Below are 57671 nucleotides of genomic sequence, written 5' to 3'. Positions count from 1 at the left end.
ATATGCGTTGCGCTCAGCATTTCAACGTGAGCAATGCTGCCGGCAATGTCTTCCCGGTACAAACGCTTGTCGAGATCGATGGAAGAAGAGAATTTCAATGCTACGTCAGACAGGGGTTCCGTAAACCGTCCACTCCAGAGTGCGCGATGAGCCATAAGAGGATTTCCGATCGTCGATTGTCGATTGTGGTAGGTTGATTCGTAGCTGTTAATTGGTGATTGGCAAGTTCGGGATGGGTGGTTGGTTGATTAGTGATTTGCCTGATTGACCAACTAACTAATTAACCACTTTACCATCTTCACACACCCAAAATACTCAAATTTCACCACCGTATCAATGGTGAGAATGCTCCCGATTCACTCAGTTATTGCCTCGGTTCGCCACTTCTTTGGCCGGCATATGTCCGGACAAATTGCTCGAGCCCCGCAACAACTTTTCCCGCGATCGCCTGCCGAAAACCGTCATCCAGCAGCTTCATTTCATCTTCCGGGTTCGATAGAAACGCCGTCTCGACGAGAACGTTGGGCAATTGCGTCGGAGCATTGAGCGAGAAATTGAAACTCCCTACCACACCGAATTGACCGAGTCCAAGTTCGAGCATTGCGCCATACATGAGCGTTGCCAGGGGCTGGTATCCAAGGTGACGGTAATACGCGCTCGTCCCGGCAATCGCTTCAGCGTCGGAGTTGTCTCCGATGGAGTTGCAATGGATCGAAACGAGGATCCGCGCTCCGGAATTCACAATCGCATCCGTCCGGTCGAGCATCGCAACGGCTGCATCATCAGTCCGCGTCATGACGACCTTCGCTCCCTTCGATTCGAGAAGAGAGCGTATGTAAGAAGCGATGGCCAGGTTCACATTCTTTTCCATCACGCCCGTCGATCCCGACGCACCCGAGTTGTCTCCCCCGTGCCCCGCGTCGACCGCGACGGTGAGCCCGGCAAGAACCGACTCCTGATTCGAAATTACGGGCGGCCTTCGGACGCGTATCCTGAGCGTAGAACCCTGGTCGTAGCCGACGTCATATCCCCAGTGTTGTCCGTATGCCAGCGCGATGGTGAGCCGATAATGGTCTGTAGAAACCTGGTCCCAACTGACACTCTTGATACCGGCTGCAGACTTGTGATGCGTAATCCAGTTTGTGTTCGACGTTGCTCCATACACATCGACGACGAGCGCGGCCGGATCGGTAAGCTGATCGGAAAGATATGGAAGGCGCTGGCTAAGCGAAAGGTTGATCACGTCCTCTGCATCGGTGCCGGTAACCGAAATAGAACCGGTGAGTGACTTGGGTTGCGGGGTTTCGAGCGGAAGCAGTTGGACAAAATCCTCGGGCAGCCATCCCGTCATCGCATCGGAGAGCCGGATTTTGTACTGACGTCCGACTTTGCCAACCACCTGCAAACGCACGCCGCTCTGTATGTAACCGAGCTTCGCTCCTCCGAGCCGGTCTTCGCCCAGGCCGGCATTCAGGAATGGTCTCCGTCCCGTTGCCACCGCCACCAGCGGAAGTTCCCGGGGCAGCATCGAAACCTTCCCTTTCGAGAACCCTTTTTCGCTTCCCCAGAAACTGCTTTTGAGTTTCACTCTGATCTGAACCTCTCTCGCCTGATCCATCTCCTTCACCTTGTATCGACCAATATAGATTCCCGATCCTACACTCGCGTCCTTTGATTCCGACTCGATCATCGGAACGCCGGACTCAACTCCCTCGACATCAAAGTACGCCTTGTAGCCGGGACTGCCCAGGAATTTCACTTCCAGAATATCGTCTTTTCCCAGCCAGAGATCCTGACGCGGCTCGACCGATTGGACATCGATGACCGCTGGCTCATGGGTTAACGGTTTCGGCGGCTCCTGCCGGAAGAAGAAGAAATCCTTCGAGAGGGAGTCGCCGTTCACTCCGTGCACCATAATGTGCAGTGTAGTGATGCCGTATGAAAGGTCAAGAAGCGATACGAACGCACCGCTGGGATACACCTTCACCGCCTTCCCGTTCACGAACGCCTTCGATGCCGGATTCGTGCATCCGGCGATTCGATGGCGCGGAGAGCTTGAGCGCGTGGTATCTCCGCCCGGGACTACTACGCGCAGAAACAGCGAGTCAATTTGGGAGTGATGGTCGGGGATAATGGGAGAAGCGATACCTGCAACTGAAATGAAAAGTGTCAGAAACACGCGCAGACTGGCCACTGTGAAAACCTCCTGGTATTCAAAGAGAAATGACAAGTGCTAATGAACCAAGATTTGGGTAGAGATTCAAGCAATGGGTCGGTGATTTACATCGGGCAGGAAGGGCAAATACTAGTCGCCGACGCAGGCATCGGTAACAACGAAGACGAAATGTTGCCAACCAAAACAAGTGAGAGTCATCCTGAGCAAAGTCCGCCGACCTGTTAGCCATCCGTCTGGTGGAAGGCGGACGAAGCGAAGGATCTGAATCACGTTGGCCTAAATGCGTTGGCTGCTCAATTGAACAGATGTTCGCTCACTTGCCTTGGAGCCATCTCAAAAATGTCACCCTAGCAATGATGTCATTCCCGCTCGTTTTAGGCGGGAATCCAGACGGCGCTGTCTGGACTCCCGACAAACGCATTCGGGAGTGACAGCCTGTTTTTGAGACCGGTTCTAGTCAGGCCAGAAGTCAAAACATTTCCTCAGGAAGACTTGCCGCGATACTGCCGCCGCACTTTGGCCGCGGCCTTCTTCACTTTACGTTTCAGTACTTGCTTTTTTGCCAGACCTTTGGGATTCACCTGGTAGAAGGTCTTTGCGGGAAGGCTGTAGATCTTTATGAATCCTTCGCTCGCCTTGTGATCGAAGGTGTCTTCGACTGTGTATGTAGCAAGCTTTGTGTCGTACAATGAGTTTGGTGACATTCGTCCGGAGATTTCGACATTGCCTTTGTAGAGTTTGAGTTTTACAACTCCGTTGACGGTCTTCTGCGTTTCATTCACAAATGCATCCATTGCAGAACGGAGAGGCGTGAACCAGAGGCCGTTATAGATCAATGTCGCGTAGTCCTGGGCCAGTTTTCCCATGTAGTGCGCCACTTCTTTGTCGAGCGTCAACCGCTCAAGTTCGCGGTGAGCAAAATGCAGCACAACGGCGGCTGGCGCTTCATACACTTCCCTCGACTTAATGCCGACCAGGCGGTTCTCAATCAGGTCAATCCGTCCGACACCGTTTGCACCGGCAATGTCATTGAGCGACTCGATGATCTCATATCCCGACATCTTCTTTTCATCGAGTGCAACGGGGACACCATGCCTGAACTCGATTGTGACATAGGTTGGCTTGTCGGGCGCGTCCTGTGGAGACACTGTGCGTTGATATGCGTCCGCCGGGGGCTCAACCATCGGATCTTCCAGAACACCGCATTCTATTGCAGTACCCCACACGTTTTCATCGATGGAGTAGGGGTTCTTCTTTGTTGCGGCTACGGGAATGCCATGTTTTTCGCAGTATGCGATTTCTTCTTCGCGTGATTTGAATTCCCAGTCACGAAGCGGCGCAAGAACTTTGAGATTCGGAGCAAGCGCAGCGATCGCCGCCTCGAAACGCACCTGGTCGTTTCCTTTGCCCGTGCAGCCATGCGCAACTGCCGTGCAGCGTTCCCGCTTCGCGACTTCAACCAGCGATTTCGCCAGCAGCGGACGCCCGATCGAAGTTGCCATGGGATACGTATGCTCGTACAGTGCCCCGGCCTTCAGCGACGGGAAAATGTATTCTTCGACAAATTCTTCCCGCAGGTCCTGGATGTAGACCTTTTTTGCGCCGGTCTTGTACGCCTTCTCTGAAACGCCCGTCAGTTCCTTCTTCTGACCAAGGTTCCCTGTCACGGTAATGATCTCAGCATCATATTTCTCCTGAAGCCATTTTACGATCACTGACGTGTCGAGGCCGCCGGAGTATGCCACAGCAATTCTTTGCTTCTTCATGTTCGTGTCTTTCGAAATACGTGGTTGGGTGAATCTCCTGTTTCATGAACTGCGTGCCGCTCCTGACGGAGCTCAATCATTTTCTTTCTTCAAACTACAAGCATTTCGTCCCTACGGGACTTCTCCAGGGAACCTCAACGAATGAACGGAATCATCTTAAGAATGTCGCCTGCTTCGTTTCTTTGCGATCCTTTGCGGCTTTGCGTGAGAAGCTTTTTCGTGAGCATCACGCGACTTCCGATTTCTTGGATGTCGTGAAGCCCCTGATCAGCTCCAATGTATCTTCGATGTTCGCAACGGATGCGGGGGTGATAAAGATCGTATTGTCTCCTGCAAGCGTTCCCAGGATGGCCGGGTGGCGCATGCCGTCTATGAGCTCCGCAACACCCTGCGCCCGGCCCGGCAGCGTCTTGATGACGATCATGGTTTCGTTGGATTCGATGCGCTCTATTTCATACCCGATGAGCGGCACAAGTCTCCGCTCTTCGCTTTCAATGTTGAGCACGTAACGGACCCGGTCTGCGCTGTGAACACGTGCGATGCCGAGTTCCTTCATGTCGCGCGACAAGGTTGCCTGCGTCACCGAATGACCAGCCTTTTCCAGCGCCTGACACAGCTCGTCCTGGTTCGAGATCATCTGTTGTCCGATGATTTGTTTAATCGCGAAATGTCTGCGTTGCTTGTTCATGTTCCCTCATAATCTGTTTCAGACAATTCAGTGCGTTGTTGTAGATGCCCACCTATTCATCATGCACCATCTGCGTTCCGATACCTTCGTCTGTGAAAATCTCGAGGAGCAGCGAATGCTTGATACGACCGTCGATGATATGAACCTTGTTTACTCCGGCATCCAGCGTGTCAAACGCAGAGGTGACTTTTGGAATCATACCGCCAAAGATTGCCCCATCCTGAATAAACTTGTCCGCTTGAGACTTGGTCAGCGTCGAAACAAGCTTGTCTTTCACGAGGATGCCTTCTGTGTCACTCAGGTAGACGAGCTTTTCGGCCTTGAGCGCGCTCGCCACCGCGCCGGCCGCAAGATCCGCGTTGATGTTGAACAATTGCCCGTTCTCCCCCATGCCTATCGGAGCTATCACGGGCATCATCGAGTTCTGCAGCAAGAGACCGAGGAACGGAAGGTTTACGTTCGTAATCTCACCGACAAGTCCCAAATCTGTCCCGTTTGCCACAAGCTTGCGGGCCCTCAGCAACATGTTGTCCACACCGCAGAGTCCTATCGCGTTACCGCCGTTCGTGTTGATCAGGTTCACGATCTCTTTGTTGACAAGTCCCGCCAGCACCATGAGCACCACCTCGATCATCTTCTCATCGGTGTATCGCTGACCGTCGACAAACGTTGTGTCCACGCCGAGTGCGCTCGCCGTTTGGGTGATCTCTTTCCCGCCGCCGTGAACAATGATGATATTGACGCCTATTTTCCGCAGGATCGTGACGTCCTTCGCGAACGTCTGCTTCAGCTTCTCGTCCGTCATCACCGCTCCGCCGTACTTGATCACAAACGTCTTTCCTTCATACGTTTGTATGTACGGCAGCGCTTCGATGAGCACTTCTTCTTTTCGCGTGGCGTCGATCATGACCGGTAGCTCGCATTAATGTGAACATATTCCTTCGTGAGATCGCACGTCCAGAAGCGTGCAAACTGGCTCCCCTGGTTCAGGTCAACAACGATGATGACTGAATCTTTCAGAAGCAGTTCCTTTGCTTTTTCCTCATCCAGAACGATTTCGTAGTTCTTCTTGAGAACGGGAAGTTCACCGAACGAAATCTCGACGTTATCCGGGTTGAAATCGACTCCAGAGTAACCGACCGCGGCCAGGATCCGGCCCCAGTTGGCATCGGCACCGTGGATCGCGGTTTTGACGAGATTTGAGTTCGCAACCGCTTTCGCCGCTTGCGCCGCTTCGTCCTCTGACCTCGCTCCTTTTACCATAATTTCTACGAGCTTGGTCGCCCCTTCGCCGTCCTTCGCAATCATCTTTGCCAGCTTGATCAGCACGTATTCCAGGGCTGCGCCGAAGAGTTGAAACTCCTCTGAGTGCTCCGTCAACGGCACGTTGCCGGCCAGCCCATTCGCCATGACGAGCACCATATCGTTCGTGCTCATATCACCGTCCACCGTGATGCGATTGAACGAGCGGTTATTGGCGGCCCGAAGCGCCTTCGACAATAAATCCTGCGAAATCGCGACATCGGTGGTAATGAACGCGAGCATGGTTGCCATGTTCGGCGCAATCATGCCCGATCCTTTTGCAGTCCCTCCAATTGTCACGACCTTTTTCCCAAGCGTGAAATGGACTGCGGCTTCCTTCGGGAATGTGTCCGTGGTCATGATCGCCTCGGCAGCATCGCCGTTACCGTTCGTGCTCAATTTCGCTGCCAGTTCAGGGATGGCCGGCAGAACCTTTTCCATCGGCATATACTGACCTATGACGCCGGTGGAAGACACCATCACCTGTTCCTCGGGCACATTCAGCGCTCTTGCCGTGGCTTTCACCATGTCCCACGTGTCATTCAAACCTCGTTCTCCTGTACACGCATTGGCGTTACCGCTGTTGACGACCACCGCCGAGCACACTGTGGAGCGCTTGAGCTGGATCTTGTCTACCAGCACGCATGCGGCCTGAGTCTTGTTGAGCGTAAATACTCCTGCCGATATGGCGGGCACTTCGGACACGATCATCGCGATGTCCTTCTTGACCTTCCGTATGCCGCAATACATACCTGCCGCCCGGAAACCTTTCGGAGCAGTTACGCCCCCCTGGCAATCATCCATAGAAATTGTTATCACGAGAGAAGTCCCTCCGTCTCATTGATTCCAAACATTAAATTCATATTCTGAACCGCCTGTCCCGCGGCTCCCTTGATAAGATTGTCGATTACTGAGAGGATAATAAGCTGATTGTTATCAGTGTAGACCCTGAAGCCGATGTCCACAAAGTTTGTATGGTTGACATTCCTTATCTCCGGTATCGCCGTCTCGGAGATCCGGATGAACGGCTCGCGGCCGTAATGCTTCTGAAACGCGGCCATGACATCAGACTGTGTGACGTTCTTCGCAAGCGGAGCATAGATGCTTGTGTAAATGCCGCGCGTAATCGGGAGGAGATGCGGAACGAACGTGAGCGACACCGATGTGCCGCTGATTTCCTCGAGCGTGGTCTTGATTTCCGGGATATGCTGATGCACGCCGACCTTGTATGCTTTCACCGATTCATTGACTTCTGTGAATGAAAGATCGGCACTCGCGCTGCGCCCCGCTCCGGACACTCCCGACAGGGAGCTGATGGTGATACCGTGAGACTGCACGATCCCTTCTTTTAAGATCGGCGCCAGCGGCAGGATCGCGCTCGTGGCGTAGCAGCCGGGATTAGCAATCAGGGAAGCCGATATGATGTGCTCACGGTTCCACTCCGGAAGTCCGAATACCGCTTGATGCAGAATGTTTTTTGCCTTATGTTCATGGTTGTAGAACTTCTCGTACAGAGAAACATCCTTGAGGCGGAAATCGCCGCCGAAATCGATCACTTTCTTTCCGCGCCCCAAAAGTTCGGGGACAAGGTTCATCGCTTCTCCCGACGGCAGTGCAATAAACACGATGTCGCTCGTGCTGGCTGCATCAACAGAGTACGGCTCATACACCGAATCCACTCTGCTCCCAAACCACGGGTAGAGATCTGTGACTCGTTTGCCAACCGAGCTGTTTGCGAAGAGTTTTTCAATCCTCACCTGCTTGTGTCGCAGCAGGATCTTCATCAGTTCTGCGCCGGAGTATCCTGAGGCGCCAATAATTGATGCCGAAATCGTCGTTGCCACTTTGATCCATCCAGATTAATGATGGATAAATATACAAGTGTTTGCATAAATATGCAAGGCATTTGTGTGGTAATATGGAGTTTTTGATTCCACATGGAATATTTTGGGGATGCAGATGCTATAGGGCGGATTGTACCTGATACTCAAGAAGGGATGACCAAACATGGGCTTCACGTGCGGAATCGTAGGACTTCCGAACGTCGGAAAGTCAACATTGTTCAACGCGATCACCTCAGCAGACGCAGCAGTCGCTAACTATCCCTTCTGCACAATCGATCCGAACGTCGGCATTGTCCCGGTCCCCGATCGCCGCCTCGACAGACTTACTGAAATCTACAAACCCGCAAAGACCGTCCCCACAACACTTGAATTTCTTGATATCGCCGGACTTGTCCGGGGCGCCAGCAAAGGAGAAGGCCTCGGCAACCAGTTTCTTTCCCACATCGGCAGTGTCGATTCCATCGCCCATGTTGTCCGCTGTTTCGACGACACCAATGTTATTCACGTCGACGGTTCAGTAAATCCAAAGCGGGACATCGAGATCGTTGAGACCGAACTCATCCTGAAAGACATCGAAACAATAGACCGGAAGCGCACCGAAGCTGAGAAGCGCGCAAAATCAGGTGATAAACATGCCCGGGACGAGGTTGCATTCTATCCCCGCGTCCGCGACCATTTGTCCGCTGGCCGGCTCGCCCGATATTTCTCGACAACACACGACGACGAAAATCTCTGGCTCCGAGACCTCCATCTCCTCACGAACAAGCCCGTCATGTACATCTGCAACGTCCACGAGAGACATTCTTCAACAGAAAGCGACTATGTGGCACAGGTGCGCGCCGTTGCAGCGAAAGAATCCGCTAAAGTCGTTCTCATCAGCGCTGAGGTTGAGGCAGAGATTGCCGACCTGCCCGAAGCAGAACGAGCTCCATTCCTGCAAGAGCTTGGAATGAAGGAATCGGGATTGAACCAGCTTATCCGCGAAGGATACGACCTTCTCCGGCTGATCACGTTCTTCACGGTCAACCCCAAAGAGCTGCACGCATGGACGATCCCGAACGGGACGCATGCCGCTGCCGCTGCAGGAGTCATTCACACTGATTTCGAGAAGGGGTTTATTCGGGCGGAGATTTTGAAGTATTCAGATCTTGATCGCACCGGGTCAGAACACGCTCTCAAGGAGGCAGGCTTGCTTCATGTTCACGGAAGGGATTACGCTGTCGAAGACGGGGATGTGATGTTTGTGAGGTTTAATCTGTAGCAAGAAAGCGCTTCGGAATTGTCGATGGTTCGACACTTCGCTGCGCTCAGTGCATGCTTCGCTCACCACAAGTTTGCGATTGCCGAGTGTCGATTCCGTCTACCGTCTTACGTCTACCGTCTCACTTCTTACGTTTAAGCCCCGCATTGGTTCCGAAATGAATTTCGGATTACACTCCCGTCTAACGTTTGACGTCTTACGTTTTACCGCTTGGGACTTTTCTTGATGCCGCCTTCATCTTTATCTCCTTCCGCGCCTTCTTCTTCGCCTTTTCTTCCACCAGATCACCATACAATTCCGGCCGCCGCGACGCCGTCACTGCGAGTGTGCGATCCTGCTTCTCGTTGAAATAGAAAGGCGTAATCCGTTTGGCGCTCAGGTCCAGGTCATATGTCAACAGACCGATACGCCGCCCCATGTCGGCGAGCACAAGTCCATCCCGCCCTATCACGCTGCTCCGTCCGATCATCTTGCCTGGCATCCACTCTCCTTCGGGATAACCATAGCATGATGAAACAACCGGAAGTCCCGTGTCCACTGCACGCGCACGATAGCGGATCTCCCAGTCCACTTCCCCCCAGCTCCCCTGCACATGGGGGAACAACAGGAGATCGGCTCCCCTCAGCATGAACACCTGGGCGACTTCGGGATACTCGATGTCCATGCAGGTCATAATGCCGACGGATGCGCAGTCGAGTTTGTATACCGTGAGATCATTTCCCGGCCTGATCCCGATTCCCTGCTCCGGCATTGTAGGATGCGCTTTCTGGTAGCATCCAATGATTGTGCCGGTCCTGTTGAAGAGAACCACCCAGCTTGAGAGCACCCCCTTGTATGTACCTAACATCGGCAAGGCCACGTTCATCTTGAATTTTGCTGCGCGTCTGGCAACCGCCTTTGTAAATGCTCCCGGAATGGGGTCGGGGACATACTCCTTCTTGTCCTCAGACCACGTCCTGTGGTGCAGATTGGCGTACTCACCGAAGAGAACAAGATCCGATTTTCGCTTGCCTGCGAGCTCCAGCATCTCAAGGATTTGTGCCAGGTTCTTCTTCTGCTTCTCTTCAAATGAAGCACCATCAATGACGGTTGGAAGCTGAGCGGCACCGATGCGAACTATTGATTTCATAGACCGGAACCCTCCTTCGATCGTGACTGACCCCTCGTAAGGTAAAGAATGGCAAAGCCCAGCAACAGACTCATCACGCCGGCAACAACATTGAGCGATGATGATGCAATCAACGTTGACGGCGCAAAAACGCACGCAATCATGATCAAGCCCATGATCACACAGATTTTGCCAATGAGGACGTATGCCCCGAGGCCAACTGGTTTGAGATGGGCCGATTCCCGATGAGCCGGCGTTTGCAGATCCTTTTCCAGGGCAATCAATCCGGCATGACGAGGGTCGTCAGGATTGAACCAAAATGCTGATCCGAAGAAGACAACCGATGCCGCAATCGATTCACTCAGCATGTTTCTGGCAAAGGCCTGATCGCTCCAGAGACCAAGCGCCATGAGAGTCAGCGCAAGGATGATCGCGGCACTGCACGACGCCATCCCAGACCACCACGGAGTGCGTCTGTACAAAATCCCGAGGAACACTGGCATCATGAACGCCGCGGTGAGGGAATAAAATTGCAGAGCAAACTGAAACGCTCCGCCAAACTTTGGAATATAGAATGCCACCCAGATGCCGAGTACGCCAACGATGAACATCGATGAGCGTGCAACCCGCAGCTGATTTCTTTCCGTAGGCACTTTCTTGCCCCATCGTTTGCTCAGCGGGACGTACATGTCCCTCGTGACTGTAGCCGAGAGCCAGTTGAATGTGTCACCCGATTGTCCAAGGGTCGCAGAAAGAATGGCAGACACGACGAACCCGATGAGTCCATGCGGCAGAAGCATCAGCACGAGGCTGACAAACGATGCCTCCGCAGGAACTGCGAGTGACGGCCAGAGTCTCCCCATGTCCGGAAAGATGATCCTGGCTGCCATCACAGGGAGAATCCACAGGAGTGGACCGACAACGGAAAGCACAGCGCAAAGCATGGCCATCTTCTTTGTGTCGCGCTCGTCGGCGACGCTGCTGTATCGTTGAACCAGCGCCCACCCCACATTGTATCCCAACATCACGTTGAGGAAATACGCGAGAAGGAACAGGGGCTTTGCCGTATCCCCGCTCAGTCTTAGAAAACCATCAGGGGCTTCAGCGATCAATCTCTTCACTCCGCCCATAAATCCCTGACCCTCTCCCAGGTAGAAGAACGCAACCGGGAAGATGATGAATGTCATGATCGTGACGATGATCGCCTGCACAGAATCGGAAATAACCGCAGCCCAGAGTCCGCCGATGACCGAATAGACAACCATGACCGTACCGACAAGAACAATCGAAAGTTGAAAGCCGCTAAGAGTCACAAATCCCAGATCGAAAATCCGCTCATTGAACCCGAGCGCCGTCGAGATAAAGATGCAGAGAATGTAGAGACCCTGGCCGATGCCGACGATGTTCGGTATGATTGCGGTAACGGAATAGAAATAGGTAGTTGAAGGCGAGTAACGGCGCGTCAGAAAGCTCAGAGGTGATGCAAGCCGTGCCCGCCGCCAGAGCCTGCCGAAGAAGAAGTAGCCGAGCAGGTACGCCCAGAGAGCAGATGTGAAAATCAGTGCAGCCCCAATTCCGTTCAAGTACGCGAAGCCGGCTGCCGCGACAAACATAAACGCAGAATATCCCGCAACCCAGTTTGACAGTCCGGCGATGACCCACGGAATCTGCCCCCCTCCTTTGAAGTATTCCTCTGTGTTCTTGTTCTGTTTTGCAGCATAGATGCCGACCCAGATGATGACGACAAAATGCAGGGTTATCAGTACATAGTCGAGAAGGTTAACGGTATTGAAAACAGGCATAGAGGACTATCCCATGAGTTCTGCAGCTGGCCAATATCCGGCGCCCTTTGAGGCCCGGCACGGAAAGAGAACATCCCGAAGATCACGATAAGCGGTGAACACCCCTTTTTTTTCCCTCTTCACATACCCCTCGTAGTACTTTCCCTTCACACCCTTCAGGAACTGCTCAACATGTATTGCAGGGACAGCGTTGACTGTGCAACCGCCAAATCCGGCTCCTGTCAGACGCGCGCCGAGAGCGCCATGGTCCCTTGCGACGGAAACAAGGGCTTCCAGCTCAGGACAACTGATCTCGTAGTCGTCCCGGCAGCTGGCGTGCGATTGATTCATCAGTGATCCAATTTCTGCCGGGTTTCCTTCCTGCAACGCGTGCACCATCAAATGCACCCGCTCTGCCTCTGACACCACATGGCGATATCGATTCCAGACGCGAAAACCCTTTGGGGGCTCTTTGAACGTGCTCCCGTCCTGCAGCGTACAGAGTTCTTTCTCAATGCTCTCAGGCGTCTTGCCAAGCCGTTGCGCAATTTCATTGAGTGAGAGCGGGCGTTCGCCGATCACTGCCAAAGCCCATCCATTCACGACTGCCCTCTCTATGCCAAGCCGTTCTGCAGAGAGGTCGGCAAGCCGGAGTGGTGAAATCTTTGTTCCCGTATTCTCTCTAACGGCTTTTGTTAGAAGTGCCGTGGCCATCCTGCATTCGATCACCCGCCGGTTATACTCATAGCGAACGCTTTCGCTCTTCGGCGCACGAATCAAGCTGTTGCAGACCACGAAGACCATGTTTTCCGGAAGAGGGATGGACTCTGTTCTCAGAGGAAAGAAATCGATTTTCAACGCTGTTCCTGTCTCCGCCAACAACGAGACTGCCTGGTCCATGCCGCCCCCCTCACTGCCGACATAGCGTTCGGCGCGGGCAAGCAGGTCTGCAAGTACAGGTGCCTCAACCTTCGTGTTGTTCGCCGCAAGGAACGCCAGTGCGGATGCCACAACCAGCGCCGACGATGAAGACAAGCCCGCAGACTCCGGAATTGTCCCACCGACAATGGCATCGAAACCATGTGCATGCTTCGGATCGACCCAACCGGCTTCGAGAATCCCGTGTACGGCGGCCTTCACGTAGTTTCCCCAGTCCCCCTGCGGATACGGGGAGAGGGGCAATGCTGCATTGAAGGTTTTTATTTCGAAGGAGGGGTCTTCGTTCCGCAGCTGAACGGTCAGGCCCGGTGCAGCAGCAACGACAAAGACAAAATCCCGATCGATGGCCATCGGAAGCACGGGATAGCCGTTGTAGTCGGTGTGTTCGCCGATGAGGTTTACGCGGCCTGGTGCGCGGACAATGTATTGCGGCGTACCAGAACAATGAGTCCCGAATAGCCTGGTGAGGCGATCATAGCGGGCATGGTGTGCGGCAAGCTCTCCGGGAGGGCAGTTGTACAGTGCAAGCAAGACATCCGGGGATGGGTGTTGCAGAGGACGCACGAAAGTATTCGCGTTCGTTGTGATGGGATGACCGTGTCCGCCATTGTTTGGGCGGAAGGGACGCTACCACTCCATTGTGGCGAAGTGCTTCGCCAGATACTCCCGTGTGATCGGAATATCTTCCTTGTACGTCAAATCGGGCACGTGTTCTTTCAGGGGGAGCGTTATCAGTGACCGTGGATTCGCTTTGACCATGTTCGTCACAGCCGTGACGAGTTCCTTTTCCTGGCGGACAGGGTTTTCGGGACAGTCCCGTAATGGCCCGAACATCATGGAATAGTTCAGCCGGAAAATATTCATGCTGACACGGAGGGTTCCGTCGCTCGAGCGAAGGCTGTCGAGCTCTTCGATGTTCGGCTTCTCAACGATCTCCAGCAAAAATCCCTCCGCATCCTTTTTCGTGATGCCGAATTGAGCGATCCTTGTTTGATCGAACTCGAGGCCCGACCGGTCATAATCGATGAGTGCGTTGGGCGCGGCGGACTCAAGGAGCATTGTAAAAGAGCGAACGGTATAGAGGTTGTCACTGTTGCAGACGATGAAGTCTCCCCCTTCCCAATCGGGCCGGCTCAAGAGCGCTTGTGTCAGAGCATCCGATGTCCCGATAGGTTTCTTCCTGCCTGGAGGGATTCGCTGGATGGCATACGAAATACGCAGCCCATGGAAATCGTTCTCACGGTCCCTGGAACCGTAGTACCGGCGCAATTCGGAATCGTGCTCGGCAATGACGATCACGATGTCCTGAAGCCCGGCGTGCTTCATGTTGTTCAACAGGTAATCGAGAAACGGACGTCCTCCCTCGCCGACCGCGATCATACCTTTTGTCCGCTCCGCCGCCTGCCGGACGAGCTCCGCGTCCAGGCGAGGATCCACCGATGAGTTTTTCATCCTTGAGGAGATGCCGCCAGCCAGAATCACCGCGCGTTTGTCGCCCCTGCTCATGTGTTATATTCCCCTGCGTTTCGCTGCAGCGTATTCGGCCGCGTACGCTGCTCCATCGAAGCCTTCTTCCGCCGGGACTTCCGAGAGATAAATCCTGCCGCCATGCTGCCGGGACAGTTTTGCTGCTATCAGGATTTTTGCCGCCTCCAGCGGTGCTTCCAGAGAGAAGGAAACATCTTTCTTGTTCACAATATCTATGAAGTTCTGCAGGAAGGGCTCATAAATCCGTGTCGGATCGACTCGCATCGTGTGCATACCGGTCGTTGAGTAAAGACACATCGACCATTCATGAAATGGCTGCTGAAGCTGAAGCAACAGAACAAATCCGTTATGGTAGGTTACAGCGATAACCGATGATTTGTTCTCCGCTACATAGTCAACGTAGTTGGCCCCGGTGCCAACCATCCCCTGCGCCAGTTCTGTCGTGTGAATGCCGTAGCTGAAAAAGTCTCCCGGCCCGGTTGCAATCGCTGTCGATACTTCTCCAACCCGATCAGCCTGTGAACGGAGCATGCCGATCTCCTGGGCAAAACGAAGGGCGGAGCCTCCGTACACGGGTGTGCCGTGCGTGACCTGGAGCTCGAGCAGCGTATAGATGTCTCGCACTTTCCCCACGATCGGCTTGTCGATCAGCACCGGCTTCCCGGCTACGATAAACGGGTACGCACGGTCGACGTGTTTATCCCAATTCACGCCGTGAACCATGACTGCATCGACATGGTCGATCATGTCTTCAAGCCGCTTGCAGACGTTGGGAATGTCATTTTCTTTCGCGAACCGTTCGTCGTACCCCTCCGGCCACACATCGCGTCCGTCCCACAGTGCGTTGACTTTCACACCGGGCATGGCGTTGAGGATTTTTGTAAAGGTCTTCGGATGAGACGTGTCGAGATCAACCAGGCCGATGCGAATCATGTGAGAATCCTTTACGAGGTTTTCCGGGACAAGAATTTTGTCTTCACAAGATCATATTGCGTAGCGAGAACAACCCCCACCAGGACGAGGACCGACCCTGTGATTTCAGTGGGTGACATGCTTTCACCGAACCATAGTATCCCCGAGGCAACAGCGATCACAGGTATTACATATCCAACCATGGAAAGCACAACGATATCCACACGCACAAGAAGCGCAAAATACACCGCGAAGGGTATGGCCGAGGCAACAATGCCGAGATACAGCGTGGAAAGCACCAATCCTGTTGTCAGCTCTATCCTCGGAAGCCCGTTGATGAAACTGAATGGCAGCGTCTCAAGTGCGGCGATAATCAAAATCGCCGTCATAAACCCGTATTGATCTTTTCCCTTGAAATGCTTCCGCGCATAGACCTGGCCATATCCATTGGCGATCGATGTAATCAGGATTGCCAGACCGGCAAGCACAGCCATGCTTGTAAAATCGAATATGGGCTTGTCTGAAAACAGGAGCACGATACCCAGAAAGCCGATGACAAGACCGCCGGTCTTGGCAAATGTAAATTGTTTCTCGCCGAGCATGTAGTACACGCAGATGGCGACAAAGAACGGCGTTGTGCTCTGGATGATCGCCCCGAGCCCCACGTTGATATAGAGAAGCGCCCACGAGATGAATGCCATGGGAATTCCCACCCAACACGTCCCCGAGATGAAGGCAACCCAGAACGTCTGTCGATCAAGAGTTTCCTTGTCCTTCCGTGTGCTCCGCCACGCGTACAGAAAGATACCGCCGATGAGACTCCGGAGGGCTGCAAAGAGCATCGGATCGCAGTCACGAAGGCCTATTTTGGCGATCGGCCACGCCATTCCCCACACAACGGCGAGGAAAGCAACAGCCAGCGTATCGAGCAGACGAGAAGGCTTCAACGATGCGCTCACTGACAAGACTCCTCCACCAAAGGGACCTACGGAATGGCTAGAATAATGTTAAGTACGACTTAAATACCGCTGAAGCAAGAGTTTCGTCTTCTCGGAAACCTGGTGCGACGCATTGCTCATAGCATCCGCCTCTGTCGTCTGTCCATCCATCAACGACTCGAGATCGGCAAGAGCATTGCTGTTCACGAACAGCTCCCGCTCTCCTTCAATTCTGCCGACCACTGCAACAACCGGCACCGTAAACTTCCGGGCGCGTTCAATGACACCAGAGAGCGCCTTCCCATACTGGAGCTGCCGGTCAATCTTCCCTTCACCCGTGATGACGAGATCGGATTCCCTCAGGCGTTCTTCGAACTTCGTTACCCGCAGGATGAGATCGATCCCGCTCAACAGTGTGCCGCCGCAAAATGCGACGAGACCGGCACCGAGACCACCGGCAGCCCCGCCGCCGGGGAGGGAGAGCACGTCGATGTTCATCTGCGATTCAATAGTTCTGCCGAAGTGCTCGAGCGCTTTGTCCAACACCGACACATCGGAAAGTGTTGCCCCCTTCTGAGGCCCATACACCGCGGAAGCGCCTTCTCTTCCGCACAACGTGTTTTGCACGTCGCAGGCCACAAGAACTTCAACGTTGTCGAGACGCTCATCTTTCTGCTCCAGATCGATGCGCGTGAGATTCACAAGCTCTGCCCCGCCGCGCCCGATCGGCTTTCCGGCGGAATCCAGAAACTGAACGCCCAACGCTTCGGCCATCCCCGCTCCCCCGTCATTCGTTGCACTCCCGCCGATTCCAATGACGATGGAGGTGACTCCGGCGTCAAGTGCGGCCTTGATGAGTTCGCCAACTCCGGCCGTCGTTGTGATGTTCGGATTCCTGAGTTCCCTCGGAACATGCGGCAGACCGGCCGCTTCAGCCATTTCAATGATGGCCGTCGAACCGTCTGCCGACAATCCCCATCGTGCCGTGATGCGTTGACCCGGGAGAGGACCACTGACCATCGAGCTAACGATGCGGCCCCCGAGAGCAGGCGTCACAACATCGACCAGTCCTTCTCCTCCGTCAGACACCGGTTGCTTCATCACCGTTGCGTCGGGGATCGCCAGCAACACGCCCCGTTCCATTGCGAAAGCCGCTTGCTGAGCGGTCATCGACCCTTTGAACGAATCCGGCGCTATGAGAATACGCATTGACACGGTGTGTTACACTTATCCTTTGTAGTCCGTAAATCCCGGCACGCGCCACTGGAAATCCGGATCCACGTACGGTTCGTCATTTTCGTGCCCCTTCATCAGGGCGATTTTCCGCTTCAGCTGCTCACCGAAGTTCTTATAGTAGATGAATGTCGTCTCGCCGACATCGGAGAGAATCATCCAGTTTGTCCTTGACGTTTCCCAGAGTGTGAGCAGTGTTTTGGTATTTGCGATTTCGTCGAGCACCATTTCCTTCAGCAGCCTGCGCGATTCCTTTTTGATCTTCCGGTCCTTCGACTCGAGATATCCATGAACACCGGCGACCCAGGCAGTCACGTTCCGCTGCGTACGATACCAGCAATACAGCGCTCGCATCCTGTCCGTAGTGTCCTCAATGCACGCAAGCGCAGAGTCCGTCGTTGCTCTGGTCTTCATCTGCCGGAGAAGCTTCAAGGCCGCATCGAGTTCGGGGAAGAGGTCCCGATCGACCAGCTTCAGGCAATGATACGCGTGCGCCGGATCGACAAGGTCGAATCCGACGTCGTAGCGGAAGTCCACACGGCAGCGATTATGAGAGGTCGCGAGCAGGAAGTTCTCATAGTACTCCCGGTCTTTTTCGGAGATGGCTTCCACGTTCGGAACAATCGGCCGTGTGGCGAGGCGGTACCAGTTTCCCCATGACGAATAGATCCAGATCGGAAGCGGGAACGATCGGTACGCTTCATCCGAGTGTTTCCACACTTTCACAAGATCAGCCGCCAGAGATTCGCCAACCCATGCGGCCGCTTTTTCCTGCAGGAACACATCGAGGTCGAGGCTCGCATTCGCCTGAAACGACCGCACCAGCTCCTGGTTGATGTTATACGGAGCAAACGACTGCGGCGTGGCACTCCCGTTGAAGCATGGGGTCGTCACTCCCTGTTTCGCCATGTCCGTTAATTTGTCATACACTAAACCTGGGAACGCAATCCCCAGGAGCGGCTCGTGATTCCAGATGGTTCCGGGATTGAAATAAACGTCTGCTTCCGACTTCTTTTTCCGAAGTTCTTCGATGATGGGTTTCTCCGCGTCGACGAACCGGTTGTGGAGGGCTGTGCCATGAATCTCGCGCGCTTCCTTGTATTTCGGATGCTGATAGGCAAGCTTCCACCCTTTTGTCAGGAGCGATGATACTTCGACGTCGACCCCGTCACCCAGCTGTTTCCAGATGTAATCGTGCTCGACCCAGAATGGTTCGAGCCGGATGAGTGTTCTGAAATTCGGATTCACGGTGCGTCCTGCATCGCGCAGTGTTTTCATAAAGCGCATGAGATTGTTCGCAGCAGCCTCCGCGATCTCTGTATCTCCTTTCCATTCTCGAATGACGTAACCGCTGCCATTGCGGCCAACGTAGAGCGAATTCGTGTATTCGAATCCTGCCCCGCTATCGTTTGACCACACCGACATGTATTCCAGAGCCGGCACTTCCCGTAGCAGATTTCCCACCATTTCCGCGTAATGTTCCCGCACTACCGGATGTGCGATCGAGAGATTGTATCGGGGATGCCAGCTGCGAATAGGATGATCGACACGTGCGCCGCGAAGCATCGGGTAGCGTTCAAGGAGGTTGTCGGGAACCGAGCGGGGTTCGAAACAGACAAGACCCGGTGCAAGCCCGTATTTTTCAGCCAGGGCTGCGTTTGTTTTCAGGAAATTCAGGTTTGCCTGGAGATAATCATCATCATAGATTCCTTTGTTCAGGCGGCTGGAAACGAATTGATCAAGCGAAGGGCAGTACGTATAGAAACGATGCAGCAGTTCTCCCTTTGGACCGCGCTCAAAGGGAACGGCAAACGCAAGTCCGTTCACCTCGGCATGCGAGAAGCCGAGCCTGGCAAGATTCCGCACATGTGCTTCCCGGTCGAAATTACGCACCGTGCGCGCGTGCTGCGTAAGAAAGAGATCGTAGACCGGGCGGAGGTTCTGAAATGAGGGATGGACGATTTTCCCTTTCGCAAACTCCTCCACCGCCATGCCTTTCCAATCTTCGGCAATCATTGTGTAAAGATAGTAGAGGAGGTGAGGACGTGAGGCAAGCAGTTCGATTCCCGATCCGCTTTTGGCCCGCACCATCATCCAGTCTTTCGATTCATCGAGACCGGCATGAATACTCTGCCATTTCTTCTTTTCTCTGACGACAGCGACGCGGATACTTCCGGGGGCAGCGGTCAAACCTGCGCTGTGCTTGATATCCACACGATGACCAGCGATCGCTTGAAGTTCGTGAGCGACGGTCTGTTCGACCTGCATCGAAGGGGTTGTGGTATGGATGACTTTTGCCTGTGAGAGCGCTTCAATGATAGTGGGCATGATATACCTTCAGACTAAGTGATCGATAATGGAAGAAAAGCCAGTGTTCACTGTTCGGCGGTTATATATTCAAGGGGCGCGGCCTGCTCACGGTGCATGGAACGGAGCGCCCGTCCCTCGGAACTGCAATAGATCAAAGACCATAGCTTGCAGCGGAAAACAAATGTCCGTATTTGTCCTGCATCGACGCCATCAAGTCCTGCTCATCGGAAGGCAGAGAGTCCAGTTCCCGGCTGATCCTCTCCAGCCATTCGATTTCCCTGGAATTCAAATCGAGCGTTTTCTTCTCCACTCCTTCGCGCATGATTGAAACTGATTCCTTCGCGGCACCAAGTGTCATCGCATAGTGGTTCGACTCCCTGACGATTGCCGCAGCTATTCTCGCCGTTGCATCGGGCGACAGAATATACGCCTGCGGACTCAGGTGGATATCCGACTCCACCAGGAGCTTCTGATATGCCGCTTCCGTTCCCGTCTGGAGCGCTTTATTAAACAAGCGGCAGTCGTACGCGAGCAATTCGAGATATGCCTCCGGCGCAGGGCCGGACAGCAACCGTACGTTTTGTACAGATTCGTTGCTCCAAAGGTCGCACATTGCGGCGGCAACATTGCCAACCGGGCTGAAATGCGCACAGCTCGCAGACTTTCCTTCCATCGCGATGGGAGTCCCTGTAATCGCCTTTATTACCGGCCCCTCATAGGCACAATCCTTTGAAGGACCCTGGGCACCGCATTCATATGCGACGAGGCTTCGAACGGCGCTTGCCGCCCGGACAACCGTGGCGAGAACTTCCGGAAGCATTCCCTGCGAGGAGAGCTGCATCGCCGTGTTTGCGAAGCCGCAGGCGGAATCTCCGCCGGCAACGACATTGTGAGCAGAACACACTGCAACAATCTTCTTCCAGAGAAACTCCATGTCCCGCGGTGCCAGCACGCCGAGCGCAAAGATAATTCCTTCTACGTCCCCGTAGAGCAGAGCTTCGTCATGGACTTCCTTCGCACCCACGGACTCAATGGAGAGTACATCTGCTCCGGCCGCTGCACATTGCTCGAACGACTGCAACAGCGCTTCGACCGGTTTCCCGAATCGAAGGTCGGGTGGACGGGTGACGTCCCGGATATCAGTCGGCGTGACGCGCAACGCACACGGCAGGCCAAAATCGTCATGGGCTTGCTTGAGGTGCCTGTGCAGAAGAGCAGTGATCTCTGCTCCCCAGGACGGGTGTTCCGTCATCGGAGGAAGGAGTTCGTATTCTATCATCAGGCCGGGAATCTTCATCCGTTTCGCAGCACGCTGAACGATCGCTCCAATCTCCTCGTAGTGGCCGACGACCGTTTTCCACGTTGACTCATCGAGTGCCATGGTCGGGAGCGTGAAGTTGAGTTCTGGATAGACCTCCCCTTTGCCAAGCTCCAACCCAAATCCGCATTTGACTGTCGTGGCTGACCTGCCAAACATCAAACCTGATGCCGTTGGAATGGCCAGCGCCTTGAAATATCCCGACATGGACAACCCCCTTTTGTTCTCTCTGTTATCCGCGAAGCCCAAGGAGCTGTTTGACTGTATCCACCGCAAGGACCGCATCACGGGCATACCCGTCAGCCCCGATCTCATCGGCGAACTTCTGGTTCACCGGCGCACCGCCGATGATGATCTTCACGTTGGACCGGAGCCCGGCTTCACTGATCGCATCCAGTGTCGTCTTCATGTTCAGCATCGTGGTTGTAAGCATTGCTGAAAGACCGAGTACCGCCGGCTGGTGTGTTGTGATCGCTTCAACGAATTTTTGCGTTGAGACGTTGAGTCCGAGGTCGACAATTTCGAATCCGGCCCCCTGCAACATAATGCCGACTAAGTTCTTTCCGATGTCATGCATGTCGCCTTTGACGGTCCCCAAGAGCACCTTCCCACGCGATTGCGCCCCTTCCCGTAACAGGTGCGGCTTCAGGATTTTCAGCGATCCATGCATCGCACTTGCCGATTGCAGGACCTCCGGCAGGTACATTTCTCCGTTTCGCATTTTCTCCCCAACGACAGCCATGCCCGCGATCAATCCGTCATTGAGAATCGTCTGTGGCGATAGACCCGTGTCCACTAATTGTTGAGTCAGCTCGGCAACTTTTTGAGCTTGTCCCTGTTCCAGCAGCAACGCGAGATCGTGCAGTTCCTTCATGGCCTTTTCTTCTTGATCGGTGAATGAGGGTGTTCCTGTTTCGTCAAACGGACTTTCAGCCCGAGACGGCTCGTGTCTTGTATTCTTGTATCGCTTCCCGCATCGCGGTCAGATGGGAGACCGGAGTCCCGTATGGCAGAACTGCAGATCCGAGGATGAATCCCGGATAGCCATTTGATTCTTCAAGGCTCTTGAGCGCACGCTGACGAACTTCGTCCGAGGTGATTTCAAGAAAATCCGATGAGCTGATGTTACGGCGGAATGCTCGCCGTGTTTTTGAACATCGTTCAAGGAATTCCCGGACATCCGCTTTTGTGTCGCAAAGGATATTGTTTGCACCGGTCTCAAGATACGCATCCAGGATTTTTGTGGTGTTGCCGCCGATAATCAGCGGGACATGCCGCACACCAAGCTCATGGAAGTGCGTGATGATCTCCTGTGTCGGCGGCAACACGAACTCGCGGTACATGTCCGGCGAGAGGAGATCGGGTGAAGCGTGCGAATCAAACACAACGACGCCACACCCCAGCTCAATAAACGCCTTTCCGTACTGTTTGATGACTTCCGACGCAAACTTCAGCAGGGCTTTGACCAGATCTGGCTTCATCATCAGAAGCAGGAAGAAATTTCCCGGGCCAGCCAGATGCGCCGCAAGCGAGAACGGTCCCGAGACCGCGCCACGTATCGGGATTTCCTTCCCAAGCACCTTTATAACATTTTGGGCCGCTTCAAGGTTCAACGGCATTCTGCCGTCCTTTTGCGGGTCCGGCATCCTGAGAGACGCTATATCGTCCGATCCGTGAAAGACAGCACCGTGAGATCCAATGGCGGGGACAGAGTTATCGTTTCCCTCATAGTACGTCACGGAGCAACCGAGCGCTTCTGCTTCGACGTTGTACACATCGATGCCGAGGATGAGTGCATCCGCCTGGACACGTTCATATTCCGCCAGCATAGCCGTTGTCAGCAAGCGAGCATCACGGGCCACCCGCGATGGTGTCTCCCCCACAAACCATGCTTTGTGTTCGTAGATGGCAGGCAGAAAAGGGACTTGATCTGGGGTTTCCCCATTGAGAACACTCAGATAGCGATTATTCATGCCGATTCATATCCTCAGATTCGCTGCATGACGACTTCAGATTCCAGCCTGGTAATGTCTTCCAACGCCAGCGATGCCACATCCCAGACCCGGGCATTTGCGGCGCCGGCAGCTGTTCCGAACGCGAGGCATCGCTCAAATTTCCACCCCTGGCGAAAACCATAAAGGATCCCGGCAATCATGGCATCCCCCGAACCGGTGGCGTTCACCGCTTTCACTGCGGGTGGCGTGATTCTCCAATAATGCCCCTGAACACCGGCGAAAAACGATGCTCCCCCATCTGAGATGATGCAATAGCGAGCCCCTTTTGCGAACAGGAAATTTATCGCATCAACGTGATCGGCCGGAGTGTGCAGTGTCCTGCCGTATGTGACTTCGAACTCTCTTTTATTCGGCTTGACCAGTGTCGGCGGTGCCTTCATAGCGAGCTCGAAGGCCTTCCCATACGAATCGAGCACGCTGGGCACGCCCGTTTTGTGCGCCATCACAATTGCCTCATAGAACAGATCGTCCGCTTCATGACCCGGCGAACTTCCTCCACAGACGATCCAGGTGCTCGTGGATAGTAGTGATGCAATCTTCTTGTTGAGTTCGTGCACATACAGGACATCGATTCCGAGCGACGGCTCAAACATTGCTGTCCACGTTCCGTCAGGTTCTAGGTATGTAACCCCATCCCGCGTCATTGCATCCGTCATGATAAAATCATGATCGACCTTTTCCTGGCTCAGGAGCCGGGCCATAACACCTCCGACCTCTCCCCCCAGAAATCCCGTCGCGAGAGTCTTGATGCCCAAACGCTTCAGCTGCCGGGAAACGTTAATACCTTTGCCTCCCGGGACCATTTCCATGGCTTTTGCCCGATGGATGAGGCCCCGTTCCAGCCGCTCGATGTGAACGGTCTTGTCGAGCATGGGATTCAGTGTGATCGTAAGAATCATATCAATACAGCCGGAGGATGCTTACTTGTATTCGACCGTGTCTTCCCAATATCTCCATTTCACGTACCCGATGCGTTCGGTGGTTCCGTCGAGCTGCAGCGGATGGCTGTTGGCAAGAGCTTCGAACATCGGCTTGTTCTTATAGAGTACTTTAAGAACGTTTGAAGCCGAGTATGCCACTCTTCCATTGTTGACAGTCGCAAACAGATAACTGGCGTCTGTTTCGATATCGCCGTATCCAACTTTGCCGAGTGTGTAGAGATAGCGGGGACGAACATTCTCCCTTGCGATATCCATGTCGAGGTCGACTTTTACACAAAGATACGATGAACGACCGCCCCTCTTGATTTCAAGCCCCACAGCTTTGTAGGGCGCACTGACATCGATGAGTTTTACCCTGGATTTCAGTCCATCCAATTTTTCTCCACGGGTGTGAGGGATAAGAACGGTGACAAACAGTTCGGTGTCACCGGCTTTGTACTGGCTTGAAACTGTTTGGAATACCGCATTCTCCTTCTGTGTGCTCCGGGAGATCGGCTCGACGCCGAGAGTTTTCTGATACGCCTCAGGAAACACCAGGAGCAGCGATCTCGACGAAGGGAATTTTTGCCCCTGGATCGAATCGGTTACGATATCGAGATAGTCTTTTCCTTTTTCCAGTATTGTTTGCGCATGCCACAGATTCGCAAACGTGAAATACCCGGACCGGAGAATCTTTATTGCATCGACGACCACGAACCATCCTTCTTCTTTGATGTACGTGATCACCCGGTCCGATTGATATCCAAGGTCCTGGTCGACGAGCCTTGTCCGGCTCATGTCCACTTCCTTCAGGTTGAGAAAATCGATCTTTTGTGTCCGGACGGCCCGATACGATCCGGAATTCTGAACAAACTCGAGCAGTCCTTGCCGACTGTCGCGCTTGCCCGGACGGGCAATGAGCCGGTTGTGAAAATAGTCCTGCCGCCACGCTCCGTACGGGCCGCTCGGGAGATCGCTCCGGTAATCTGCATCATGCAGGAGAACCGATCCTTCGCTCATCAGCAGGGGTATGCTGTTTTCATCCGCGTGTCCGTGGTGCATCTTTTCTTCTTCCACTGAGATTGTCTGGCGGAGAAAATCCCGATAGAGCAGCCCGCCGTCTCCTTCATCCCTGTAATTCAGAAGCATATAGGTGCTTGTTGGATCCCATCCGTTTCGAAAAACGATCTTCTTGCCGACAAGGTCGTCAAGCACTTCCTGTGAAAGACTGACCGGTTTTTGCGGCTTCACGGTTTCGTCCGTCCACCGATACGCATCGGCCAGGTAATACGCTTCGCCGACCCCCACCACTCCCCCTCTCTTGTTGAACGATTCGAGCACAGATTGTGCTGCCCATTTCAATTGGGGATCTTTGTACACAGCCGCTGCCTTCTCGAATATCGCCACCCAGCGGAGTCCATCCCATCCTGAGGACCATCGGGCATCGCCGAATTCGGGGATGGTCCCTTGTGGACCGATGAGTTTCTGATAGTATTGCGGATAGTATTTCGTCAGCGGCGAATCGAACAGCTCTTTCCTGCCCGCCGCATCCGCATACGAGTAGAGCGCCGTCAGCCAAACCGGATGGTACACCGTGGCGTCTTCGATCTCCCATTGCTTCAGATTGTCGTCTCCAAGGATCTGCGCCATGTGATTCCACTTCTCCGCATGCGGATGGTTCGGCATGGCCAGTGCGGCATACATAAGCGCTTCTGCGCGGAGCATTGCGCGGTTGTGCGTCCCCCATTCAGGGAAATAGAAAATGAAATCAGCGCTGCCGGCAACATTCTCTTCGATGTTCTTGCGCGTGTTCTGATCGAGCACACCGCAGTCCTTGATCCTCAAATAGGCACGGATGAACGGGGGCATGAAAAAGAAATTCGATATGGCCGGAATGCCGTTGACATATTCAGCCCGGGTCCTGGCGTAGTCCTTCGGATAGCTGTTGCGCAGATCGCCATACGACGCCAGAATTTCCGCGGCTTTCTTCGCGCAGCTGATGTCTTTCGTTTCTTCATACAAAAAGCCGAGCGCACCGGCGAGGTATGCGGGTCCTCCCGGAGGGTTGTATCCCCAGAGGACACTTGGCTGATAGTTCTTCTTCCATTGCTCGATTTGTGCGGGGTATTCCTGCCAGCCCCGATCTACTGATTTCTTGATCTGATCGAGGTAGAGAGACTTCTGCGAGAGCGCGCTGCATGCCCCCGCGAGCAGGATTACCATGACTGCGACTGACCGTTTCATCGCACATGCCTTCCGGAAGTAATCAATAACAATCAATGTGAACCTCCCCTGAATGGTACCGAGTTGTCAATCATACCGCCCTGATCGAGAGCAGCGCACAGCGACGCAACGTCACCGATGGCTTCCCCCAATTGGGCAGGAACAATACTGCATGCGGCGCCCGACTGCGGCAGAGCCTCCTGGCGAAACACTGCATCTGCGAACGGGAGAAACGCATCCGCAATCCGCAAGCCCAGTCCTCCAAGTATAATGCGCTGAGGATTGATGAAATCCGTGATCATCGCGAACCCGCGTCCCAGGTACGTAGCCGCACGTTCGAACACCTGCTTCGCTTCGGGCGATCCCTGCTTCAAAGCGACATACACATCCAATACGGTTGCCGAGCCGCCCCACAGAGACGGGAACATCATATGCGCAAGCCTCGCTATGCCGGTGCCGCTTCCATATCCTTCCAATGATCCACTTTTCCCGTAGCAGAGCGGACCGTCCTCGGCGATACGTATGTGCCCTACCTCTCCCGCCGTGTCCGTCGTTCCTCTGTACACCCTGCCGTCAAGAATCAACCCGGCCCCGAGGCCTGTGCCCATAGTCAGAAAGACAATATTGCGGAATCCTCTGCCGGCACCGAAGTAGAACTCCGCAAGCGCTCCGGCGTTGCCGTCGTGTTCTACAAACACAGGGAGAGAGAACTTGTTTGTGAGGAGATCCTTCAAGGGAATATTGTTCCATCCGGGGAGATTGGGGGGAGAATTGATGATCCCCTTCAGCACGTCGAGTGGACCACCGACCGAAACGCTGATCGCTTTCACGGGCTCCGGTGCACTCGCCAGCACCTGAGTGATAGTCATGGAAAGCTCGTCGAACACGTTCTCGAAGCCGCGCTCCGAAGCCGTTGTGAACTGCCGGCGAGAGAGAATTTCACCGCGCGATGTTCCCACGACTACCGCTGTTTTCGTCCCGCCGATGTCGAGTCCAAGAATCATGTAGTCAGGAGCCTCTCGATAATGGCCACGGCCAGATCCAGTTGAGAAAGGTCGATGAATTCCGATTCGGTATGTGCCTGGGCAATGTCCCCGGGACCAAAAACGATCGTCGGAATCCCGGCGGCGTTGTAGATGCCGGCGTCCGTGGCGTACTGCGCACCTTCGGTTGCAGCATCGCCAAGCACTGCGTGGATGGAGTTCGCCAAAGCTTCAACGACGGGAGCTCCGAGCAATACCTCCATGCCTGCAACGGACAAGTAGGGTTCCTTCATCTCCCAATCGGAGAGGTCTTGTAACAACGCCCGGACCGGGTCGAGGACGCTTTGCATGCTTTCGCCCGGTAGTGTTCGACGGTCCAATTCAATCGAGCACCGGTCCGGAACGATATTGACCGCCTGTCCCCCCTCGATGACGCCAACGCTGAGCGATGGAGCGCCAAGCACAGGATGAGCGTGGCGCGCGTACAATTCTGCAGCATATCGCTCAAGCCGGTTGACAATGTGCGACATCGCATAGATGGAATTTTTTCCGCGCTCCGGATATGCGGAGTGCGCCGCCAGGCCTGTCGTGAATATTTTCCAGCGTGTGACACCCTTGTGTGCCCGCACAATTCTGAGCTGGGTCGGTTCCCCCGCAATGCCAAAATCTGCCTTCAGCCCATTCCTTACGGCGTGCTGCGCTCCGGTGAATCGATATTCTTCATCAGCGACAAAGAGGAGGACGATATTGTACCGCAGCCGTTCAGGTGTTTTCATGGACCGTATGGCTGCCTGCAGGAACGCTGCCATTGATCCCTTGGTATCACACGATCCCCGGCCATAGAGCCGACCGCCGCGAATGACGGGCGTGAACGGTTCGACAGCCATCGTATCCACCTGCACGGTGTCGAGGTGCGCTTCGAGCATGATCGTCCGCGCTGCACCAACGTTGACATGGCCGACAACGTTTGGCCGGCCCGGGAGCACCTGTTGCAGTTCACAGTCGATCGAATTCTGAACGAGGATTCCCCGGACGAACTCAGCAATCGATTGTTCGCAATACTCCGGTCCCGTGCGTCCCCTTCCCATTGGGTTCATGCTCGGGATTGCGACAAGATCGGAAAGAAGTGATACTACTTGATCCATGATCAGGTTATGCGGTGACTGCCAATACTCGGGCCGGAGCGCCATCGCCCCCTTTGATGAGCAATGGGGCCGAGATGAGCTTGATCATTCCTTCCTTCAGCCGGGCCGTGTTGTTCAAATTCGTTATCAATGGTATGCCATGCCCCAGGATGATGTAGTGCACGTCGAGCGTGAACGGCGTATCCGCGGCGAGCACGCGAATGTTCATGTCAACCAGGTACTCCGCCGCTTCATTCGAAAGAGGCGGGTAGGTAGCGTAGTAATCTTTCTGCCCAAACCGGACATCCCATCCCGTTTTCACAACAACCCCGATTGACTTCGTGTGGAACTTGGCGCGGATTTCTTCCTTCGTGATCTTCTCACTGGGCGCACGTCCGGTGAAATCCAGAACCTGCGCATCCACATACCACAGAGCAGGATCATACTGATCCAGCGTCGGCTTGCCCTCGAAGACGTGGCTCGGCGCGTCGATGTGAGTCCCGCTGTGGCTCCCGAAACTCAAGCGGCGTACCTCGCATCGATGTTCCTGATACGTGGCCGTCTGCTCAATCTCGGTTGCGGGATGCCATGGAAAATAGACGGGTGTCTCCACGCTGATCGGATGTGTTAAATCCACAACATTCATATATCAATGTCCCTGTCGGACTTGTGCGGGGCCTTCGGAGACCGGCTCTCCGCGGTATTATCCGGGATCCAGAGAAACGCGTCTGTTGGGCAGGCTTCAAAGCAGAGTCCACAACCGGTGCAGTTCTCCGGAATGACGACTGCCGTACGCTTGTAGGGATGCCCCGGGCGATTCTCCATTACAATCGCATCGAAAAAGCAGATCGGTGGACAGCGATCACACGCGATACACTTTTCTTCCACGACTACCGCGATTGGCGGAAAATCTTTGACAAAAGGGGGTGGAAGAGGAGGCAGCCCCGGATATTTTCTTTGTTGTCCCATTACTCGTTAAGTTGAGTGGAGAGCGGTCCGCCTGCGCGGATGCCAATCCCACCTACTTCTTCAGTTCCTTCCAGTCGTTGCGCGCTCCTGTTTTCGGTTCCCCCGACCATCGAATGATCTCTTCGGGACGCGCAAGCGCCTCAAGCGCCTTTCCGCGTATTTGCTCCAATGAATTCAGGCCTTTTTGCCTCAGATATTCTTCGATCTCCCCGTTGATCTGCGAGATGGAATTCCAGCCATTGACCATGATAACCGAAAGAATCTGAACGGTGGATGCCCCCAGCAGCACGTATTTGATGACATCCTCACCGCTTATGATACCCCCGGTGCCGCTGATAGGAATCGTGATTTCCTGTGCGGCCTCTGCCACGTGGCGGAGCGTGTAGTACTTCGCCCAGGGCCCTCCAATTCCCGCATAGTAACCGTGCAGGATCGGACGCTGACTCTCAATGTCGACGTCGATGCCTCGTATGCGATTACAGAGTGTCACCGCCGACGCGCCGCACTCCTGCGCGACCAGACACTGCTGGACAACTTCCTGACCCGGCGTCAGCTTTACGAGCACGGGGATGTGCACGGACTTTACGACAATCTTGATTGCGCTGACGAACGTTGTTTCGAACGCAACGCTACCGGGTCTGTGCGGCGACGAGATATCCAGTTCGATCGCGTCTGCCCCGTTCTGCTCGACGTTCTTCGCCATCTCAGACCAATCGCGGGCTTCATCGGCGAAGATGCTTCCGATGATCGGTATCGAAGCATGGCTCTTGCTGACTCGGATAAATTCCCAATAGTCTTTCAGCGTCCCGCTGTAGCCCTGTTCGTATGAATAGAGGCTGAAGTGTTTTGATCGACCGGCGATTTGTTTGTCCCAGTCGAGCATCTTGTAGCGCGGCCTCGGCCACGACCGCATGTGTTCGAATTTGTCCGAGCAGGCGGTTTTCAAGACCACGGCCCCTGACTTCTGTTCTTCGGCCAGTCGTATTTGATTCACGTCGTGACTGGCAGGACCGGACGCGACAAGAACCGGGCTTTGAAGTGTCAAACCTAGAAATTGAGTTGTCAGAGACATGTGACGTTCTCTTACCGTGCAATGGGAGTAAGGTGAATCCCGTCGCCTCGTGTGAACTTCCCGGGAATGGTGACGGGGAGTTTCCCCTTCACCTCGGATTTGCCGAGCAATACATTTGCGGCCGCTTCTTCCGCCTTCCGCACGCCAGTGTATGTTGCTATGATTACATCAGTCGTTGGAAGCTTCTCGATAACGTAGGGATCACCAAAGGCTATGGTCACCACTGGTTTCTTCAACGTTGAAAGCTTGTCAAAGAACTTCCGCAGCTCCGGTGAGAAACCAAGTTGTCCTTTCCAGGCTCCTACGGAGAGATAGATCCCCGCGACGATGATGTCGGCGGTCTGAGCCTCGGCGATGATGCGGCTGATCGCATCAGGCGAAGATTCATTCCACACGTGTGACAGGGCAACTGACTGATGCTTCGTTTTCAACACGCTGGCCAACGCGTCGCCAATTTGAAGGTTCGGCTCGTCGGTCACCGTGACAACCAGAACTCGCGCCGCAGGGGAAAGCGGCAGGACGTTTCCCTGATTCCTCAGAAGCGTGACAGCAGCGCTGAACATGGAATCGGCAATTCTCTCTGATTCCGGCGGCGCCACGATGTTCGAGATATTCTCGACATTGACGGTTCGCGCGCGGTCGATGCCTACCCACACCTTCGCCGCGAGCACGCGACGGACAGACTCTTCAACGCGTGCCAGTGATATCCGGCCCGAGCGCACTGCGCCGAGCACACCATTGTACGCCTGCGCAAAATCAGCCGGTACCAGAACGACATCGTCGCCGGCTTCGATCGCGCGGATAGCCGCCTCAGCAGCGCTGAAGTGATCGGTCACTCCCTGCATCGTCATGCCATCTGTGACGACCAGCCCTTTGAATCCAAGATGATTACGGAGCAGTTCGGTCACGATGACCGGTGAAAGCGTGGAGGGGCGTTTTTCAGGATCGACGTTCGGGAGCGCTATGTGCGCGGTCATCACCGCTTGCACACCCGCGTTGATACCCGCTTTGAACGGCACAAATTCCACGGCATCAAGCCTGGCGCGATCAAACGGCAGCGAAGGAAGCTGCATGTGAGTGTCTTCTTCAGTATCTCCATGACCCGGAAAATGTTTCAACGTCGCTATGACCTTTTCTTCCTGGGCTCCTCGTACGTATGCCTCTACCATCGCCGCTACCTGCGCAGGATCTTCACCGAAAGACCTTGTATTGACGATGGGATTGTGCGGATTGCTGTTCACATCTGCCACCGGAGCGTTAATCCAGTGAATGCCTACTGCACGAGCCTCCCGGGCGGTTATTCTGCCGAATTCATAGGCAAAATGGGTATTCCCGGTCGCTCCGACTGCCATGCAGGACGGCAGCGGGGTTCCTCCACCACCGACAAACCTGGGAAGTTCCGGACCCCTGCCCATCAACCACCGATAGGGATGATTGAACCAAAGCCCCCCTTCCAGGTCGGCGCTGATGAGAAGCGGGAGTTTTGATTCACGCTGCAACGCATTGGTGACGAGAGCGATGTCACTCACAGTGCCACCGGCGAGGATGAAGCCGCCGACGTGGTACTTGTGCACAAACTCTTTCGCAAGCTGAAAGCTGGGGCTCTCTCTGTTCGAATAGACCGCCACGAGATCGGCGGCGAACAGCTGGCCGATTTTCTCCTCGAGCGTCATCGATGCAAGCGTGGATTCAACCCAACTGCCCTGCTGCGCGTCCGCGTTCATATATGCCGTCACCATCACCAGATAAATACATGAAAGAATTCTTCTCACGTTCCCGAGCTCCCTTTTGTCTGTTCTCTGCGAACGAGCATCGCCGAGTTTATCTGAAGCTCTCCTCCCGGACTTTGTACTGTTGAACTTTGCGAGGATCGACCTTGTAGCCGTTGCCCGTACTTTCCGGCAGGGAGATCATTCCATTCCGGACTTCCAGGAGCGGTTCGATAATATCATCGACAAACCATCTCCTCGAGGATTCTACGTCTGTCGGGAACATGAAATTCCCCAGCGTGGCAAGGTGTACCGTCTGAGCGCCGCCGATGCCCAGCTCCGGCATCGTGCCCCCCCACACAGGTATTGTATTCTCGGCGCAGAGATCATGCATTTTCTTTGCGTTCTGTAATCCGCCCACGCGTTGAATCTTGATGTTTACGATCTTGCACGCCTTGAGCTCGATGGCTCTTTTCACCGTCGGAACATCCTTCGCGCTTTCATCAAGGCACACCGGAGTCCGCAGGACGGCCTGCAGTGCAGCATGTCCTTCCAGGTCGTCTTTTGGAAGAGGCTGCTCAACCATCATCAACTCAAAATCATCGAGCGCTTTGAGATGGTGAAGATCCTTCAGTGTATACGCGCAATTGGCGTCGACCATCAGAGCAATCTTGCCAAACTCTCCACGGACCTCGCTCAGCGGCTTCATATCCCAGCCGGGCTGAATTTTTATCTTCACCCGTTTGTACCCTTCAACGAGATGTTTCTCGATCGCCCGGAGAAGCTCCCGCACCGTCGGATAGATCCCCACGGCAAGGCCTGATTCAACCTTAGTGCGGCTGCCTCCCAACTCGGCACACAATGGTTTTCCGTCTTGTTGTGCCTGCAAATCCCAAAAGGCTGTTTCGATACCCGCCTTTGCGAACGCGTTTCCTTTCGTTTGATCGACCAGCGTATTGATTTCTTCGATTGAATCAGGAGCAATTCGAAGCAACCCGGGAATCAGATCATTCATAAGACAGTTCCACGCCGATTCCGGGGTCTCGTCTGAATAGAATGACCCTGACATCGGAGAGGATTCTCCATATCCCACAAGTCCTCCACTGAACACACCCACCAGGATCGCGTCTTTCTCTGCGATCTCGCCGTTGCTGATTCTGAACGGCTCGACGAGCGGGACTCGCACATGCGTCAGTGTAACCTGATCAATCTTCATCGATCCCGAACCGGGTTCTTCAGTTCGCCGATATTCTTGATCCGACAAACGACTTCATCGCCATGTTTTATCGGTCCGATCCCGTGGGGGGTTCCCGTGGAGATGATGTCGCCGGGCTCCAGGGTAATGAATTTGGAGATGAATTCAATCTGCGTGGGCACGTCAAAAACCATGTTCTTTGTGTTCGACTTCTGACGTACGGTGCCGTTGACGCGGCATTCGAGTCCGAGCTCGATCGGGCTGCCGATTTCGTCTGCCGTCACGATCCAGGGGCCAAGAGGCGTAAACGTATCATAGCTCTTCGAACGAAACCATGGGTGTTTCTTCTCAAGATCGCTTGTCTGCAGCTCGCGCGCCGTCACGTCGTTCAGTATCGTATAGCCGGCTACATAACTCAGGGCGTCCTTTTTCCTTGCCGCTGTTGTCCGCCGCCCAATGATGACGGCCAATTCGATTTCATGATCCATTCTCCCCAAACCTTTTGGCAGCAGGATGGTATCACCCGGACCAATCACCGAGGAGCCTGCCTTCATGAAGATGATCGGTTCCTTCGGAACCGCCGCGTTACCTTCCTTGGCATGGAGTGCGTAGTTGAGACCAAGTGCGACGATTTTTGGGGGACGCAGGATGGGGGCCTTCAGAACCGCGTCTTTGCTGATCAGATACTGTTTCTCGAGCTTGTGCTTCTCCAGGAATTGTAGAACGACTCTGAATTCTGCCGGATCGAAGCGACCGTCTTCAAGAAGCTGAAGAATCGTTGTCGTCGGCTCCACGACGACCTTTTGCGTAATCGCTGTATATGCCGCTTCAGCGTCGGAGAGGTTGATCCATCGACCCTTGTCAAAGATGCCGATGCAGTAACCCTGCGTATCTTCAAATTGTGCTACCTTCATTGCGGTTTTCCTCGGGGATGTAATGGGTCTCCCGGCCGGGGTTATGGTCAGGCGTTCTTTGTTTCCTTGAAATAGACACCAACGGGATGCTGACTCGCCAAGACTTCTTCAGGATACGCCATCACCCGTTTCCGGCGCTCGGGATCGTTCTTCGTGAGTTCGTCGATCCAGTGGACACCGTACAAGACGTGATTGACCTCGTCAGCGAGAAGAAATTCCACAAGCTGCAGGGAACGTGTATCCCCTGTGCGTTTCGCTTTTGTTATCCAGTCACGCAGATGTTTGCAGCTCTCGCTCTCGAACGTCATGTTCGAAAGGGCCAGGCGTTCCAGCGGGTCCGGACGATTGACGTCCTGTTCCCACCCGAAACAACTTGTTGGAAACATGCCAACATGGCCGCCGAGTTCTTCCAGGCGTCGCTGAACAATTTCCGCGTGCCGCGCTTCATCCCACGCCTGACGCGCCATATCCAGTTTCATCTGCCACGGTATTTCCGGAAAATCAGACAGGATCAGCCCCATCCTCTCTACCGTGATGAATTCGCTGTTCAGCAGGTCGTGAAGCAGATGGAGTTTCCCGTCGTTCGTGTCAAACGACCAATCCTTCTCTTTGAACTCCGCAGGATCTTGCAGGATGTTCCACCGACCATCGCGAACGGGGAGCTTGCTGTACGGATGCGTCTTCTTGAAAACGTACGTGCCCCCCTTTCTTCCTTCTCCCCAAACACCACCGGCTGCGTGCATTTCCTGTGTACGAGTCTTCTGCCATGCGGCGATCTCTTCAGACCGTTTCCCGTCAGAAGCGAGCCGCCCGATGAGTTTGTCAGCCCACTCGATGTGATCCTGCTCCTCATCGGCGATCAGCAGAAGAATGCGGCCTGTCGGTTCATCAGCGGGAAGTTCGAGGCGCTCTATGTGGCGTCGATAGGCGTTGACAAGTTCGGGCTTCAAGATCCGATACAATCCAACCATGCGCAGTAGCTCGTCGGATTCCATCCAGATCTTCTCAAGCAATTTGACAAACTCATCACTTGGGGGTATGGAATGGAAATGCTGTGACCGCCCCTTCAGTTCGGGAATGCGCTTGCCCAGCAAGTCCGCATGGACGGAATCCTGAAACATGTGCCGGCCGAATCCGATCTTGATTTCCGGATCGACCATCGTATAAGCCCAGCTCCCCATCAATTCCATACACTGCATCTCGACGTACCGGTAGCGGCCAAGGAGTTCAAGATTTTGTTGAACGGTCAACGTGCCTGCCATGCGCCTTCCCTTCATGTTTCCGAGTAGTAGATTCTCAATTCCTTTTAGACCTTCACCCATTGCTTTGCCTCGACCGCCTTGTAGATTGCTTCCATCAGGTGGTGAATCTTGAGCGCATCGTGGAAATTCGGTGACGGAATTCTGTCATTCACGACGCAGTCGAGAAAACTGTATTGTGCCGCCACATGCGACCGCACCCACCCCATGGTGAATTTCGGAGCCGGCATGATCGCTGGAGCGGGATACTTCTGTACCGTGCTGATCGACTTATACCCCTGTACGCCCTTCGCATCATTCGCGTTGTAGGCAAGCAGCTCGTTTGGGTTCATCAAATTGAATTTCAGCGCTCCGGTCTGACCGTTGATCTCAAAGCGCATCTCGTCTTCAGCGCCTGTGGCCACACGCGACATTTCGGCGATCCCGATACCGCCATTCTTGAACCTCAGCAACGCTGTAATAGCGTCTTCGACATCCACTTTCCCTTTCTTTTTTGGATTTTCAGGGAGCGGGCGCTCTTTGAAGAACGTTTCCATCGTCGCTGAGACCATGTCAACATCGCCGACGAGATATTGCATGATATCCAGGATGTGCGGACCCAAATCAACAAGCACACCGCCGCCGATCATTTCTTTCACCAAGCGCCATTCACGCGGCCGTTTTGGATCGATATAACCCGAATGCAGATACAAGCCGCGAAAATGAAACACCCGCCCTACGAAATCCGCGTTGATCAGCTCTTTGGCCTTCATGATGGCGGGGATGAAACGGTATTCCGCCGTTATCTGGTGTTTCAAGCCCGATTGATCTGCTACTGCCACGATTTCTTTTGCCTCCGCTTCGTCGAACGCAAGCGGCTTCTCACAATACACATGCTTGCCGCCCCTGAGCGCGGCGATGACCGAGTCTTTGTGCAGCTTGTTCGGGGTGCAGATATTGACGACATCAATATCGCTGCGGGCGATGAGTTCTCGATAGTCGGTTGTGTACGACTCGAAGCCCGCCTGGTCCACCCCTTTTTTCGCAAGCGATTCGTTTGTGTCACAGACACATTTGAGCGTGATCTTGCAGGGGCTGCCATCATAGTACATGGGGATCGAGCGATAGGCATACGAGTGAATGCGGCCCATTTGCCCAAAACCAATCAACCCAACACGGATTTCTTTTTGCATCACATCAACCCTTTCGGTCGTTAATGCCGCACAACTGTTGTTTCACGCTTTCACCCGGCACCCTGCCGGCTAGAGCGCTTTCAACGCTTTCGTAACATTCTGGCCTTCGTGCACAATTGCCGCCAGCGCCTTGAGAATCTTCGCAGGATCTTTATGCTGCCATACGTTGCGCCCGAAGACAATCCCCTTGGCGCCGCAGTCAATGGCATCTTTTACCATCTGGAGCATTTCACGGTCGGAGTCCATCTTTGGTCCACCTCGCACGAGGATTGGGACTGATGAAACGCCGATGAGTTCCTGAAATTGTTTCTTCGATTCAGGAAAATCCGCTTTGATCAGGTCTGCCCCGATTTCAGATGCCATGCGTATGATGAGCTTCATGATTTCGAAATCGCGAACCACGTTTGCCCCCTTCTGGATCGCCAGCGGTTCCACGATGAAGGGAATTCCGTACTCGCGGCTTTCTGCTGCGATCCGTGCGAGCGTCTGCAGGTTATCCGCCTCCTGAGCGTCGGTATCGTAACCCGCAAACAAAAATGTCACGACGGCGTCCGCTCCGAGTTGAACTGCGTCTTTTACAGTTGCGACGTGCGTGTAGTATCCTTCTTTCGGGGCGGGCTTCTTCCGCCAGATGTTCGTTGCATCGAGGCGGACAATTACGCCAGGTTTGTTCTTGCCGTAGAATTTATGAAGATTGGCGCGCGTGGTCCCCGGCGTCATCTGAATAGCGTCAGGCTGACCCGGCAGCAGTACATCAATCGCTTTGCTTGTATCTTCGATGCCCGGAAGGGGTCCGATGAAGAGACCATGATCGATCGCAACAACGATACCGTTGCCTGAAGAAGGGTTGAGAATTCTGCTGGTGCGAAGCTGGTTTCCGGGAAGTGTGGACATAGCGAGTTTTGAGTTTTGGATTATGAGTTTGAAGTTTAGATTTAGAGTTTCAAGTTTAAGGTTTTGAAGTTGACAACTGTTCACTGTTGGCCGTTTGCCATTTACCACCGGCGATTTCACACATGAATCAGCAGCGTAACGACCTCGAACGGCTTCACAGTGATGTGCAATCTGTGCCCCTTCGACACTGGGACCGCTTCTGTAATCTCCTCGTTCATTTTTGCCCTGAACGCTTCCTTGACCGGCAGGCTCAAGTGAATTTCTCCCTGAACCGTGCGGTCAACCGGATTGCTGACACGGAGCACAATTCCCCTTTTTTCATCGGCAGTTTTCAGGGCCGAAAGAGTGAGCGAATCTGGTGTTATTGAAACAAAGCTGTGTTCCAGAACCAGTTGATCGTTCTTCCGGTTGACGGTCAGAGGAGGAACCGTGAAGAGTTCGACTTCTTTCAGGATCGAGGACCAATCCGAAACGTCGCCGGCTGTGCCAGGCAGGACAGAATACTCGAACGTGTGCGTTCCCGGGCATTGCGCATCAGGTGTTTCATTCCACCATCCGGCGGCGCCGCCTGGACGTGTAATCAGCTCCCGACCTGAGAGTTTTCCCACACATCGAAGCAATGTCAACGCCAACACGCCCGGTTCATCGAGCTTGAGCTCGTATTCGGGAAGTCCCTTGACGATCAGCGTGAAACTCTTCTGCGCGTCGCGTATCGTTACGAATCTCTGCATCGGTGCGACCATCGCCGGATGCTCGATCGCAAACTGCGTGGTGTCGTACAGCCGGTGCTTGCGATTGACAACGGCAAACGGCGTATCTGCAATCGACTCGTCCGTCGTGATGCCAGTGGCAAACAGCGTCCGCAGGCGATGATCCTTGACCGAGTTTAAGACCGTGGTCTTGATATCTACACGTTTCGACAGCTGCGTTATCGACAGCACCGTGGAAATCGCGAGCTCGGTTTTCTGGGAAGAACGGGACTTCTCATCCGTCGTAGCTGACACCGGCACCATCATCCGATGATCAATTCTGAGCGCTACGCGCAGGGGACCCTCTTCCTCAACCGAAACAAGTGCCCGACGTTGATCCGACACAATCCATTCATCCCGTTCCGGGTATGAGTAATTGTATTCATCCCCCACGTCACCCGAGTCTTCGAAGAAGTTGATCTTTTCAAACCTCAGCCCGGTCGACTTGTCGGTCAGGGAAACAACCCCGGTCTGTGCCACCTCGACTCGCACAAAGTCATTCTCCATGAAATTGCGGCCGAGCCGGAGCGCCGATTCGTAACGGGGCATGTCTTCCGTTTGTACGACCGACAATCCCTTCCACCCGAGGGCCGGCACGTTCTGTGCCGAAAGGATCAGTGAAAACCGGTCCGCGAGCGTTTGATGAGGATAGTCGTGCTTCGAATACGTCACACCAAAATCTTCTTTCCTGCGAAGCACCTGATACGGCACTTCTGCTCCACGTGCGTCGATGAGCTTGAATCCCTTGGCCGAAGGACGTTTCGCGTCCACGTTCACTTCAGGATTCAAACCGACCACGACGTCCTGCAGGAAGAATTCTACATCGGCCTCCACAACCTCCGTGCGTGTGAACGGCGACGGGTTAAACACGAATACAAACCGGTCGTCGTGGTGCTCGCGCTCGTCATACGGCAACAGCGCCGCAAGACATTCGGCTCGCACATGGTTTCCAATTTGCATTGCCTTGTTGTAGCGCACCACCATTTCGCGATGAACCTCGTCAACGCTGGTCCCGCATATCGCGTCATGGTCCTGGTTCTGAAGCACGTACTTCCATGCCTGTTCAATCTGCGGCGCCCTGCTCCGCAGCCCGCCCGCCACGGCGAGAACATTGAGCGGCTCGAGATACCGTTCCAGGAGTGTTTCGCATTCGGCATTCAACTGCTTGAGGTACATCCTGCTCGAGAAGACTCCGCCCAGCACTGCGAACGCATAGCGGAAACCGAAACGCGTTTCGCCCTCCAACCGCGGGAGTGACGTCGACGCGTTGAGTTCATGTTTGACCGCGGCAAAAAAGTCCGGAAAGTTACTGTGCTTGAAATCGGCGTCGAAGTGCTTCCGCAATTGGGCGAGAGCCACCGTGACTTCTTCGTCGGGCCAGTGATGGTCGCCGCCGTTGAAGAAGAGGCGCTGCGAGGTGGTGGCCCGCGCGTCCAATTCCTTTTTCAAGCGGTTAAACTTCTGCAGAATGACGGACTCATCCGTTGAGGCAAAATAGCCCGCGCTGTATCCATCCCGCGGCAAATGGTGCATGAGCACGCGTGTTCCGTCGGGACTTATCCACCAATACTCGGACAACTCCTGCCCCGGTTCCCCTCCAAAGCCCCTGTAGATCAGCGCTGTATCGATGCCAAATCCCTGCAATATCTGGGGCATTTGAGCTATGTGCCCAAATTGATCCGGGATATATCCAACCGGCATCACGCCGCCAAGACGTTCGCCAAGACGAAACCCGAGGGAGAGATTCCTGAGATGTGATTCACCGCTGGAAAGAAATTCGTCGTTGAGGATATACCAGGGACCTATGAAGAGCTTTTTTTCCTCCACCAGACGGCGCAACGTTTCGGCCCGGTCGGGACGAATTTCAAGGTAGTCCATCACGGCGGCCATTTGGCCGTCGAGCGTGTAGGACTTGAACTCGGGGTTTCGTTCCATCAGTTCCAGGAGATCTTCGATCATGTCTACAAGCATCGACCGAAAGCGATCGAATGGAAAATACCACTCCCGATCCCAGTGCGAATGCGATACAATATGATATGTTGTTTTCATAACACCCATGAAAGACAATCGTACCCTGGATTCAACGGTAAGGCCGGTGCTCTACGAGATTACAGATATTCACCCAACGTTCTGATTGCGGTTGACGCACCAACGGCAGAGACGCAGCTTGCAGCCACCGCGTTCGCAACGCGGGCGGCTTTGAACGGATCCAATCCTTTCAGTGTTCCGGCTATAAAACCGGCCACAAACGCATCACCAGCACCGGTGGCATCGACCACCCTCTTGACACGTGTTGCTTTGACCATCTTGCCGTGCCGGCCATCCGATATATAGCATCCCCGCTCGGCGAGTTTGACGCCAACGATGTGCGGAGCGCCTGCATCGAACAAGGCATCGACAATTGATTCCGGGGTCTTGCGGCCGGTCAACGCAACTGCTTCCTCGTAACTGGGAATAAAATAATCCACGTATGGCATAAAACCCTTGAGGTCCTTTGCCGTGACGTGCGGAGACGCGGCGGTATCAAGCAGAATTTTCACCGATGTCTCATGTTTCAGCGTGCGGAACAGATGTTTGAATTCCTTTTCGGTTTCAGGGAGAAGGCCGAGGTATCCGATCGCAATGATGGAAGCTTTCTGAATTAATGGAATCCGTGAGAGAATATCCTGGGCCCGGAAATTCTTCATGCATCCACGCGTATGGAGAAACGTCCGCTCGCCGTCGGCACCCACGCCGACAATAGTCGCCGAGGTCTGCGCCTTGGCGTCGATCGTCACCCCCTCAGTATCCATCCCGAACGTCCGGTAATGCTGGATGACAAACCGGCCGATCGGATCGTTCCCCACCCTCGTGATCGCCCCGACCCTGAAACCGAGCCGGGCCAGATCAATGCCCACATTGGAGACGTTGCCGCCGGTCGTCAGCGTTATCGAATCAATAAGTCTCAGCGTGCCGCGCTTCGGCGGTTTGTTGAACTCCACCGGGCGTCCGATGATATCAGCCAGCGCCAGGCCGGCCACAACAACGTCGAGATGTTTCGTTTGATTCATGGCTGCAGCGCAATCTTCACGCGTTATTGTTCTATGACTTTCACTGCCTTGAAGTCTAGGATCATCTTCTTGGACTTGTAGGTGATGGTCAGCTTCTCGCTTCCCACATCGGCGCTCAGGAACGGCCCGTCAAAGAGCCTTGTCTTCGTGAGATCAACCGAGGTTCCGTTCAGCACGCGTTTCTCCGGAAACGCGAATTCCATCTTATCGCCTTCGAGCGAACTGTACCGGACGGAAACAGCTCCGGGCGTGAGCGTTGCTTTTGGGATGTGCGATGCAAGTTTTGCTTTGAAGCGATCGAAGGATCCAATTTCGTCTTTTGACCGGACTTCAATGACATAGCCGTTTTGCAGCTTGTAACTGCGCAGGCGCCAGTTTCCGGTTTCCTTGCCGCGTTCCAGCTGCGGGCGGCCGATATCGTTCAGCGAATTTGCCGGGGTGTCAGACTCTTCCTTCCACTCGTACTCCTGTAACGGATACCAGCCAACGTACGTATCCCCTGCTTTGCAGATGATCCAGCCGGAGGGATCCACAATGCGTTCTTCAAGGTTACGCGGGAAAAAGCCATCGATGTGCTCGGTGGTTGTGCCGGGTTTGATGTCATACAGAACGATGAGTGAATTCTTGTGCTGAAACGTACGTTCAAACGGTGAGCCGCCTGTCCATTTGTCCGGATTGTTATACGTTCCCTTCGACGCCACGACGTCGGCAATAAGCGTCTTCACCTCTTCTGGGAAAAACATGCCAACTTCCCAGCCTGACCAGTACGGGTGTAAGCCGAAAATTGTTGTATAGGGACGGCCGTAGAGATAGCGCACACCCCACGTATGCTGCTGAATTGGCTGCAAAATGCCCCCCTGGAGAGACCCAATCCCATAGTCTTTTGTCACATACGAATACTTGTACACCGGGGGGTTCTTTTCGGCCCCGAAGCGAATGACGTTGCGGACGCGTTTTCGCTCCTTGTGAATGTACGACGTGCTCCGATCGAGAGCGATATTGTAAATGATCTCCGGCAGTCGATAGGAAGTGAGAGCTGGGAGAACAACCCAACCTGAATTCGTCGGCTCACCGGTTCCAAAATACAGATAGGCGAACTGCGACGCTCCGGAGAGCAGCGGCTTGAACACCGCGGGCTGGTAGATCCGGCTGTACCCTCCAATATATTGTCCGGCGAGATGTTCCGCCGCAAAATCCGCGAAGATGAAATCGACCATCATCGTGCCGCGGGTTTTCATCTCGGGATCTTTCGCAAACTCTGCCAACAGGGTCATTGGCATTGCGTACTCCGGAAAATAGTCCGGCGAAACGAATTCTCCCTGACCGATCGTCGTTGTGATGTTCATCCAGTGGATGAGATACTCCCGTGCCTCCCTGCGATTTTCTTCCGAGGACTTTCCGTTGTACCACTCGCTCCCGGGCAGGTTCGGCCATTGCTCGGCCGCAAGATAGAGAGAGGAATAGTACATGCACCAGTGATTCTCCGTGTCCCCGCGGTACGGTGCGTACGTTTTCCAGGCATTACGGACGACAGCCCGGGTGTCTTCCGACATTTTGTCTTTTCCAACAAGGTACGCTCCGATGCATGGAATCATCCAGAACATATCGCCGCGCGGATCTCGCAACAACTCCTTGAACATCCTGTCAGCAACGGTGATCTCCTTGTTGTGCGCATACCGGACTGCGGCCTGATAATATCCCGGGGCTTGTATCGTGTCATAGATTGACGTCACGAACGCTGCGCGTTTTTCGAATTCCTTCAGGTAGGTTTCACGATTCACCATCTGGGCGTACGCACCAGCGCACAACGTAAGGGTCAGAAGCAGAACATGCGTCATGTGTCTCATTGTTCGGGTTTCCTCGTTAGAAAGGTTCTACAATAATCTGCCACACTTGTGAGCCGCTCAATCCGATGTTTCTCCAGGTGTCGCCGCCGTCATCCGATCGGTACACGCCCCCCCACATCGATCCTGCAAACACCCTCTGGCTGTTTGTCGGATCAACGGCAATCGAATGAATGTTCAGAACGGGCAGGCCGTTATTCTTTCGCGCCCAGCTTGTTCCTCCGTCAATCGACTTGTAGACGCCTGTCACATATCCCCCGGCATAGAGAACCTGAGGGTTCGACGGATCGAACACGACCGTAAAAAACGTCTGATGATCCAATCCGGCTTCGTTCTTTTCCCAAAACCGGCCTCCGTTGCGCGTGATGTAGATGCCATGGTCGTCCGTGCCGGCGACAAGTACATTCACATCCTTTGGACTCTGCACAACGACACGCACACCGCCGACATTCAAACCGGTACGCTTCCAAACATCCCCTCTGTTCTCGCTCCGATAGACACCGTCCTCTGTCGCACAGTAGACAACCGACGGATTCGCGTGATCGATGATGATGGACTGTGTGAATTTTTCCGCGATACCGTTGTTGCATTCTGACCAGACCGCTCCTCCATCAAGCGTCCGGAACACCCCGTATGGGGTGCCGCAGAACATGATGTTCGGATCGCGACGGTCGATGATCACACACAACACTTCGGTGATCTGCCAACCGGTCGTGACTTTCCATGTCTTGCCTCCATCGGTGGTCCTATGAACGCCGTTTCCGGAAGCCAGACAGATGACCTGGCCCTTTGAAGGCGTATGCACAGCCACACCAAACTCCCGGATGTTCTTGGCTCCCAGATGGTGCCACACGGTATCTTCGTTCGTCAGTTGCGTGTACAACCCCGTCTCAGGATTCGCAGCACCGACAACAAAGAGTTTCGTGGAAAGAACTGATGCAAACACAGTAGACTGCTGCGCCTGAAGCGCCAACGGCACAGCGACAAGAAGAATACAGAAGACAACCAGGAAAAGAGTAGCTTTCATTCGACACCTTCGATAACGTAAGAGTTCTTATTCGTACGAGAGCAGCGTTGTCTGGTCACGGATAGAAAGCGATCTGTTTCACGTGGCATCCGCGCAACCCGGCATACAGCCAGGATATTCCACCGTCGAGTGATTCATAGATCCCCTGACCACTCGTGCCAACCATCAAATGGAGAGGATCCTCCGGATGAACAAAGATCGTGAAAATCGCCTCAATATCAGAGGCTGGCCAGAGCAGACTCCACGAAAGCCCCCCATCAAGGCTCTTCCACAATCCCGTCTTGTAGCCTCCGCAATACATTGTCCGGCCGTCCGACGAACTACAGAGACCGTAGAATGCGGTTTTCGGCAGTCCAATCCCCGCTTTCCAGGTGCGACCACCGTTCGTGGTCACCCGGACGGCATCATCCTCGGTTCCAACAAGCAGCCGTTGAACATCAAATGGGTGTTGGATGACAACTTCGATGTATTGAGCCCCGACGTGCAACGGGGTCCAGTGTTCACCGCGATCCGTCGATCGATAGAGATCGTCTTCTGCGCCGGCATACAAGATGTCTGGATTGGCATGGTCCAGAAGCACATTCTTGACAAACCACTTCTTCATCCCTTGCATTTTCTTCGTCCAATGGGTACCGTCGTCTGTTGACTTGAACACTCCGAACGGCGTGCCGATATAAAGAAGGGCCGAATCCCGTGGATCGAGAGCTACAGAGAGTACTTCTTCCGTGTGCCAATCGGTAACTACGCGCCAGGAACGTCCGTCATCGTCCGACCGGTGAAGACCGTTCCCCATGCACAAATATCGACGCAACGTTGCCCCCTTTTGCCACTTCCCCATACCGAAGGTCAGAAGACCTGGTTGGTACTGGTTCGCCCAGGTTGTATCGCCTGGTGCGCGCTTGAAGAGTCCGACAGTGCGCGTGTTGCCAGTGACCTGCCCACGATTCAAAAATACTACGGCATAGAAGCCCTCTTGCTTCGGCAGGCTGGCGAGCTCAATCAATCCACCCGAAATGGATGTACCACCGAGAAGCAATGTAGCTGCAAACAGAATTACCGATCTTGTTGTTTCCACTCTCTGATTGTCACCTTATTAAAGTCGAGCTCAAGCACCTGACCCTGAGAAAGCATCCTCACAATGCCGCTGCCCCGCTCGCTTTGAATGAATGGACCATTGAATAGTTTGTACGTTCTGAAATCGATGTTCTTGCCGTTGAGTCTCCGTTCACCGCCATAGGTGAACATCATATCGTCCCCGCCACGCGTTCGGTATCGGACCGTGAGGGTTTTGTCGTCAGCGTTGGACGCAGGCTTCAATGTGGCGATTCGTTTCTGAAATTCCTCAAACGTTCCATCATCATCGGACGACCCCACCTCTGCCACAACACCGTTCTTGAGCTCATTGCTCCGCCACCGCCAGTTTATTTTCTCGTCAATCCATTCATACGGCTTGAGCGGAAATAAAGCGACATACACCGATCCGGCCCGGCAGAAAATCCACCCCGACGGATCCTCTTTTCGTTCTTCAAGAGTTTTCGGAAAGAAGCCGTCGACGTGCGGCTGTGTAACACCCTTGTCAATATTGTAGAGGACGATGATCGAGTTCTTGTGCTGAAACGTCTGCTCGTACGGCGAACTGGAGTTCCATTTGTTCGGATCTGTGTACACGAGATGGTAGCGGTTCACCTCATCCGCCAGAAATTTCTGTTCTTCAGGGAAGAACATTGCCAGCTCTTTGCCCGAAGAGAACGGATGAAGGGTGAAGATGGTGTTGTTCGGCTTGTCAGAAACGTACGTGATGTCCCACGTGTGCTGCTGGATGGGCTGAAGAATTCCACCTTGAAGCGAACCCAGCGCATACGAACGGGTCATATACATGTACTTATACACGGGGGGATTCTTCTCCTGTCCGAATCGAATAATGTTGCGGACACGTTTGGTCTCCGTTGCGACGTATGGCTTCGAACGATCCGTCGCAATCCGATAGATGATTTCCGGTAATCGATAGGAGGACATCGCTCCAAAAGCAGGCTCCCATCCACCCCTGTGGCGGGGATGGTAACGGGTTTCGGTCCAAAGCTCGGTCTTGGGCTCGCCAAAGTAGAGCCAGGCCCAGAGAGCAGTCGGCGCCGATAATGGATTGACGATATCTTCCGGGTAGTCCCGGGCATGCCCGCCGGCGTAGTTGCCGCCGATATGATCAACCGCATAGTCGGCGAAGAGCAGGTCAACCATCATTTCGGCCTTTCGCTTCATCACCGGATCTTTCGCATACTCGCAGAGCGTCAGCATTGGCGTCATAAACACAGTGAAATACGTCGGAGAGTCGAACTCACCCTGACCGATCGTTGAGGCGATCTTCATCCAGCGGTTCAGCCACCCTTCAGCTTCTCTGAAATTCTCCGTGGAGCTTTTGCCGTTGAACCATTGGGATCTATTCTCGCCCGGCCACGTCTGAGCAGCCAGATAGAGACCGGTGTAGTACATCACCCAGTGGTTTTCCGTGTCGCCCCGGTACATCGTCCGTGTACGGTATGCCTGTCGAATTTTCCGCCTGAGCGAATCCGGCAACTGGTCCCGGAGTCTCAAGTATGTCCCAATTGCCGTGTAGGAATAGAACATGCCGCCGATGCTCTCGTCGGTGGTAAGCGAATCGAGCATTGCTGCCGCCCATTCCTTGTCCCGCCCGGTCAGGAACTTCGCTGTCACGGTGAAGAATCCGCGATCCCGCTCTTGACTGACCACGTCGAGAAGACGCTGCCGGCGCTGCTCGAACTGGGCGGCAGGGGACAACCCGCCCTGAGCCGGAAGCGATACAGAGCTGAGACACGTCAGCGCCATCACACAAAGCGACGGCAGTATAGTCTTTGAGATCCTCAACGTACCCAAAGCCCCCACACTTGTCCCTCCTCCTGGCTGTTAAAGATCCAATGTTCTCCGCGATCGGTGCTCTTGAACAGTCCGCCGTTCAACGTTCCTGCAAACACAACCGAAGGATTTGACGGAAGGACTGCAAGGGAATGCACGACGAGATTATCCAAACCTTGGGTTATCTGTTTCCAGTTCTTACCGCGATCGGACGAGCGATACGCGCCGCCACCGTGTGTTCCGATGTACACCAAGTCCGGATTCGCGCGATCGCACGCAATCGTGTAGACGGTCATCTGCGTGAGGCCGCCGTTCGACTGCTGCCAGGTCGCTCCTCCGTCAGACGTGATGAAGAATCCGTCATCCTCGGTCCCGGCGAAGAATGTTCGAGCTTGCGCCGGATGCTGAAGGAGTGTCCGAATCCCTTTTCCTTTCAGACCAATCAACCGCCACCGATCGCCGGCATTAGTGCTCATGTAGACGCCGTCTTCGCTTGCAGCGAAGAGTTTCATGGTGTTGGTCCGATCTGCGACGATATCGGAGACAAACGGTTTCAGAAAACCGGCATTTTGCTCTTTCCAGCTCTCACCGCTGTCTTGAGTCTTGAAGACTCCGTATGCCGTTGCGGCATAGACGACTGCCGGATTCGACGGATCCACCTTCACTTTCAGCACTTCGGTCACCTGCCAACCCGTCGCGATCCGCCACATTAGGCCATGGTCGGATGATCGGAGTACTCCATTGCCGCATGCCGACCAAAGCACACCGTCAGAACCCGCTTCTGTATAGAACGTGCGAATATAGCCCGTCCATCCTCTGTGCTTCCACGACACGCCAGCATCCGTGCTGACGAAGAGCCCGACGGTCGGATTGTCGAGCGCACCAAGACGGTGCTTGCGTGAATTGAGAACCGACATATACAAAGTATCCTGCCGGGCGAACAGCAGTCCGCTCCCGCACGACACGAGGAAAACAACCGCCATCAGAAATTTAGAGTGCGACATCGATCCCTCCCCGCAACATTGCGGCAGAAACGCGTCCAAGGGGTTTATTGTTCACGATGATCTCGTAGTGGGATTTCGCCACGTTGCCGAATTTCAACTTGATTGTCCTCGCCTTCACAAGATTGTCCACAACCTCTACATGAATTTCCGTTCCCGCAATTGTCACAGTCGGGATCCTGCATCCATCGATGCCAACTCCCCATTTCCCCTTTACGTCGACGTAGGCATCGCCGAACCGGCGAGTGATCAGGTGTATCGAGACAACGGAACTTCCCGTTCCCCAGTGAAGTCCTGTCACACCCGCAGGCTGGTCGTATCCTGAGTGCCCGTAATTTTCCGCCGTCCTCGGTGAGGTCGGCGACTCGAACAACGAGAACATGGACCGTAATGCCGCCACGCCACGCTCGAAGTACTCCTTCTGCCCCGTCAATTCATAATATTTCATCAGTGTCACCGCAAAGTACCCCTGACGGGAATCGCTCCATTCTGCATCGGTGTTCTGGACTCCAAAACCGCCGAACAGTTCCCGCGACAGCCACCGGGGGCTCCACACCTGCTGATACAGACAGAGATAATCCACGATCGCGACGCCGCGGTCTTTGTATTCTGTCTTGCCTGTCAGTCTGAACAACTCATAGCACGCTTCAGCCGCTTGATGCATGGAAAGCGTGTTTTGAGGATTCTGCTGCGTGTACGAATCGAAAAACCCGAGCGGTTTTCGGGAGCACGAAAAGAATGTTTCGAAATCAAACCACTTTCGCTCCGGCACAACAGATTTGAACATATACTGCATTGCCCGTTCTGCGCCGCGCAGGTACTTGGTGCCTTTGGTCCGGGAATAGAATTCTGCGAGAAACAATGCCGCTCCGGCCGTTTCCGCGTTTTCATCCCTGAATGTTTCCACCGGTTCCAGGGTCGTCGGATCATACCAGGAGGGTATCACTCCGTTGCGATGCTGCTTGAGAACCAGGAAATCTGCAAACGCTCTTGTGAAGCGGAGGATCTCCGTCTTTCGTTCGGGCTCGAGATCGATCCACTGCAGCAGCCAGTAGCAGGTCCAGGCGTTGTGGAACGCGGGAAGATTGCGGCCATCGTCAATTCCTCCCCACGCATGATCTGCAACCCAATGGCCGCCGGCGCTGTCGATGTAAAATATCGATGGCGCAATTCCCTTCTGCTGTGGCGCCAGGAGCGCCAAATTGAGAACTTGTGTCGCCTGACGTATCAGATGCTGATCGTCAACGGTTTTCCCATGCAAGTACATTCCATATGCGGTCCGCAATGCGTTGAACCAGACATTGAACCAGCTGTCGTTGTCGGCCGACTTAGGAAGTTTGTTGCTCCACGCGAGCCTGGCCTGGCGAAGCAGCGTGACCGGAACCCCATGATACTGCGTGTCGAGTGCGACCTGAGGCACGAATTGATACCACGCCTTCTGAATGTATGACGAAAAAGGCTCCGACTGCGGTCCGGCCGGCCGCTGTGTGTTCGCCGCTCCGGAAGTCATCCAATGATATCGTACCACGTCGCGAAATCCTTCGCGCTTCGGAGCATCGGAACGAAGAAACAGGAGGTAGTTCATCGTGACCGTCGTATCGCCCATAACAGGAGCGAGTGAATCCGGAGCGACATAATAGACATGAGTGTTCCGAAAACGGTACGGTTCCGGAATCCAGTTCTGCAGTCCAATGGAAAAGAACGGTTGATCGGCGGTTTCAACCTGAAGATCTGCGACGGTCCGTATCTTCCGCCCCCTGCCATCCACGTCCGAAAGCACCGGAACGAGGGAAGCAAAGTATCCGTCTTTTTGCAGCATCAGTGCCGGTGAACGGAACGCGTGATCCGCGATAATATGTTCCGGCTCCGGGCGAAGTTGCGGCGTCCAGACAAAATCGAGCGGCTTATACGCCGCATAGCGTTTTCCACCCGGCACAAACGAATAGGTCGACCAGAACGATTCGAGCCGGAGGTTTCCTCCCGTCCTGTATGCGAACGTTACTCGTGCCCACCGTTCCCCTTTGTGCAGCTCAATGGATTTCAGCGTCACCCCTTCACCCGGCGCCGGTCTCACGATGACGATTTGAGTCTTCCCGGAGCCCTTCGAAACCGACGCGCTCCTGAGCGGAACCACTTCGCCGTTTCCCCGGATGATCGGGTCCGGCCGCAGTGAACTTCCGCTTTGGAGTATCTCAATCCAGGACTTCCCCTTCTTGACGTAGTACGTTTCCCGGCACACGCCTCCATCCTGGTCAACAACGACCCGGATGAATTCATTCTCGATGGCAATGCGGTTCTTCCCCTGCGCAAGATCGTTGCTCATGCCGGTTGACTGCAATGCCATAAGCAGTATGCTGATGATCGTTGACTTCATCTACTTCGACGACAGCTTCACTCGCTTTAGAATGCGCTGCATATTGAGTCCGAACATTTTTTTCTTCTCCGCCACCGTACAGCGCGAATATGCCATCCAGCCAAACTGGGGGATGGGATCGCGCATCGGCTGGTCCGTGCCGAACAGGACCCGATCTGCCCCTACATGCTTAACCATGAACTCGATCACCCGGTACGTAACAGATGTCAGTGTAATTTCAAGGTAGACATTGGGGTTTTTCTTCGCCATCTCGATGCCTTTCCTGGCATCCTGAAATGACCCGCCGGTGTGAGCGATGATGAACGCGATATTCGGATACTTCGCCGCGATCTCGTTTACTTCAGGCACCACGTTGGGGGAGGGATGGATCAAGGCATACGCGTTGATCTTGTTGCCATATTCAAACCAGGGGGCCCAGAGCGGATCGTTGTATGCGAGGTTTGTCCTTGGATTGTAGGGCTTGAGGCCCCCCATCTTGTATTTGCCGTGTGCGGTTCTGAATTCTTTTTTCCAATCCTTCACATACTGTGGTTGCAGCACGGCGTATCCACGGTAGAAATCCGGATAACGTTTCATCGCGTCCCAGACGATCTTGTTCCCCTCGTCATAGTCCGCCCAGACTGCCAGAAATCCCGAGACACAGACTTTCTGAATTCCCATCAGCTTCGCCCGCTCATACATGCTCTTGGCATCGCCATAGGGCAAATGGATGAAGCCGACACCCGCTGCGCCGTCATGGGACATATGAGCGTGAGAATCAATGACGAGCATGTCGTTGATCGGCTTGCCCGCCTTTGCGCGTTCGACGATCCAATCCGGATTCTTCTTGCCCCTGTACGGGTCGGGTGGAACATCCAGCTTGGTCAGCCTGGAGATGTTACCTGCTGCGATGAGTTGCTTGTCGGCATCGCTCAATGTGCAGTAATCAATGAATGCCTTTGCGGCGCCGGGAGATTTTTCAAGCGCTCCCGTACCAAAAACAATGCGGTCGGCGCCGTACCATTCGGTGAACAGCTCGATGGCATGGTTTCCCTGGTGGGCCGAGAGATCGAGATGAAGGTTGGGGTGTTTCGTCATCAGCGGTTTCGTAAAACGGGTTGATTCCCAGCGTGTCCCCTGCAAAATCACCTTCAGGTTTGGAAACGCGGCGAGGATGATATCGAGGTCGGCGAGGAGCACTTGGTTGCTTGGCTCGAAGATGTCGAAGTTGTAGAGATGTCCCCCCTCGACCATGAGGGGGATTTCGTTCTTCTCGAGTTCTCTGAGCAGCACACCACAAAAATCAATGTTGAATGGATAGCGGTGTATGCGCGGGTACATTTTCGCCGCACGGATTCCATGATCGCGCATCTCGCCTACCACGTCTTTTGGCAGGGGCATTTCTCCCGTATGATGCGGCATGACCGTCCAGACCCCATAGAGACGCGGACTCTTCTTCAACTCGCGCAGCAGCATGCGGTTTCCATAGGTCGGATCGTATTCCTTCGCCACACCATGAGTGATGAACGTGCCGTGAATCCCGCACCATTCCATCTCATCGATAAGATCTTCCGTTTTCCAGGGGGCTTCAACGTCCTTGGCGCCCCGCTTGCCAACCATGGCGAAACAGTCGATATACAGGCGATTGTTCATGCTGCTCCTCAGCGGTGTGTGAGAATGTGAATATCCTACCAGTAGAGCGGTTTTGCGGTCTCGCGCTCTTTCGGCTCTGCTTCCAGTGCTCGTTTGAGGGCCTTCCGTGCCTTCTCAAGAGCTTCATCAATGTCCGATTCCTTGTGCGAATAGCAGAGAAACCAGCGGAGGACAACGAAGACCCCGTCACGGAATAGCTCCCTGAACCAGAGGTACTCCAACCGTTCATTGTACGCCTTGTCCGGTGTATCGAATTTCAGATATGGTGACGGAGGCAGTCCGGCCGCGTGCGCGTGGACGCCGCACTCCGCTGCGATGCGGTTGAATCCCTCCATCAGCCTCTTCCCCATCGCGTTCAGGTGATCGTGCACCTTGTCCCGCTTCATGATTTTCATCGTGGCAATTGCGGCAGCGATGGAAAGTGTCTCACCGGCATACGTCGTCGTGATCCTGAACGTGTTCAGCATTTCCATGTATTCCCGCTTGCCGACATAGGTTGAAATCGGATAGCCGTTGGCCATTGCTTTGGCATAGCTCGCGAGGTCCGCCTTCACACCAAACAACTCCTGTGCTCCGCCATAGGCCAGACGAAAACCGGTCCACACCTCGTCCATGACAAGAAGAATACCGTGTTCCTGCGTGAGCTTGCGCAGGTGTTTGATATACGAACCGCTGATATCGTCGTTCTGGTCGTACGGAATCGATACAACGCATGCAATCCGTTCGTTGTATTGTCTGATCAGCTTCTCCGCTTCCTCACAGTTTCCCCAGGGAATGACTTTGACGTAGTCCTTGAGAATCGCGGGAACACCGTTCTTCGGGCTGTCGTCCACAGCAAACCAGTCGGGATATCCGTGATATCCGCTGATGAGGATCATGTCCCGGTGTGTGTAGGCACGGGCGATACGGACACTGCACAGGTTCGCGTCCTCGCCCGTCTTCATAAACCGTACCATTTCCGCGTTCGGGATGGCCTCGTGCAGAAGCTGTGCCAGCTCGAGTTCGATAGGGCTGGCCATGCTGAACAGCACCCCTTTCTTCATCTGCTCACGCACAGCATCATCGACTTCGTCGTAACAGTACCCGAGCGTTATCGGCCCGAGCGCCAGACGAAAATCAATATACTCCTTCCCTTCCATGTCCCAGATGCGGCATCCCTTTCCGCGCTCGATGAACTTCGGCATCACCTCATCAAACTGCGGATACGGACGCTTCGCGTTTGTCTGTGTCCCCCAAGGAATCAGCTTGAGGGCTTCTTCAAAGTGCTTGTCGGAGATTTTCATATGTTCCACACCTGACTGCGCTTCGTCATCAGATAATTGTTACTGTGGGAAGATCTTCGTCCCCGCGCATCGTCACGGTCTTTGACTGGCCGTTATGATCCACCTTCACCGTCAAGACCGTCCCTTGCACCGTGTGCGAGACTTTGCCGTGTTCTTTTCCCGCTCGCTGCGCCGTGCAGACAGTCAGGATCTGATGATCCAGACCCTCTCCCGCCTCAGCCTCGAGATATGGATACACACCGATTTCTTTCGGAGTGGTGTGAACACCCGATTTCATGGCAACCGGTGTGGAGCCCGTGATCGTTCCTCGCAACGTCGCCCGCGGTCGCTTGATCAAGAAACCTGTTTGCATCATCTCCGACTCTCCTTTTCCGTCCTCGTTGAAAATCTGGAAGCGGAGCTGCACCGTAGACTTTGCTGATTTCATTTTGACCCGGTCGAAGAGCAGGATGACATCGGGTTTCAGGAAAATCAGCGTTCGTCGCACGAGAGCTACATCCGAATTGACAAGCTGGTACGCCCCGGTTGCATCGCTGGTTACGACAAGCGAATGCTCCGTCGGTTTGTACTGGACCACGTTTGCCTCGGCCCATGAAGCGTTTGTGCCTTCATGGCCATCATGATACTGATGCCCTTTGCCGTTAATAAGCACAGCGGTGTGTGCTTGTGTCAGGCGCAGCACCCAATGCGGTAATGTATACGGGTAAGCCGCGTGCAACGGATCATGCAACAATCGTTCACCGTACGCCTTGAAGACAACGCTGTTGCGGTCCGCATGTTCATGGTTTGCCGGTCCACCGCTGCGTATTGCGACGACCGAGCTATCTGTATCCCAACCGGTACGCGACACCACGACATCGTTGGCAAAGCGGACGTCGTACAATTCTGGTCCTGGCGTCTTTGGCGCTACTGATGGATCGTACCATATCGCACCGTAGTGCGTCCTGATCTCGCTGACCGATGTCGTGACATACTGCGCAATGGGGTCACGACTCTTCTGTGCCACCCATGCCGCAACAGAGACATCACCCACAACGCTTGCGTCACCGAAATTCACGCAATCATCTGGCTTTCCGACACTCGGCATGGACATCTGCAGTCCGTACCTCACCGTGCCTGAAAAGTTTATCAGGCCTCGCTCATCGATCCCCAGCCTCCGGTACATGATCTCCAGAAACATCGCAAGGTGCAGGGCCGTGTATCCCCAATAACTCACCCCTTCGTCATAGCAGCCGTCTGTGCCGAACATCGGCGCAAACGCTTTTGCGCTCGAGATAGCCAGGTTGAGCCATTGCTTCGCCTGCGGATGCTTGTCATACAACAGACAGGCGCCGACTCCGAGGCCGCAGATGGGAATGACTTTGAGGTTGGTGGAGTTCAGAATCAGGGGCCATCGCTTCATGTCCACGGGATATGGATAATCGCTTTCCGGGTCGAATTTCCAGCCGCGGACGCGATCAGGGTACTTCATGCCATAGAGCGTGCGGTAACAGGCCGGCGCTCCTTTTTCACCTATCTGTCTTTCCATTTCCTTCTTCAGGTCGCCGCCGAGGTCGTCGTTCAACCATTCAAGTGCAAAACTCATAGCGATGGTTGCCTCGGGAGCGCGCTGCAATCCCATGGTGAATTCGCCCCCCTCGAGAAAGTAATCCCATTTTTTGTATTCAAGAACTTTTCCGATCGCCAGCAATGCGACCTCGAGATGACGCTTCTCGCCGCCGATAGTGTATGCAAATGACGTCCGTTCGAGTATCTGCCGTACTTTCAGGAAATCTACCGCGTGGTTGTTCAGCTTGGCCCCTGTGCTGAGATATTTCTTGTCCGCTTCAAGGTCCGCGTCAACCAGTGACTTCCAGTATGGGGCAAAACGCGGGAGTTTGAATGTCTCACGAATGCGCGGAATATCGGCCTTGTCAAAGAGCAAGCCGCGTTGGGCCCCTCTCTGGGCGGGAGCTGGAATGTACCCCGCTATGGCTTTCCACGGGCTTAACGCCACACCGGCTGCCGTCAGGGCAGCTGTATTCAGGAATCTTCGTCGGGATGATCGCATGGTGGGATCCTTTACAGGATTTCTTTGAGTTCTACGACAGCGTGATTTTCGACAGACTTGACCATCGCCTCCACTACAGCAAGAGCTCGAAGCCCTTCCTCGCCCCCTGTTTCAGGCTGTTTACCCTGCAAAATACACTCCCCAAATTCACGCATTTGCAGGACATAGCTTCCGGCCCCCTCAGAGCTGAAATCTTCTTCGATCGCCTCCTTAAACTCCCCTTTCTCCAGAAGCTCAAGCCGCAGCTTTGTAGGCAGGCAGTGAATTGTCCCCCTGGTCCCATAGATCCGCACAAAGTACGCATCCGCAGAAACATAGTACGAGGTGAGCGAAACGGGGATACCTGATTCAAGTTGAAGGATGGCCGCGGTCGAGTCGAGCGCCTGATTCGGCATTGCAATATTCGCGGCGAAGCAACTGACACGTGCCACACGGCCTATCAGGTATTCAATCGTATCGACGAAATGAATACCGAGTTGTATCATCGGCAGCAGAGGACACGTCTTCGGGTCAGCCTTCCAAAGAGGGAGACCCGCCTGCAAGCCCGCAGGGCGGGAGAGGTTGGCTTCTATCGCGACGATTTCACCGATACGCTTTTCTTCGAGAAGTGCTTTGGCACGGCGGAACACCTGGCGTCTCCGCGTATTGTGACCGACCATGAGCACCAGTCCCGACCCTTTGACAGCCTTCATCATCGCTCGTGCCTCAGCAACGGTATTGCCGATTGGCTTCTCTACGAAGATATGCTTCCCTGCTTTGACAGCTTTTTCGACTTCTTCCGGATGAAGATGATTCGGCGTCACCAGCGAGATTGCTTCAATAGCCGGGTCATTCACGAGATCGTCGTAATTTGATTTTCGTGAAGCGCCAAACTCGAGGGCTACCTTTTCGTTGGCGGCCGCGTTGATGTCAAAGCATGACACGAGCTGCAGATTGCCTGAATCGCGGGTCGCGTTGACGATGGTTCGCCCATGGTTCGCAATTCCCGCCTGGCCGATTCCTATTTTCCTGTCTGTCATCGTAGGTTCTTTTCCTGTATGAACTGGTCAAGCGCGGCATCCCCGTCAACAATTCCAATCCGCACGAGGAACTCACGTTGTTCCCCCGGATCGAGGACTTTCAGCGTGCCGCGTTCACGTTCCTTTGCGCGCCCCTGGACCAGGCAGTTCGCCGGTTCCATCCCAAGAACATATTCTCCCTCTCCCACCATCTTCCACTGTGTAAACTTCGGCAGCTCTTTCTGCCGGTACTCAACGTACAGGCCGAGGTGCAGGCGTCGATTCGCCAGAAGCGCCGTGGCGAATCCGCTCCAGTCGGGTATCAGGTCATGATAGAACACTTGTTCCTTGTATCCCTGTATCGGTCCCGGAATCTTTGTCGCACTCTCAACTCCTTTCATTGCTTCTGCATCGCGCGGCGTCGGCGCCTCCGCGTTCACCATCAGCACCGCCCCGTCATCAAGCAGCGGCCAGCCCAGGTTGACGTGGTAGAGAAGCATCAACGGCGAGGGACGAAAGCCTTCGTTCACAACTGTGTCGCGGAGGGTGAAAACAGAGCTTCCAAGCTCCACCTCGATGGTGCGATGAAGCGTGATGTTTTGCCTGAAAAGCGTGTTTTCTCTCACGATTCCGCTGAGTTTGAACTTGCAGCTGTCTTCTTCCCACTCAGTTGTTGTCTCAACATGTGTTGCCGGAGTGTTGGAAAGTCGTCCATGTAATCCCAGCTCCTCTCCATCATCGGTTCCCGGCGCGCCGGCTTGCGTAAGCCCGCAGCCGGTTACAAGTCCGCCCGGAAAAGACTTCAGCCATCCCAGTCCTTTCGGATCATAAAAACATGGGTGGACATCCCCGTTTGGAGAGCGCCACGCAAGCGCCGTTCCTTTGTACTCTGCGAGGGAAATATCCATTCCCCGGTCAAGCGTTACCTGGAATCGCAGCCCCGAGCCGCTTCGCACATCCGCAATGCGCACTCCTGCCTCCGGGCCGTCGTGCAACTCCATCATCCGCACGCCAGCAATTTGTGAGATGTGACCTGCGTGCTGTTCCAGCTCGCGCCGTGTGTATTGTTTGCCGTTCAGCGTGATCATGGCGAGTTTACAGTTTAGAGTTTTGGGTCTCGAGTTCCAAGTTCAGCATCACTTGTATCGTCCGGCCAGAAGTTGACAGAGTTGATTTAGTGTTCACGCTGCAAAGCGCATTTCAGGTGTCATCATTGCAAGACTCAAGTGTGGACGCTCGGTGTTGTAGATTCCGACTGCTTCCAAGACAGCTTCTCTCGCCT

The 57671-nt window shown here is 54.3% G+C and carries 44 protein-coding genes (1 of these 44 running past the window's edge); 1 reads left to right on the top strand and 43 read right to left on the bottom strand.

What is annotated here, in order from left to right; genetic code table 11:
* From argH to argC, 7 genes are all read right to left on the bottom strand, one after another.
* Positions 1-155 carry the beginning of an argininosuccinate lyase gene (gene argH, locus NTU47_00585; GenBank protein ID MCX6132279.1) on the bottom strand. It extends 1237 nt beyond the left edge of the window, so the window shows 155 of its 1392 coding nt (coding positions 1-155); its start codon is at positions 153-155; its stop codon lies beyond the left edge, outside the window.
* A gap of 209 nt (positions 156-364) precedes the next feature.
* Positions 365-2194: an N-acetylmuramoyl-L-alanine amidase gene (locus NTU47_00580; protein ID MCX6132278.1), complete on the bottom strand. Its 1830-nt coding sequence runs from the start codon at positions 2192-2194 to the stop codon at positions 365-367.
* A gap of 464 nt (positions 2195-2658) precedes the next feature.
* A complete protein-coding gene (locus NTU47_00575; protein MCX6132277.1) occupies positions 2659-3942 on the bottom strand; it encodes an argininosuccinate synthase in 1284 nt (427 codons plus the stop codon).
* Positions 3943-4168: 226 nt separating this feature from the next.
* Positions 4169-4630, bottom strand: a complete 462-nt coding sequence (locus NTU47_00570) for a hypothetical protein (GenBank protein MCX6132276.1) — start codon at positions 4628-4630, stop codon at positions 4169-4171.
* Between the two features lie 52 nt (positions 4631-4682).
* Positions 4683-5537, bottom strand: coding sequence for an acetylglutamate kinase (gene argB / locus NTU47_00565; protein ID MCX6132275.1), 855 nt, complete (start codon positions 5535-5537; stop codon positions 4683-4685).
* Positions 5534-6751 carry a bifunctional glutamate N-acetyltransferase/amino-acid acetyltransferase ArgJ gene (argJ, locus tag NTU47_00560; GenBank protein ID MCX6132274.1) on the bottom strand — a complete coding sequence of 406 codons (1218 nt, stop codon included), beginning with the start codon at positions 6749-6751 and terminating at the stop codon, positions 5534-5536. Before argJ ends, argB begins: the two co-directional genes overlap by 4 nt.
* A complete protein-coding gene (argC, locus tag NTU47_00555) occupies positions 6748-7776 on the bottom strand; it encodes an N-acetyl-gamma-glutamyl-phosphate reductase (GenBank protein MCX6132273.1) in 1029 nt (342 codons plus the stop codon). Before argC ends, argJ begins: the two co-directional genes overlap by 4 nt.
* A gap of 163 nt (positions 7777-7939) precedes the next feature.
* Between argC and ychF the strand changes: the two genes are divergently transcribed.
* Entirely contained in the window at positions 7940-9037 is a 1098-nt protein-coding gene (gene ychF / locus NTU47_00550) for a redox-regulated ATPase YchF (protein ID MCX6132272.1), read from the top strand.
* Between the two features lie 196 nt (positions 9038-9233).
* Here the strand turns inward: ychF and NTU47_00545 are convergent, their stop codons facing one another.
* From NTU47_00545 to NTU47_00370, 36 genes are all read right to left on the bottom strand, one after another.
* Positions 9234-10166 (bottom strand): carbon-nitrogen hydrolase family protein, encoded by a 933-nt coding sequence (locus NTU47_00545; protein ID MCX6132271.1) that lies wholly within the window; start codon positions 10164-10166, stop codon positions 9234-9236.
* Positions 10163-11947 (bottom strand): hypothetical protein, encoded by a 1785-nt coding sequence (locus NTU47_00540; protein MCX6132270.1) that lies wholly within the window; start codon positions 11945-11947, stop codon positions 10163-10165. The genes NTU47_00545 and NTU47_00540 overlap by 4 nt, the downstream gene beginning before the upstream one ends.
* Before the next feature lie 6 nt (positions 11948-11953).
* The gene (galK, locus tag NTU47_00535; protein MCX6132269.1) at positions 11954-13429 is read right to left on the bottom strand and encodes a galactokinase; all 1476 of its coding nucleotides are present in this window, start codon (positions 13427-13429) and stop codon (positions 11954-11956) included.
* Positions 13430-13492: 63 nt separating this feature from the next.
* Positions 13493-14371 (bottom strand): sugar phosphate nucleotidyltransferase, encoded by an 879-nt coding sequence (locus NTU47_00530; GenBank protein MCX6132268.1) that lies wholly within the window; start codon positions 14369-14371, stop codon positions 13493-13495.
* A 3-nt stretch (positions 14372-14374) separates the two neighbouring features.
* Complete coding sequence (locus tag NTU47_00525) at positions 14375-15286, bottom strand: Gfo/Idh/MocA family oxidoreductase (GenBank protein MCX6132267.1); 912 nt, start codon at positions 15284-15286, stop codon at positions 14375-14377.
* Between the two features lie 11 nt (positions 15287-15297).
* A complete protein-coding gene (locus NTU47_00520) occupies positions 15298-16224 on the bottom strand; it encodes a DMT family transporter (GenBank protein ID MCX6132266.1) in 927 nt (308 codons plus the stop codon).
* Between the two features lie 48 nt (positions 16225-16272).
* Positions 16273-17412, bottom strand: a complete 1140-nt coding sequence (locus tag NTU47_00515; protein MCX6132265.1) for a glycerate kinase — start codon at positions 17410-17412, stop codon at positions 16273-16275.
* A gap of 18 nt (positions 17413-17430) precedes the next feature.
* Entirely contained in the window at positions 17431-19764 is a 2334-nt protein-coding gene (locus tag NTU47_00510; protein MCX6132264.1) for a hypothetical protein, read from the bottom strand.
* 133 nt (positions 19765-19897) lie between these two features.
* A complete protein-coding gene (locus NTU47_00505; GenBank protein MCX6132263.1) occupies positions 19898-21271 on the bottom strand; it encodes a hypothetical protein in 1374 nt (457 codons plus the stop codon).
* A gap of 25 nt (positions 21272-21296) precedes the next feature.
* Positions 21297-21938, bottom strand: a complete 642-nt coding sequence (locus NTU47_00500; protein ID MCX6132262.1) for a corrinoid protein — start codon at positions 21936-21938, stop codon at positions 21297-21299.
* A 55-nt stretch (positions 21939-21993) separates the two neighbouring features.
* Positions 21994-23037, bottom strand: coding sequence for a uroporphyrinogen decarboxylase family protein (locus NTU47_00495; GenBank protein MCX6132261.1), 1044 nt, complete (start codon positions 23035-23037; stop codon positions 21994-21996).
* Between the two features lie 14 nt (positions 23038-23051).
* On the bottom strand, positions 23052-23978 hold the full coding sequence (locus NTU47_00490) for a 1-phosphofructokinase family hexose kinase (protein ID MCX6132260.1): 927 nt from the start codon (positions 23976-23978) through the stop codon (positions 23052-23054).
* Positions 23979-23999: 21 nt separating this feature from the next.
* Positions 24000-26243 (bottom strand): hypothetical protein, encoded by a 2244-nt coding sequence (locus tag NTU47_00485; GenBank protein MCX6132259.1) that lies wholly within the window; start codon positions 26241-26243, stop codon positions 24000-24002.
* 32 nt (positions 26244-26275) lie between these two features.
* On the bottom strand, positions 26276-27226 hold the full coding sequence (locus NTU47_00480) for an ROK family protein (protein ID MCX6132258.1): 951 nt from the start codon (positions 27224-27226) through the stop codon (positions 26276-26278).
* Positions 27223-28350: a M20 family metallopeptidase gene (locus NTU47_00475; GenBank protein ID MCX6132257.1), complete on the bottom strand. Its 1128-nt coding sequence runs from the start codon at positions 28348-28350 to the stop codon at positions 27223-27225. The genes NTU47_00480 and NTU47_00475 overlap by 4 nt, the downstream gene beginning before the upstream one ends.
* Positions 28351-28357: 7 nt before the next feature.
* Entirely contained in the window at positions 28358-28966 is a 609-nt protein-coding gene (locus tag NTU47_00470; protein ID MCX6132256.1) for a cyclase family protein, read from the bottom strand.
* Between the two features lie 384 nt (positions 28967-29350).
* Positions 29351-30370 carry a hypothetical protein gene (locus tag NTU47_00465; GenBank protein ID MCX6132255.1) on the bottom strand — a complete coding sequence of 340 codons (1020 nt, stop codon included), beginning with the start codon at positions 30368-30370 and terminating at the stop codon, positions 29351-29353.
* Between the two features lie 11 nt (positions 30371-30381).
* Positions 30382-32142, bottom strand: coding sequence for a glycoside hydrolase family 3 C-terminal domain-containing protein (locus tag NTU47_00460; protein ID MCX6132254.1), 1761 nt, complete (start codon positions 32140-32142; stop codon positions 30382-30384).
* Positions 32143-32191: 49 nt separating this feature from the next.
* The gene (gene menC, locus NTU47_00455) at positions 32192-33295 is read right to left on the bottom strand and encodes an o-succinylbenzoate synthase (protein MCX6132253.1); all 1104 of its coding nucleotides are present in this window, start codon (positions 33293-33295) and stop codon (positions 32192-32194) included.
* Positions 33292-34188 carry a fumarylacetoacetate hydrolase family protein gene (locus tag NTU47_00450; protein MCX6132252.1) on the bottom strand — a complete coding sequence of 299 codons (897 nt, stop codon included), beginning with the start codon at positions 34186-34188 and terminating at the stop codon, positions 33292-33294. The genes menC and NTU47_00450 overlap by 4 nt, the downstream gene beginning before the upstream one ends.
* Before the next feature lie 47 nt (positions 34189-34235).
* The gene (locus NTU47_00445) at positions 34236-35510 is read right to left on the bottom strand and encodes a DUF455 family protein (protein MCX6132251.1); all 1275 of its coding nucleotides are present in this window, start codon (positions 35508-35510) and stop codon (positions 34236-34238) included.
* The gene (locus tag NTU47_00440; protein ID MCX6132250.1) at positions 35495-36619 is read right to left on the bottom strand and encodes a Gfo/Idh/MocA family oxidoreductase; all 1125 of its coding nucleotides are present in this window, start codon (positions 36617-36619) and stop codon (positions 35495-35497) included. Before NTU47_00440 ends, NTU47_00445 begins: the two co-directional genes overlap by 16 nt.
* A 69-nt stretch (positions 36620-36688) precedes the next feature.
* Positions 36689-37513 carry a hypothetical protein gene (locus tag NTU47_00435; GenBank protein MCX6132249.1) on the bottom strand — a complete coding sequence of 275 codons (825 nt, stop codon included), beginning with the start codon at positions 37511-37513 and terminating at the stop codon, positions 36689-36691.
* 116 nt (positions 37514-37629) lie between these two features.
* Positions 37630-40311 carry a glycosyl hydrolase-related protein gene (locus NTU47_00430; GenBank protein ID MCX6132248.1) on the bottom strand — a complete coding sequence of 894 codons (2682 nt, stop codon included), beginning with the start codon at positions 40309-40311 and terminating at the stop codon, positions 37630-37632.
* Between the two features lie 59 nt (positions 40312-40370).
* On the bottom strand, positions 40371-41312 hold the full coding sequence (locus NTU47_00425) for a sugar kinase (protein MCX6132247.1): 942 nt from the start codon (positions 41310-41312) through the stop codon (positions 40371-40373).
* A gap of 23 nt (positions 41313-41335) precedes the next feature.
* Positions 41336-43159 carry a hypothetical protein gene (locus NTU47_00420; protein MCX6132246.1) on the bottom strand — a complete coding sequence of 608 codons (1824 nt, stop codon included), beginning with the start codon at positions 43157-43159 and terminating at the stop codon, positions 41336-41338.
* A gap of 16 nt (positions 43160-43175) precedes the next feature.
* Positions 43176-44183, bottom strand: coding sequence for a hypothetical protein (locus NTU47_00415; protein MCX6132245.1), 1008 nt, complete (start codon positions 44181-44183; stop codon positions 43176-43178).
* Between the two features lie 55 nt (positions 44184-44238).
* On the bottom strand, positions 44239-45258 hold the full coding sequence (locus NTU47_00410) for a hypothetical protein (protein ID MCX6132244.1): 1020 nt from the start codon (positions 45256-45258) through the stop codon (positions 44239-44241).
* Positions 45237-47081 (bottom strand): hypothetical protein, encoded by a 1845-nt coding sequence (locus tag NTU47_00405; protein MCX6132243.1) that lies wholly within the window; start codon positions 47079-47081, stop codon positions 45237-45239. Before NTU47_00405 ends, NTU47_00410 begins: the two co-directional genes overlap by 22 nt.
* Positions 47060-48055 carry a hypothetical protein gene (locus tag NTU47_00400; protein ID MCX6132242.1) on the bottom strand — a complete coding sequence of 332 codons (996 nt, stop codon included), beginning with the start codon at positions 48053-48055 and terminating at the stop codon, positions 47060-47062. Before NTU47_00400 ends, NTU47_00405 begins: the two co-directional genes overlap by 22 nt.
* Positions 48042-50426 carry a hypothetical protein gene (locus tag NTU47_00395; GenBank protein MCX6132241.1) on the bottom strand — a complete coding sequence of 795 codons (2385 nt, stop codon included), beginning with the start codon at positions 50424-50426 and terminating at the stop codon, positions 48042-48044. Before NTU47_00395 ends, NTU47_00400 begins: the two co-directional genes overlap by 14 nt.
* Positions 50427-52058 carry an amidohydrolase family protein gene (locus tag NTU47_00390; protein ID MCX6132240.1) on the bottom strand — a complete coding sequence of 544 codons (1632 nt, stop codon included), beginning with the start codon at positions 52056-52058 and terminating at the stop codon, positions 50427-50429.
* 35 nt (positions 52059-52093) lie between these two features.
* Positions 52094-53341 carry an aminotransferase class III-fold pyridoxal phosphate-dependent enzyme gene (locus tag NTU47_00385; protein ID MCX6132239.1) on the bottom strand — a complete coding sequence of 416 codons (1248 nt, stop codon included), beginning with the start codon at positions 53339-53341 and terminating at the stop codon, positions 52094-52096.
* A gap of 28 nt (positions 53342-53369) precedes the next feature.
* Positions 53370-55391: a heparinase II/III family protein gene (locus tag NTU47_00380; GenBank protein MCX6132238.1), complete on the bottom strand. Its 2022-nt coding sequence runs from the start codon at positions 55389-55391 to the stop codon at positions 53370-53372.
* Positions 55392-55402: 11 nt separating this feature from the next.
* Positions 55403-56410: a Gfo/Idh/MocA family oxidoreductase gene (locus NTU47_00375; protein MCX6132237.1), complete on the bottom strand. Its 1008-nt coding sequence runs from the start codon at positions 56408-56410 to the stop codon at positions 55403-55405.
* Positions 56407-57477, bottom strand: coding sequence for an aldose 1-epimerase family protein (locus NTU47_00370; protein ID MCX6132236.1), 1071 nt, complete (start codon positions 57475-57477; stop codon positions 56407-56409). Before NTU47_00370 ends, NTU47_00375 begins: the two co-directional genes overlap by 4 nt.
* Between the last annotated feature and the right edge of the window lie 194 nt (positions 57478-57671).

Source organism: Ignavibacteriales bacterium, assembly GCA_026390595.1.
Classification (GTDB): domain Bacteria; phylum Bacteroidota; class Ignavibacteria; order UBA10030; family UBA10030; genus UBA9647.
The sequence above is the reverse complement of the archived record's forward strand: the minus strand, read 5'-3'. Positions and strand labels throughout refer to the sequence as shown.

What these genes read in the sequence shown, in the direction of transcription:
- NTU47_00390 (MCX6132240.1), bottom strand. Translation starts at nt 52,058, where the DNA reads ATGAACAATCGCCTGTATATCGACTGTTTCGCCATGGTTGGCAAGCGG.
- NTU47_00575 (MCX6132277.1), bottom strand. Translation starts at nt 3,942, where the DNA reads ATGAAGAAGCAAAGAATTGCTGTGGCATACTCCGGCGGCCTCGACACG.
- NTU47_00540 (MCX6132270.1), bottom strand. Translation starts at nt 11,947, where the DNA reads ATGCCTGTTTTCAATACCGTTAACCTTCTCGACTATGTACTGATAACC.
- NTU47_00370 (MCX6132236.1), bottom strand. Translation starts at nt 57,477, where the DNA reads ATGATCACGCTGAACGGCAAACAATACACACGGCGCGAGCTGGAACAG.
- NTU47_00500 (MCX6132262.1), bottom strand. Translation starts at nt 21,938, where the DNA reads ATGAAGGAACTGCACGATCTCGCGTTGCTGCTGGAACAGGGACAAGCT.
- NTU47_00515 (MCX6132265.1), bottom strand. Translation starts at nt 17,412, where the DNA reads ATGCGTATTCTCATAGCGCCGGATTCGTTCAAAGGGTCGATGACCGCT.
- NTU47_00475 (MCX6132257.1), bottom strand. Translation starts at nt 28,350, where the DNA reads ATGGATCAAGTAGTATCACTTCTTTCCGATCTTGTCGCAATCCCGAGC.
- NTU47_00510 (MCX6132264.1), bottom strand. Translation starts at nt 19,764, where the DNA reads ATGCCCACTATCATTGAAGCGCTCTCACAGGCAAAAGTCATCCATACC.
- NTU47_00380 (MCX6132238.1), bottom strand. Translation starts at nt 55,391, where the DNA reads ATGCGATCATCCCGACGAAGATTCCTGAATACAGCTGCCCTGACGGCA.
- NTU47_00440 (MCX6132250.1), bottom strand. Translation starts at nt 36,619, where the DNA reads ATGCAAAAAGAAATCCGTGTTGGGTTGATTGGTTTTGGGCAAATGGGC.
- NTU47_00385 (MCX6132239.1), bottom strand. Translation starts at nt 53,341, where the DNA reads ATGAAAATCTCCGACAAGCACTTTGAAGAAGCCCTCAAGCTGATTCCT.
- NTU47_00425 (MCX6132247.1), bottom strand. Translation starts at nt 41,312, where the DNA reads ATGAATCAAACGAAACATCTCGACGTTGTTGTGGCCGGCCTGGCGCTG.
- NTU47_00465 (MCX6132255.1), bottom strand. Translation starts at nt 30,370, where the DNA reads ATGTCTCTGACAACTCAATTTCTAGGTTTGACACTTCAAAGCCCGGTT.
- NTU47_00435 (MCX6132249.1), bottom strand. Translation starts at nt 37,513, where the DNA reads ATGTCCACACTTCCCGGAAACCAGCTTCGCACCAGCAGAATTCTCAAC.
- menC (MCX6132253.1), bottom strand. Translation starts at nt 33,295, where the DNA reads ATGAAGATTGATCAGGTTACACTGACGCATGTGCGAGTCCCGCTCGTC.
- NTU47_00525 (MCX6132267.1), bottom strand. Translation starts at nt 15,286, where the DNA reads ATGATTCGCATCGGCCTGGTTGATCTCGACACGTCTCATCCGAAGACC.
- NTU47_00445 (MCX6132251.1), bottom strand. Translation starts at nt 35,510, where the DNA reads ATGGGTGAAGGTCTAAAAGGAATTGAGAATCTACTACTCGGAAACATG.
- NTU47_00430 (MCX6132248.1), bottom strand. Translation starts at nt 40,311, where the DNA reads ATGAAAACAACATATCATATTGTATCGCATTCGCACTGGGATCGGGAG.
- NTU47_00395 (MCX6132241.1), bottom strand. Translation starts at nt 50,426, where the DNA reads ATGAAGTCAACGATCATCAGCATACTGCTTATGGCATTGCAGTCAACC.
- NTU47_00415 (MCX6132245.1), bottom strand. Translation starts at nt 44,183, where the DNA reads ATGAAAGCTACTCTTTTCCTGGTTGTCTTCTGTATTCTTCTTGTCGCT.
- NTU47_00485 (MCX6132259.1), bottom strand. Translation starts at nt 26,243, where the DNA reads ATGAAACGGTCAGTCGCAGTCATGGTAATCCTGCTCGCGGGGGCATGC.
- argB (MCX6132275.1), bottom strand. Translation starts at nt 5,537, where the DNA reads ATGATCGACGCCACGCGAAAAGAAGAAGTGCTCATCGAAGCGCTGCCG.
- NTU47_00545 (MCX6132271.1), bottom strand. Translation starts at nt 10,166, where the DNA reads ATGAAATCAATAGTTCGCATCGGTGCCGCTCAGCTTCCAACCGTCATT.
- NTU47_00480 (MCX6132258.1), bottom strand. Translation starts at nt 27,226, where the DNA reads ATGATTCTTGGACTCGACATCGGCGGGACGAAAACAGCGGTAGTCGTG.
- NTU47_00495 (MCX6132261.1), bottom strand. Translation starts at nt 23,037, where the DNA reads ATGAATAATCGCTATCTGAGTGTTCTCAATGGGGAAACCCCAGATCAA.
- NTU47_00505 (MCX6132263.1), bottom strand. Translation starts at nt 21,271, where the DNA reads ATGTCGGGATATTTCAAGGCGCTGGCCATTCCAACGGCATCAGGTTTG.
- NTU47_00530 (MCX6132268.1), bottom strand. Translation starts at nt 14,371, where the DNA reads ATGAGCAGGGGCGACAAACGCGCGGTGATTCTGGCTGGCGGCATCTCC.
- NTU47_00490 (MCX6132260.1), bottom strand. Translation starts at nt 23,978, where the DNA reads ATGATTCTTACGATCACACTGAATCCCATGCTCGACAAGACCGTTCAC.
- NTU47_00420 (MCX6132246.1), bottom strand. Translation starts at nt 43,159, where the DNA reads ATGAGACACATGACGCATGTTCTGCTTCTGACCCTTACGTTGTGCGCT.
- NTU47_00400 (MCX6132242.1), bottom strand. Translation starts at nt 48,055, where the DNA reads ATGTCGCACTCTAAATTTCTGATGGCGGTTGTTTTCCTCGTGTCGTGC.
- NTU47_00375 (MCX6132237.1), bottom strand. Translation starts at nt 56,410, where the DNA reads ATGACAGACAGGAAAATAGGAATCGGCCAGGCGGGAATTGCGAACCAT.
- NTU47_00570 (MCX6132276.1), bottom strand. Translation starts at nt 4,630, where the DNA reads ATGAACAAGCAACGCAGACATTTCGCGATTAAACAAATCATCGGACAA.
- ychF (MCX6132272.1), top strand. Translation starts at nt 7,940, where the DNA reads ATGGGCTTCACGTGCGGAATCGTAGGACTTCCGAACGTCGGAAAGTCA.
- NTU47_00450 (MCX6132252.1), bottom strand. Translation starts at nt 34,188, where the DNA reads ATGAAGGTAGCACAATTTGAAGATACGCAGGGTTACTGCATCGGCATC.